General features: G+C 73.8%; 52 protein-coding genes and 3 pseudogenes (1 of these 55 running past the window's edge). 30 read left to right on the top strand and 25 right to left on the bottom strand.

Annotated features, from left to right (window positions below; genetic code table 11):
• Both ABZ497_RS26850 and ABZ497_RS26845 read right to left on the bottom strand, forming a co-directional pair.
• On the bottom strand, window positions 1-771 hold the start of the coding sequence (locus ABZ497_RS26850) for a diacylglycerol kinase family protein (protein WP_359808862.1). It extends 936 nt beyond the left edge of the window; 771 of the gene's 1,707 nt are visible here — the first part of the coding sequence; it begins with the start codon at window positions 769-771; its stop codon lies beyond the left edge, outside the window.
• A 143-nt stretch (window positions 772-914) separates the two neighbouring features.
• On the bottom strand, window positions 915-2,282 hold the full coding sequence (locus ABZ497_RS26845; RefSeq protein ID WP_359808860.1) for a mycothione reductase: 1,368 nt from the start codon (window positions 2,280-2,282) through the stop codon (window positions 915-917).
• 225 nt (window positions 2,283-2,507) lie between these two features.
• On the opposite strand from ABZ497_RS26845, the gene tkt reads away from it, so the two are divergent.
• Window positions 2,508-4,652, top strand: a complete 2,145-nt coding sequence (gene tkt / locus ABZ497_RS26840) for a transketolase (RefSeq protein ID WP_329485490.1) — start codon at window positions 2,508-2,510, stop codon at window positions 4,650-4,652.
• Window positions 4,653-4,709: 57 nt separating this feature from the next.
• On the opposite strand, the gene ABZ497_RS26835 is transcribed toward tkt, so the two are convergent.
• Window positions 4,710-5,123 (bottom strand): DoxX family protein, encoded by a 414-nt coding sequence (locus ABZ497_RS26835; RefSeq protein WP_359808868.1) that lies wholly within the window; start codon window positions 5,121-5,123, stop codon window positions 4,710-4,712.
• Window positions 5,124-5,362: 239 nt separating this feature from the next.
• On the opposite strand from ABZ497_RS26835, the gene ABZ497_RS26830 reads away from it, so the two are divergent.
• The gene (locus tag ABZ497_RS26830) at window positions 5,363-5,518 is read left to right on the top strand and encodes a DUF6131 family protein (protein WP_329485492.1); all 156 of its coding nucleotides are present in this window, start codon (window positions 5,363-5,365) and stop codon (window positions 5,516-5,518) included.
• Window positions 5,519-5,634: 116 nt separating this feature from the next.
• Window positions 5,635-6,015 (top strand): annotated as a pseudogene (locus tag ABZ497_RS26825) (PP2C family protein-serine/threonine phosphatase); the annotation flags it as partial.
• Window positions 6,016-6,084: 69 nt separating this feature from the next.
• Here the strand turns inward: ABZ497_RS26825 and ABZ497_RS26820 are convergent.
• Window positions 6,085-6,540, bottom strand: a complete 456-nt coding sequence (locus ABZ497_RS26820; protein WP_359808858.1) for an ATP-binding protein — start codon at window positions 6,538-6,540, stop codon at window positions 6,085-6,087.
• Window positions 6,541-6,911: 371 nt separating this feature from the next.
• Between ABZ497_RS26820 and ABZ497_RS26815 the strand changes: the two genes are divergently transcribed.
• A complete protein-coding gene (locus ABZ497_RS26815) occupies window positions 6,912-7,298 on the top strand; it encodes a hypothetical protein (RefSeq protein ID WP_359808856.1) in 387 nt (128 codons plus the stop codon).
• A 229-nt stretch (window positions 7,299-7,527) separates the two neighbouring features.
• Here the strand turns inward: ABZ497_RS26815 and ABZ497_RS26810 are convergent, their stop codons facing one another.
• Complete coding sequence (locus tag ABZ497_RS26810) at window positions 7,528-8,376, bottom strand: patatin-like phospholipase family protein (protein ID WP_359808854.1); 849 nt, start codon at window positions 8,374-8,376, stop codon at window positions 7,528-7,530.
• An 85-nt stretch (window positions 8,377-8,461) separates the two neighbouring features.
• Here ABZ497_RS26810 and ABZ497_RS26805 point away from each other — a divergent pair, with 85 nt between their 5' ends.
• Window positions 8,462-9,022, top strand: a complete 561-nt coding sequence (locus ABZ497_RS26805) for a TetR/AcrR family transcriptional regulator (RefSeq protein ID WP_359808852.1) — start codon at window positions 8,462-8,464, stop codon at window positions 9,020-9,022.
• Between the two features lie 78 nt (window positions 9,023-9,100).
• Window positions 9,101-9,898: a hypothetical protein gene (locus ABZ497_RS26800; RefSeq protein WP_359808850.1), complete on the top strand. Its 798-nt coding sequence runs from the start codon at window positions 9,101-9,103 to the stop codon at window positions 9,896-9,898.
• A gap of 86 nt (window positions 9,899-9,984) precedes the next feature.
• Here ABZ497_RS26800 and ABZ497_RS26795 read toward each other — a convergent pair whose 3' ends face one another.
• Complete coding sequence (locus tag ABZ497_RS26795; protein WP_329485498.1) at window positions 9,985-10,728, bottom strand: class I SAM-dependent methyltransferase; 744 nt, start codon at window positions 10,726-10,728, stop codon at window positions 9,985-9,987.
• 279 nt (window positions 10,729-11,007) lie between these two features.
• On the opposite strand from ABZ497_RS26795, the gene ABZ497_RS26790 reads away from it, so the two are divergent.
• The 3 genes from ABZ497_RS26790 (at window position 11,008) to ABZ497_RS26780 (ending at window position 13,855) form a co-directional block, all read left to right on the top strand.
• On the top strand, window positions 11,008-11,247 hold the full coding sequence (locus ABZ497_RS26790; protein WP_359808849.1) for a hypothetical protein: 240 nt from the start codon (window positions 11,008-11,010) through the stop codon (window positions 11,245-11,247).
• 215 nt (window positions 11,248-11,462) lie between these two features.
• Complete coding sequence (locus ABZ497_RS26785) at window positions 11,463-12,935, top strand: FAD-dependent oxidoreductase (RefSeq protein WP_359808847.1); 1,473 nt, start codon at window positions 11,463-11,465, stop codon at window positions 12,933-12,935.
• Between the two features lie 23 nt (window positions 12,936-12,958).
• Entirely contained in the window at window positions 12,959-13,855 is an 897-nt protein-coding gene (locus tag ABZ497_RS26780; RefSeq protein ID WP_359808846.1) for a class I SAM-dependent methyltransferase, read from the top strand.
• Window positions 13,856-13,945: 90 nt separating this feature from the next.
• On the opposite strand, the gene ABZ497_RS26775 is transcribed toward ABZ497_RS26780, so the two are convergent.
• Window positions 13,946-15,247 (bottom strand): hypothetical protein, encoded by a 1,302-nt coding sequence (locus tag ABZ497_RS26775; protein WP_359808844.1) that lies wholly within the window; start codon window positions 15,245-15,247, stop codon window positions 13,946-13,948.
• A 447-nt stretch (window positions 15,248-15,694) separates the two neighbouring features.
• On the opposite strand from ABZ497_RS26775, the gene glsA reads away from it, so the two are divergent.
• The gene (gene glsA, locus ABZ497_RS26770; RefSeq protein WP_359808842.1) at window positions 15,695-17,059 is read left to right on the top strand and encodes a glutaminase A; all 1,365 of its coding nucleotides are present in this window, start codon (window positions 15,695-15,697) and stop codon (window positions 17,057-17,059) included.
• Between the two features lie 120 nt (window positions 17,060-17,179).
• Here the strand turns inward: glsA and ABZ497_RS26765 are convergent, their stop codons facing one another.
• Entirely contained in the window at window positions 17,180-17,854 is a 675-nt protein-coding gene (locus tag ABZ497_RS26765) for an RDD family protein (protein WP_359808840.1), read from the bottom strand.
• Between the two features lie 203 nt (window positions 17,855-18,057).
• Entirely contained in the window at window positions 18,058-19,038 is a 981-nt protein-coding gene (locus ABZ497_RS26760; protein ID WP_359808838.1) for an ROK family protein, read from the bottom strand.
• A gap of 128 nt (window positions 19,039-19,166) precedes the next feature.
• Between ABZ497_RS26760 and ABZ497_RS26755 the strand changes: the two genes are divergently transcribed.
• Complete coding sequence (locus ABZ497_RS26755; RefSeq protein WP_352286541.1) at window positions 19,167-19,952, top strand: DeoR/GlpR family DNA-binding transcription regulator; 786 nt, start codon at window positions 19,167-19,169, stop codon at window positions 19,950-19,952.
• Window positions 19,953-20,018: 66 nt separating this feature from the next.
• Here the strand turns inward: ABZ497_RS26755 and nagA are convergent, their stop codons facing one another.
• Window positions 20,019-21,191: an N-acetylglucosamine-6-phosphate deacetylase gene (gene nagA, locus ABZ497_RS26750; RefSeq protein WP_359808836.1), complete on the bottom strand. Its 1,173-nt coding sequence runs from the start codon at window positions 21,189-21,191 to the stop codon at window positions 20,019-20,021.
• 349 nt (window positions 21,192-21,540) lie between these two features.
• On the opposite strand from nagA, the pseudogene ABZ497_RS26745 reads away from it, so the two are divergent.
• Window positions 21,541-22,335, top strand: a pseudogene (locus ABZ497_RS26745) (ATP-binding SpoIIE family protein phosphatase); the annotation flags it as partial.
• 111 nt (window positions 22,336-22,446) lie between these two features.
• On the opposite strand, the gene ABZ497_RS26740 reads toward ABZ497_RS26745, so the two are convergent.
• The 3 genes from ABZ497_RS26740 to ABZ497_RS26730 all read right to left on the bottom strand — a co-directional run bounded on the left by ABZ497_RS26740 (window position 22,447) and on the right by ABZ497_RS26730 (window position 24,191).
• Complete coding sequence (locus ABZ497_RS26740; RefSeq protein WP_359808834.1) at window positions 22,447-22,647, bottom strand: hypothetical protein; 201 nt, start codon at window positions 22,645-22,647, stop codon at window positions 22,447-22,449.
• Window positions 22,644-23,060, bottom strand: coding sequence for a VOC family protein (locus ABZ497_RS26735; RefSeq protein ID WP_329485508.1), 417 nt, complete (start codon window positions 23,058-23,060; stop codon window positions 22,644-22,646). The genes ABZ497_RS26740 and ABZ497_RS26735 overlap by 4 nt, the downstream gene beginning before the upstream one ends.
• A gap of 243 nt (window positions 23,061-23,303) precedes the next feature.
• Window positions 23,304-24,191 carry a LysR family transcriptional regulator gene (locus ABZ497_RS26730; RefSeq protein ID WP_359808832.1) on the bottom strand — a complete coding sequence of 296 codons (888 nt, stop codon included), beginning with the start codon at window positions 24,189-24,191 and terminating at the stop codon, window positions 23,304-23,306.
• Between the two features lie 532 nt (window positions 24,192-24,723).
• Here ABZ497_RS26730 and ABZ497_RS26725 point away from each other — a divergent pair.
• From ABZ497_RS26725 to ABZ497_RS26695, 7 genes are all read left to right on the top strand, one after another.
• Window positions 24,724-25,998: an extracellular solute-binding protein gene (locus tag ABZ497_RS26725; protein WP_359808831.1), complete on the top strand. Its 1,275-nt coding sequence runs from the start codon at window positions 24,724-24,726 to the stop codon at window positions 25,996-25,998.
• A gap of 121 nt (window positions 25,999-26,119) precedes the next feature.
• Window positions 26,120-27,058, top strand: coding sequence for a sugar ABC transporter permease (locus tag ABZ497_RS26720; protein ID WP_359808829.1), 939 nt, complete (start codon window positions 26,120-26,122; stop codon window positions 27,056-27,058).
• Window positions 27,055-27,954: a carbohydrate ABC transporter permease gene (locus ABZ497_RS26715; protein WP_359808827.1), complete on the top strand. Its 900-nt coding sequence runs from the start codon at window positions 27,055-27,057 to the stop codon at window positions 27,952-27,954. The genes ABZ497_RS26720 and ABZ497_RS26715 overlap by 4 nt, the downstream gene beginning before the upstream one ends.
• A gap of 136 nt (window positions 27,955-28,090) precedes the next feature.
• Window positions 28,091-29,056: an ROK family protein gene (locus tag ABZ497_RS26710; RefSeq protein ID WP_359808825.1), complete on the top strand. Its 966-nt coding sequence runs from the start codon at window positions 28,091-28,093 to the stop codon at window positions 29,054-29,056.
• Between the two features lie 425 nt (window positions 29,057-29,481).
• A complete protein-coding gene (locus ABZ497_RS26705; protein ID WP_359808823.1) occupies window positions 29,482-30,366 on the top strand; it encodes an SIS domain-containing protein in 885 nt (294 codons plus the stop codon).
• A gap of 58 nt (window positions 30,367-30,424) precedes the next feature.
• Entirely contained in the window at window positions 30,425-31,342 is a 918-nt protein-coding gene (locus ABZ497_RS26700) for a 1-phosphofructokinase family hexose kinase (protein WP_359808821.1), read from the top strand.
• Between the two features lie 31 nt (window positions 31,343-31,373).
• Window positions 31,374-32,258 carry a class II fructose-bisphosphate aldolase gene (locus ABZ497_RS26695; RefSeq protein WP_352286524.1) on the top strand — a complete coding sequence of 295 codons (885 nt, stop codon included), beginning with the start codon at window positions 31,374-31,376 and terminating at the stop codon, window positions 32,256-32,258.
• 149 nt (window positions 32,259-32,407) lie between these two features.
• Here the strand turns inward: ABZ497_RS26695 and ABZ497_RS26690 are convergent, their stop codons facing one another.
• Window positions 32,408-33,682, bottom strand: a complete 1,275-nt coding sequence (locus tag ABZ497_RS26690) for an ROK family transcriptional regulator (RefSeq protein WP_359808819.1) — start codon at window positions 33,680-33,682, stop codon at window positions 32,408-32,410.
• 192 nt (window positions 33,683-33,874) lie between these two features.
• Here ABZ497_RS26690 and ABZ497_RS26685 point away from each other — a divergent pair, with 192 nt between their 5' ends.
• From ABZ497_RS26685 to ABZ497_RS26660, 6 genes are all read left to right on the top strand, one after another.
• Window positions 33,875-35,173, top strand: coding sequence for an extracellular solute-binding protein (locus ABZ497_RS26685; protein ID WP_359808818.1), 1,299 nt, complete (start codon window positions 33,875-33,877; stop codon window positions 35,171-35,173).
• Window positions 35,174-35,180: 7 nt separating this feature from the next.
• A complete protein-coding gene (locus ABZ497_RS26680; protein WP_359808817.1) occupies window positions 35,181-36,140 on the top strand; it encodes a sugar ABC transporter permease in 960 nt (319 codons plus the stop codon).
• A 55-nt stretch (window positions 36,141-36,195) separates the two neighbouring features.
• Window positions 36,196-37,008 carry a carbohydrate ABC transporter permease gene (locus ABZ497_RS26675; RefSeq protein WP_352286517.1) on the top strand — a complete coding sequence of 271 codons (813 nt, stop codon included), beginning with the start codon at window positions 36,196-36,198 and terminating at the stop codon, window positions 37,006-37,008.
• Window positions 37,005-38,894: a DUF5107 domain-containing protein gene (locus tag ABZ497_RS26670; protein ID WP_359808815.1), complete on the top strand. Its 1,890-nt coding sequence runs from the start codon at window positions 37,005-37,007 to the stop codon at window positions 38,892-38,894. The genes ABZ497_RS26675 and ABZ497_RS26670 overlap by 4 nt, the downstream gene beginning before the upstream one ends.
• A gap of 126 nt (window positions 38,895-39,020) precedes the next feature.
• Window positions 39,021-41,246: an RICIN domain-containing protein gene (locus ABZ497_RS26665; RefSeq protein WP_359808814.1), complete on the top strand. Its 2,226-nt coding sequence runs from the start codon at window positions 39,021-39,023 to the stop codon at window positions 41,244-41,246.
• 126 nt (window positions 41,247-41,372) lie between these two features.
• Window positions 41,373-42,218, top strand: coding sequence for a DeoR/GlpR family DNA-binding transcription regulator (locus tag ABZ497_RS26660; RefSeq protein WP_359808812.1), 846 nt, complete (start codon window positions 41,373-41,375; stop codon window positions 42,216-42,218).
• A 93-nt stretch (window positions 42,219-42,311) separates the two neighbouring features.
• On the opposite strand, the gene ABZ497_RS26655 is transcribed toward ABZ497_RS26660, so the two are convergent.
• The 3 genes from ABZ497_RS26655 to ABZ497_RS26645 form a co-directional block, all read right to left on the bottom strand.
• Window positions 42,312-43,787 (bottom strand): hypothetical protein, encoded by a 1,476-nt coding sequence (locus ABZ497_RS26655; protein ID WP_359808810.1) that lies wholly within the window; start codon window positions 43,785-43,787, stop codon window positions 42,312-42,314.
• A gap of 247 nt (window positions 43,788-44,034) precedes the next feature.
• Window positions 44,035-44,463 carry a nucleoside deaminase gene (locus ABZ497_RS26650; RefSeq protein WP_329485527.1) on the bottom strand — a complete coding sequence of 143 codons (429 nt, stop codon included), beginning with the start codon at window positions 44,461-44,463 and terminating at the stop codon, window positions 44,035-44,037.
• On the bottom strand, window positions 44,460-45,323 hold the full coding sequence (locus tag ABZ497_RS26645) for an LLM class flavin-dependent oxidoreductase (protein ID WP_359808808.1): 864 nt from the start codon (window positions 45,321-45,323) through the stop codon (window positions 44,460-44,462). Before ABZ497_RS26645 ends, ABZ497_RS26650 begins: the two co-directional genes overlap by 4 nt.
• 94 nt (window positions 45,324-45,417) lie before the next feature.
• Between ABZ497_RS26645 and ABZ497_RS26640 the strand changes: the two genes are divergently transcribed.
• Window positions 45,418-45,891: an Lrp/AsnC family transcriptional regulator gene (locus tag ABZ497_RS26640; RefSeq protein WP_329485529.1), complete on the top strand. Its 474-nt coding sequence runs from the start codon at window positions 45,418-45,420 to the stop codon at window positions 45,889-45,891.
• Between the two features lie 76 nt (window positions 45,892-45,967).
• On the opposite strand, the gene ABZ497_RS26635 is transcribed toward ABZ497_RS26640, so the two are convergent.
• Window positions 45,968-46,204, bottom strand: coding sequence for a hypothetical protein (locus ABZ497_RS26635; RefSeq protein ID WP_359808806.1), 237 nt, complete (start codon window positions 46,202-46,204; stop codon window positions 45,968-45,970).
• A 297-nt stretch (window positions 46,205-46,501) separates the two neighbouring features.
• On the opposite strand from ABZ497_RS26635, the gene ABZ497_RS26630 reads away from it, so the two are divergent.
• A complete protein-coding gene (locus tag ABZ497_RS26630) occupies window positions 46,502-47,242 on the top strand; it encodes a hypothetical protein (RefSeq protein WP_359808804.1) in 741 nt (246 codons plus the stop codon).
• A 37-nt stretch (window positions 47,243-47,279) separates the two neighbouring features.
• Here ABZ497_RS26630 and ABZ497_RS26625 read toward each other — a convergent pair.
• The 3 genes and pseudogenes from ABZ497_RS26625 to ABZ497_RS26615 all read right to left on the bottom strand — a co-directional run.
• Window positions 47,280-47,408 (bottom strand): annotated as a pseudogene (locus ABZ497_RS26625) (histidine phosphatase family protein); the annotation flags it as partial.
• A gap of 83 nt (window positions 47,409-47,491) precedes the next feature.
• A complete protein-coding gene (locus ABZ497_RS26620) occupies window positions 47,492-48,058 on the bottom strand; it encodes a GNAT family protein (RefSeq protein ID WP_359808803.1) in 567 nt (188 codons plus the stop codon).
• A gap of 70 nt (window positions 48,059-48,128) precedes the next feature.
• Complete coding sequence (locus ABZ497_RS26615) at window positions 48,129-48,662, bottom strand: GNAT family N-acetyltransferase (RefSeq protein ID WP_329485537.1); 534 nt, start codon at window positions 48,660-48,662, stop codon at window positions 48,129-48,131.
• A 360-nt stretch (window positions 48,663-49,022) separates the two neighbouring features.
• On the opposite strand from ABZ497_RS26615, the gene ABZ497_RS26610 reads away from it, so the two are divergent.
• The 3 genes from ABZ497_RS26610 to ABZ497_RS26600 all read left to right on the top strand — a co-directional run bounded on the left by ABZ497_RS26610 (window position 49,023) and on the right by ABZ497_RS26600 (window position 52,248).
• Window positions 49,023-49,934 carry a squalene/phytoene synthase family protein gene (locus tag ABZ497_RS26610; protein ID WP_359808801.1) on the top strand — a complete coding sequence of 304 codons (912 nt, stop codon included), beginning with the start codon at window positions 49,023-49,025 and terminating at the stop codon, window positions 49,932-49,934.
• A gap of 131 nt (window positions 49,935-50,065) precedes the next feature.
• Window positions 50,066-50,869 carry a glycerophosphodiester phosphodiesterase gene (locus ABZ497_RS26605; RefSeq protein WP_329485539.1) on the top strand — a complete coding sequence of 268 codons (804 nt, stop codon included), beginning with the start codon at window positions 50,066-50,068 and terminating at the stop codon, window positions 50,867-50,869.
• A complete protein-coding gene (locus tag ABZ497_RS26600; protein WP_359808799.1) occupies window positions 50,866-52,248 on the top strand; it encodes an MFS transporter in 1,383 nt (460 codons plus the stop codon). Before ABZ497_RS26605 ends, ABZ497_RS26600 begins: the two co-directional genes overlap by 4 nt.
• A gap of 55 nt (window positions 52,249-52,303) precedes the next feature.
• Here the strand turns inward: ABZ497_RS26600 and ABZ497_RS26595 are convergent, their stop codons facing one another.
• The 4 genes from ABZ497_RS26595 to ABZ497_RS26580 all read right to left on the bottom strand — a co-directional run.
• Window positions 52,304-53,035, bottom strand: a complete 732-nt coding sequence (locus tag ABZ497_RS26595) for a heparin lyase I family protein (protein WP_359808797.1) — start codon at window positions 53,033-53,035, stop codon at window positions 52,304-52,306.
• A 208-nt stretch (window positions 53,036-53,243) separates the two neighbouring features.
• The gene (locus ABZ497_RS26590) at window positions 53,244-54,653 is read right to left on the bottom strand and encodes a solute carrier family 23 protein (RefSeq protein WP_359808795.1); all 1,410 of its coding nucleotides are present in this window, start codon (window positions 54,651-54,653) and stop codon (window positions 53,244-53,246) included.
• A gap of 140 nt (window positions 54,654-54,793) precedes the next feature.
• Complete coding sequence (locus ABZ497_RS26585) at window positions 54,794-55,483, bottom strand: SUMF1/EgtB/PvdO family nonheme iron enzyme (protein WP_359808793.1); 690 nt, start codon at window positions 55,481-55,483, stop codon at window positions 54,794-54,796.
• A gap of 79 nt (window positions 55,484-55,562) precedes the next feature.
• Window positions 55,563-55,904, bottom strand: a 342-nt coding sequence (locus ABZ497_RS26580) for a pyridoxamine 5'-phosphate oxidase family protein (RefSeq protein ID WP_359808791.1), incomplete at its 5' end; no start/stop codon positions are given.

Genomic DNA, 55,904 nt, shown 5'->3' with positions numbered 1-55,904 from the left:
CGCCCAGCCGTGGCCGGCGAGGACGCGGTCGATCCGGTCGAGGGTGTCCTCGTCGACCAGGACGGGGTTGAAGACCACCACCGCCCGGCCGGCGGACGGGTGATCGGGTACGGCTGCCACGGTGGTCTCCCTGGGGTCGGAGAGGAAAGCCCGCCACATGATCCAGAGCACGGCGCCGCCGTTCACCAGCCCGGCCAGTACGTCGGTCGGGTGGTGCATGCCGCGGTACAGCCGGCTGAACCCGACCAGCACCGGCAGCAGCGCCGCCAGGGCGCACAGCGGCAGCCGGAGCGGCCCCCGCAGGCGCAGGACGGCGAGGACGGCCAGTGCGCCGTACAGCGCGACCGCCGCACCGACGTGGCCGGACGGGAAGCTGGAGGTCGGCGGTGCGCCGTCGAGCCGGGGCGCGGTCGGCCGGGGCCGGTCCACGCACAGGGTGACCAGCAGGAAGACCGCGGACTGGGCGGCCACGGAGCCGCCGAGGAAGGCGGCCTCGCGCCACCGCCGGGCGCCCAGCAGCAGTGCGAGCACGGCGACGCCCGCCACGGCGATCACGGCCCCGGTGCTCGCGAGGACCGAGAGCCACGCGGTGACGGTGTCGAGGACGGGTACCCGGCCTGCGGCGAGCCGGTCGGTCAGCGCGTTCTCCCCCGGCCGCCAGAGGTGCAGCGGCGGGTGGGTGATCGTGAGACCGGCCAGCACCATGAGCACCGTCTGGGCGAGCAGTGCCGGTGCGATCGTTCGGAGCGGACGCCTTACCCCTGTGGTCACGTCCCCCGTCTGCCCGGACACCGCCGTTTCATGGCCGGGCCGGCGCATCCCGTCCGGACGGCGCCCTCCGCACGCCCGCGCCGCCTGCCGGTCCGGGCCCGCCGTCAGAGGTCGGGCACCGTCCGCCCGTCCCGGCGCCGCCGTCAGAGGTCGAGGTCGAGCAGGGCGTTGGCGACGACCTCGGTGAGGGCGGGGTGGATCCAGTACGGGGTGCCGGCCAGGGTGGGGACGTCGATACCGAGGCTCATCGCGACGACCAGGGGCTGGATCAGGGTGGACGCCTGCGGGCCGAGGACGTGGGCGCCGAGCAGGCGGCCGGTCCCCGGGTCCGCGATCACCTTGCAGAAGCCGGCGGTGTCCTCCAGCGCCCATCCGTAGGCGACGTCCGCGTACCGGCGGGTGGCGGTCGTGTAGTCGAGGCCGGCGTCCCGGCACTCCTGCTCGGTCCGGCCCACCTGGGCGATCTGGGGGCGGGTGAAGACCGCGGCGGGGACGGCGTCGTAGCTGGTGGCGATCAGGTCGTCGGGGTGCAGCAGATTGTGCGCGACCACCTGCGCCTCCCGGTTGGCGACGTGCTTGAGCGGTACGGGGGTGCACACGTCACCGAGGGCGAAGACGCCCGGCGCGGTGGTCCGCTGGTGGGCGTCCACCACCACGCGGCCGTCCTCCCGCAGGGCGATGCCGGCCCGGTCGGCGTCGATGGTGTCGCTGTTGGGAGTCCGGCCGACCGCCACCAGCAGGGCGTCGGCCTCGACCGCGGAGCCGTCGTCCAGCCGCAGCCGCAGCCGGCCCGGTTCCCCCTCCAGTCCGGTCAGCTCGACGCCGGTGCGCACGTCGAACGCGGAGCGGGCCAGCCGGGTGTAGGCGCGGGACACCGACTCGTCCTGTGGGGCGAGCAGGGTCTCCTGCTTCTCGATGATCGTGATCCGGCTGCCGGCCGCGTGGAAGACGTGCGCCAGCTCGGCGGCGATGTAGCCGCCGCCGAGGACGGCCAGGTGCCGCGGCGGCGTCGGGCGCCGCATGATCGTGTCCGAGGTCTCGTAGGGCAGCCCGCTGTCGCGTAGCGGCGGCGGGACCAGCGGGCGGCTGCCGACCGCCACCACGACCCGGTCCGCGGTGATGTGCACCTCTCTCCCGTCGCCCTCCACCACCAGCGTCCGTTCGCCGGTGAAGCGCGCCCGGCCGCGGTGGACGGTGACGAAGTCCGAGCCGCGCCGGCCCTGCTCCCCCTCCGCGGCCTGCCCGTCGAGGCGCCCGAAGACGCGGTCGCGTACCCGTGGCCACCGCAGGACGCCCGGTGCGGCGTCCACGTCGAAGCGGCCGGCCTCCCGCACGGTGTCCGCGACGTCGGCCGTGTGGGCGAGCATCTTGCTGGGGATGCAGCCCCGGTTCAGACAGGTCCCGCCGAACGGCCCCTCCTCGACGACGGCGACGTCGAGGCCGCCGAAGCGGTCATCGATCACCGTGTTGCCGGAGCCCGCGCCCAGGACGACAAGATCGTGGTGTGGCATGTCCGGAGGCTACCCCCGCGCGCCGCCCCGACACCGGAGTGCGGAGGGCCCGCCCTTCGGGTCGCGGACGGGGCAGCCGCGCGCCGGCCGGACCGGGCGGGTGAATCCCGGACCGGATCGGGCCATGCGGGTCCGGTCACCGGGTAGGCGCTGGAGGCCGCGCGGACGCGCCGAACCGTCCCCGGCGACCTCACCGACCCCGACCGGCCCCCTGGGAGGACACCCGTGACACCCCCCGACAAGCACCCCGCGACCCGCCACCAGTCGCTGGCCGACCCCGTCGCCGCACGGGCGGGCTGGGACGCCGTGGACGTCCGGGCCGTGGACACCGCCCGGCTGCTCGCGGCCGACGCCGTGCAGCGCACCGGGAACGGCCACCCCGGGACGGCGATGAGCCTGGCACCACTGGCCCACCTGCTGTTCCAGAACGTCCTGCGCCACGACCCCGGTGACGACCAGTGGCTGGGCCGCGACCGCTTCGTACTGTCCTGCGGACACACCAGCCTCACCCTCTACGTCCAGCTGTACCTCACCGGCTACGGCCTGGAGCTCTCCGACCTGGAAGCCCTGCGGACCTGGGGTTCCGCCACCCCCGGCCACCCCGAGTACCGGCACACCCGGGGCGTGGAGATCACCACCGGCCCGCTCGGCCAGGGGCTGGGCGCGGCCGTCGGCATGGCGATGGCGGCCCGCCGGGAACGCGGCCTGCTCGACCCGGACGCCCCGGACGGCGAGAGCCCCTTCGACCACCACGTCTACGTCCTCGCCTCGGACGGCGACCTCATGGAGGGCGTCACCGCGGAGGCGAGTTCGCTGGCCGGCCACCAGCGGCTGGGCAACCTGACCATGGTGTACGACCAGAACCACATCTCGATCGAGGACGACACCGACGTCTCGTTCAGCGAGGACGTCGCCGCCCGCTACCGCGCCTACGGCTGGCACGTGCAGACCGTCGACTGGACCCGCACCGGCCGCTACGTCGAGGACGTCGACGCCGTCCTCGACGCGCTCCGGGCCGCCCGCGCGGAGACCACCCGGCCCTCGCTGCTGGTGCTGCGGACGGTCATCGGCTGGCCCGCCCCCAACCTCCAGAACTCCGGCAAGGCCCACGGCTCCGCGCTCGGCGACGAGGAGGTCGCCGCCACCAAGGAACTGCTCGGCTTCGACCCCGCGCGCAGCTTCACCGTCGAGGACGACGTCCTCACCCGCACCCGCCGGGCACGCGAGCGCGGCCGTGAACTCCACGAGGCCTGGACCCCGCGCTACGAGCGCTGGCGCGACGAGCACCCCGAGCGCGCGGCACTGCTGGACCGGCTGACGGAGCGCCGGCTGCCGGACGGCTGGGCCGACCACCTGCCGGCCTTCCCCGCGGACCGGGAGGGGCTGGCCACCCGCGCCGCCTCGGGCCGGGTGCTCACCGCGCTCGCACCGGTCCTGCCCGAGCTGTGGGGCGGCTCGGCCGACCTCGCCGGGAGCAACAACACCACCATGGACGGCGAGCCCTCCTTCCTGCCCGAGGGCGTGGAGACCGCGGAGTGGAAGGGCGGCCCGTACGGCCGCACCCTGCACTTCGGGATCCGGGAGCACGCCATGGGGGCCATCCTCAACGGGATCGCCCTGCAGAGCCTGACCCGCCCCTACGGCGGCACCTTCCTGACCTTCAGCGACTACATGCGGCCCGCGGTGCGACTGGCCGCGCTGATGGAGCTCCCGACCGTCTACGTCTGGACGCACGACTCGATCGGCCTCGGCGAGGACGGCCCCACCCACCAGCCGGTGGAGCACCTCGCGGCGCTGCGCGCGATCCCCGGCCTCGACGTGGTGCGCCCCTGCGACGCCAACGAGACGGCCGCCTGCTGGCACGCGCTGCTGGAGCACCACGACCGGCCGACCGGCCTCGTCCTCACCCGGCAGAAGGTGCCCGTCCTCGACCGCGGGACCGGCGGGTGCGCACCGGCGGACGGCGCCGCCCGCGGCGGCTACGTGCTGCGCGACCCGGCCGACGGCGCCCCGCCCCGGGTCCTGCTGCTGGCCACCGGCTCCGAGGTGCACCTCGCGCTGGCGGCGCAGGAGCAGCTGGCCGGCGAGGGCGTGGCGAGCCGGGTGGTGTCGCTGCCGTGCCTGGAGTGGTTCGCCGCGCAGCCGCGCGAGTACCGCGACGGCGTCCTGCCGCCCGCGGTGGCGGCGCGGGTGAGCGTGGAGGCGGGCGTGGCGCTCGGCTGGCGCGAGCTGGTCGGCCCGCACGGCCGGATCGTCAGCCTCGACCACTTCGGCGCCTCCGCCGACTACCGGCGCCTGTACAGCGAGTTCGGACTCACCGCCGAGGCCGTGGCCGGGGCCGCGCGGGAGAGCCTCGCGGCGGCCGGCTGACGCCGGGTCCGCCCCGGTGCGCCCGCCCGTCGTGGGCGGGCGCACCGGGAGCGGGCGTCAGCCGGTCCACCGCCGGTGCCGGGCGCGCCAGGCCAGCGACGGCCCCGCTCCGGTGTCCGCCGCCGTGATCAGCAGCCCGCCGCACATCGACAGGTTCTTCAGGAAGTGGATGCGCTGCCGGGCGCGCTCCTCCTCGTCCTTGACCTCCCAGAACCGGTGGCCGGCCAGGGTGACCGGGACGAGGGTCGCCGCCAGCGCGAGCGCGGCGGGCCGGGTGAGACGGCCGGACGCCAGCAGCGCGCCGGCCACCACCTGGGCCGCGGCGTTGAGGCGGATCGCCGTTTCGGGCCGGCGCGGAACGGCCGGGACGTGCTCGGCGAGCGGGTCGACCACCGGTTCGGCGGCGGCCTCCAGCCGGGCGGGGTTCAGTAGGGCGTCGGCGCCTCCGTAGAGGAACATCGACGCCAGCATCGGTCGGGCACAGGCTCGCAAGATGGACATACCCCGCGTCTTTCCGGTCCCCCGGCGGCCAATCCCCGTCGCGGGGCGTTCCCGACGGGCGGCCCGGGGCTCGGCGGGGGCACCTCGGGCTCGTTCGGGTGGGGCGGCCCGTCCGGGCGACAACAAACCGGCGAGGGCCGGTTGACCCGTCGGCAATCGGGCAGACGCACGGCGCGGGGGAAGAGCTCACAGAGCCCAAGGAGCGCGGCATGATCGTCCTCGGAATCATCCTTCTCGTCATCGGTCTCCTCACCGGCCTCGGCATCCTGTGGACGATCGGAGCGGTCCTCGTCGTCGTGGGACTGATCCTGTGGATCCTGGGAGCGGTCGGGCACGCCGTCGGCGGACGCAAGCACTACTGGTGACGGAGCCCGTCGACCGACCGGGCACAGCGCCGTCCCGGGGCCGCCGGAGGTGCCGGCCGCCTCCCCGGCGCCAGGGCCCTCACGGGCGGGCAGCCGATCACCCTGCCCGCCCCGTCCTCGGCGCCGCCACCGGCACGGTCGCCCTGCGCAACGCGCTGCGCGGCCTGGCCGCCACCGGCGCCGGCCCCACCCAGCTCCTCGCCTGGCTGAACAGGGTGACGCACCACCTGACCGACAACGTGACCGCCACCGCCGTCTGCGCGCTCTACCAGCCGCGCCCCCACGTGCCGCGCTGGGCGAGGGCGGGCCACCTGCCGCCGCTCCTGCTGCGTGACGGCCAGGCCCGCAAACCGCCCGCGGTCGCCGGCATCCTGCTCGGCGCGATCGACCAGGCCGAGTACGAGGAGGGCGAGATCCAGCTGAAGACCGGCGACACCCTCATGCTGTACACCGACGGCCCGATCGAACGGCGGGACCGCTCGCTCCAGGACTCCATCAAGGTCCGCTGAGCGGCGGTCCGTGACGTGGGCGGACCGCGACATCGGCGGGCGGGCCCCGGCGGGCCCTCAGGCCGGGCCGCACAGCCGCCCGGCGGTGTCGCGCGGGTGCGGGTCCCGCTCGCCCGGCGGGTGGAAACAGGCGATCACCGTCTTCCCCTCCCGCTGGCGGCGGATCTCCCACTCGTCGGCGAGGGCGTCCACGATCGCCATCCCCCGCCCGTTGAGAGCGTCGGTGCCCGCGCTGCGCGGCTCCGGCACCGCGGTGCTCCCGTCGTGGACGGACACGTGCAGGCACCGGCCGTCCCACACCAGCACCAGCTCGGCGCTGCTGTGGGCATGGATGTGGGCGTTGGTCAGCAGCTCGGAGACGGTGAGCAGGACGGCGTCCACGGTCTCGGGCGCGTCCCGCGTCCACGCGAGCGAGCGCAGGTGGTTCCGGGTCCACCGCCGCCCCGCCCGGACACCGCCCGCTATGGGGAATGAGCGGGCCCATCCCGTGGCCCTCACCGACGCGTCGCCCATGGCCCGATCCTCCGTCCGTTTCCAGTCCGTATCCAGCGCCTGCCCCCAAAACCCGCCCCCACGCACCCGAGGGCGGAGACCCGATGCCGGGCGGTGATCCTGCCCGTCGTCGGTCGGCGCCGGCGCCCTCCTGCGCCGCGACGGGGCGCGGCGGGCGTCCGGCCGGACCGGCACGCCCGGCCGCCGACGGCGGACGCACGGCTTCCGGCCGCGGACAATGGCCATTGTCCGCGGCCGAACTGCGGTTCCGCCCGTTCCTGTTGTGGACAACGTGAGCTCTCGCGAAGGTGGAGAGCCCGGCGGGACACCTCGACCGGGAACGAGCCCCGGAGATCGCGCACGGTTCCGGCGGCATGAGTGGAGGAAGCAGCATGATGCGAAAGACTCTCGGCCGCTTCGCCGTGGTCACCGCGGCGATGGCCGTCGGCCTGGGCAGCGTCGTCACGACGGCCACCGCCCGCCCCGCGACACCTGCCTGCGGGAGCGCGCTCAACACCATCGACGACATCGCCGCCCAGGCCGAGCAGGCCATCAGCTACCGGGACAAGGGCAACGCCGCCGTCGGCCTCACGGACGCCGCCCAGCTGTCCTACGCGGCTCCGTGCTTCACCGAGGAGCTGCAGGACCTCCTCCGGGGGGCCGCATCGCGGTTCAACGATGCGGCCGACACCCTGTACTACGACAACTGGGACGACGCCTACGCCAGTGCGGCCGCCGGGCGGGGACTGATCTGGCAGGCCCAGGACGCGAACCACTGACTGCGCCCCGTGGGAGCGGTAGCCGACGACGACTGACCTCCGCCAGGACGGGCCGGAAGGCTGCCCGCTCGGCCGACCGCGGCACCGTCGTCGGCCGGTCGAGCGGGCCCCGGAAGAGGCGGGACAGCGGGACAGCGGGCCCGCCGGGGGCTCGGGGAGGGCGGGTCGGCCCACGCCGTGACCGTCCGGTGGGCTGTCGCCGCCGGCGGTGTGCCGACGTGGTCGGGGGTCAGCGCGCGTCGGGCTCCGGCGTCGACGTGGCGCGGAGTTCCTCGTCGACGTCGCCCGCCTGGCGAAGGCCCGCCTGGTAGGCCGGCTCCCAGGCCGCCAGGTCGCCCAGGTCCGGGCCGAAAGCGCTGACCGAGGCCGGATCGGGACCGATGGTCACGACGCGCGCCGCTCCCACGGCCGCCAGCTGCTGGTCGAGCAGCTCCCGGGGGAACAGGTGGGCCATCGGCTCGACCACGACCAGCGTGCGGGCTCCCACGGCGAGGTCGGCGTTGGGCCCCGCGCGCAGCGCACCGTCCATGTACCGCCGGCCGTCGACGGCGACGGGCGGCGCGACCCCGGGGAAGGCGCTGCTCGCCGCCACCGCGTGCGCCAGCGGCACACCGCTGTCGCGGTCCCACACCACGGGCTCACCGGAGGTCGTGTCCACGGCGGTGATCAGCAGTCGGCGCTCGGGCCAGGTGTCCGCGCCGATCAGCGCGGCACGGCCCGCTATCAGCGCCTCCTCGGCGTGGGAGTCGGCGCCGTCGAGCGCGAGGCGGCCGACGCGGCGGCGGGCCTCGTCGGGCTCCAGGCCGCGGTCGCCGAGCACGGCGAACACCTCGCCCGTCCGCCCGGGGTCCGCCGTGACCCGGTGCTCCGGCCGGCGGGCCGCCGTCGCGAGCCGCTCCAGATCCTGGCCGGTGGCGAGCAGCGCCGCGACGATCGCGCCGGACGAGGTCCCGACGATCACGTCGGCTCCGCCCAGTTCCACACCGCGCAGGCGCAACCCGTGGGCCAGCCCTGCCATCCAGGCGGTGCCGACGTGGCCCCCGGGGCCCAGGACGAGTGCTCGGTCGAAGGTGTGCAAGGTGATCTCCCCTCATTAGTGAAACAGTCGTACCATATACTCGCTGATGCTGTCTCAACTTCGAGAAACCGAGCGGAGATCCACCGTGGGGAGACCCGCCGACCCCGCCCGTCGGGAGCGCACGCTGGCACGGGCGACCGACTACGTGCTGGCGCACGGCCTGACCGGACTCAGCCTGCGGCCGATGGCCGCGGCCCTCGACACCAGCCCGCGGATGCTGCTCTACGACTTCGGCAGCAAACAGGAGTTGGTGGCGGCGGTCCTCGCCGAGGCTCGGCGCCGAGGTGCCGCGCGCCTGACCGGGCACGTTGGGCCGACGACGGGCACCGTCCAGGAGCGGCTGCGCGGCATCTGGGCGTGGATCAGCGCGGAGGAACGTGCCCCGTTCGTCCGGCTGTTCTTCGAGGTGCACGCCGACGGGCTGGTTCACCCCGAGGCCTACCCCGAGCAGGGCGAGGCGATCACGGACTGGTTCGACACGCTCGGCGCCACCTTCCGCGACGTCTCCAGCGGCCCCGACGACACCGTGACGCCCACGTTGATCATGGCCGTCGTCCGGGGCCTGCTGTTCGACCTCACCACCACCGGCGACCGCGACCGCACGAATCGCGCGCTGGACCGCTTCGCGGAACTGCTGGACCGCTGAACGGCCCTGGCGGGCCTTCGGTCATGGCCGGTGTCGGGGCGTGCCTCCCTGTCGGAGGGCCGTGGCACACTGCGGCACATGTCCCTCAGCGCCCTCAGCCTCGACCAGTGGCGGTCGTTCGACCTGCCGACCGCACGCCGCGTCGCCCACGGGGCGGCGGAGCTGGTGGGCGGCCGGGTGACCGCGCTGGAGACCGTCGAGCACCTCGGCGCCCCGCTGCACCGCGTCCGGATCGAACGGGATGACCAGGAGTTCGCGCTGATCCCCGGCGGCCGGGTGACGCTCGGGTTCGACCTCGACGCCTGGCGGCCGACGCCCGAGCAGAGCGCCGACTACGCGGCGAGCCTGGAGCACGGCTTCGGCTACGGCGCCGACCTCCGGGAGCACCTCGCCCAGGTGCTCAGCCCGCGACGGACCGTCACCCTGGCCACCGTGCTGATGGCCGTGGAGGACGAGGAGCTGACCGAGGCCTCCTGCGACATGCCGGCCGTCCTCGCGGCCCGCGGGCTACGGATGCCGAGCCCGGACGAGTGGGAGCACGCCTGCGGGGCCGGCGCCACCACGCTCTTCCGCTGGGGCGACGACTGCCCGCTCGACCGCATCCCCTCCGGAGAGCCGGACGGGCCGCAGAGCCGGCCGAACGCCTTCGGGCTGCGCATCGCCTACGACACCTACCGCACCGAGGTGAGCAGCGACACCGCGTCCGTCCACGGCGGGGACGGCAGCGAGTCGGTGTGCGGCGGGTACGGCTCCCTGCTGGGGTGGCTGCCGCTGGCCACGGCCAACCGGAACCCCTTCATGGCCGAGTTCGTGCACGGCCCGGACGGCGACGGTCTCTGCGAGGACTTCTCGACCCGTCCCGTCCTCACGCTCTGAGGGCCGGACTGCCCGGGGTCCGGTGCCGAAACTTCTTCGGCACCGGACCCGACACCAACCTCAGGCACACACCTCAGGCACGCACCTCAGGCACGACAGCGCAGCATCACCAGCGGCGGCTTGGCCAGGAGGTCCGCCCAGAACTCCGCGCCGAACTCGCGGAGGCCGGCTTCGGACACCTGGATCGGCACCCACTCCAGGTCACGGAATCCGGCCGCCCGCAGGCACTCCTCGTAGACCTCGCGACGCGGAACGGTGCTGACGATGCTGATCGGCCGCGGGTCGAGGAGCGCCGTGACCCGCACCCGCGGACCGGTCCCGGCCTCCTCGCCGATCGGCTCGCAGCGGAACCCGTACCGCTCCAGGGACGGACAGTCGAACGCGTAGTCGGGCCGCTGGGCGAACACGAAGAACTCGCCGCCGGGCACCAGGTTCCGGTGGATGTTGCGGCACATCCGCTCCAGCTGCTCCACGGATTCCGCGTAGTTGAGACACTGCACGGCCAGCGCGAGGTCGAACCGCCGATCCAGCGGCGCCAGCTCGGCGACGTCGCCGACCTCGTAGCGCACGTCCAGCGGCTCACGCCGTTCCATGTCCCGCGCGGCGGCGATCATCTCGACGGAGATGTCGACGCCGAACACCTCGGAGGCGCCGCGCCGCTTGAACTCCCTGCTGTAGAAGCCGGTGCCGCACGCCAGGTCGAGGACCGACCTGCCCTTCACGTCCCCGACCATGCCGAGGAAGCTCGGCACCTCCCCGTAACGCATCAGCGGCAGGGACTTGAAACCCTCGAACGCCTCGCCGATCCCGTCGTACTGCTGCACGCTCACGTGCCGCCCCCTTGATGTCCTTCGCCCGTGCTTCGTCCGGTACGCGGCCACTCCGGCTCGCCGGACGCGGCGGGTGGAGGCCCGCCGGGGCCGTGGCGACGAGTCTCCTCCGCGCGGTGCGACGGCCGTACTGGCGGATGACACAAAGAAGTCGGCCGGGTGACGCGCGGGCACCGGCGTCCCGACACGACGTCACAGCTCGTTCGGGGGCGGCCGTTCGGGGCCGCCGTGCCCCGGTAGCCGGCCTCGGACCCGTTCGAGGTACCGGTCGGCGCTCCCGTGGGGGTGGTCCTGGGCGCCGTGGCGGTGCAGGTCGATCCGACCGTCGGCGTGCAGGCGCAGCGTGGTGGTCGCCCGGCGGGGTGGCTCGGCCGGGTCGCGGCCGGCGCCGGTGAGGGAGGTGGCGCCAACCGCCAGGTCGCGCTCTCGTTCACCGACCGGGGCGACTGGACGGACCAGGCGGCCCGGGTCACCGTCATGCCGGCCTTCCTGGAGGCGTCCTTCTGCGGCGGCCGCTGAACCGCCGGCCGCCCGGCGGGGTTCGGGCGGGACGGCTCGCCGACCCCCGCCACCCCGCCCGGACGGACCCCGGCGGCCGCGGTACGACCGACGGAGTGCGACGGGGCACATGGGGGCGCGTGGAAGCAGTGGGCGGGCGTCGCTCTGGTCAGCGGTCCCGACGCGCCTGCACCCTGGTGCGGGAGACGGGCACCGGGCCGTCGGAGGAGGGGTCCATGGGAACGCGGGCGCACGAGTCGGACCGTCGCTGGGAGAGGGCCGTGGTCATCGGCGGCGGGTACGCCGGTCTCGTCACGGCGCGGGTGCTGACCGACTGCTTCCGCGAGGTCGTCCTCCTGGAGCGGGACGAGGTGGACGAGCACACCGGCGTCCACCCGCACGCCCCGCAGGGCCACCACGCGCACGCCATGCTGGCCAGGGGCGCGGAGGTGCTGGAGACGCTCTTCCCGGGCCTGCGCGAGGAACTGCGTGAACTCGGCGCCCCGGTCTACGACTACGGGGAGCGGATGAGCTTCCTGCAGCCGGCCGGCTTCGCCCCGCGGCACCCGACGGGCGTGCTGATCCAGTCGTTCACCCGGGACGAGCTGGAACGCCGGCTGCGGCGCCGGGTGCTGGCCCTGCCCGGTGTGAGGCTGCTGGCCCCGGCACGCTGCGAGGGCCTGCTCGCGGAGCGTCCCGGGGCCGTGACCGGGGTGGTGTACCGGGTGGCCGGCGCCGAGGAGCCGGCCACCCTGGCGGCGGACCTGGTGGTCGACGCCTCGGGGCGCGCCGGCGGGCTGGACGGCCGGCTCGACGCCCTGGGCGTGCGGGTGCCCGCGCCGCGTGTGGTGAAGGCGAAGATCACCTACACCTCGATGGTCTTCGCCAGGCCGGAGCGGGACCGCCCGGACTTCGACGCCGCCTACCAGATGACCTTCGCGCCGGGCATCCCGCGCGGCGGCGTCATCCTGGCCGTCGAGCGGAACCGCTGGACGTGCTCGCTGTTCGGCTTCGACGACCAGGTGCCGCCGACCGACGACCAGGGGTACCTCGACTTCGCCCGGAGCCTGGCGAACCCCCTGCTGGCCGAGCTGATCGAGCGCCGCACCCGTCCGGAGCCGACCCGCCGGTACGTCAATCCGAACAACCAGTGGGGCCAGTACCACCGGGTCAGGGACTGGCCCGAGCGCCTGCTCGCCGTCGGCGACTCGGTCTGCGTGTTCAACCCGGTGTACGGGCAGGGGCTCACCGTGGCGGCGCTGGAGGCCCGGCTCCTGCAGCGGATGCTGGCCGCCCGCCGGGCCGGGGGCGAGGGACTGGACGGACTGGGCCGCCGGTTCCAGCGCCGGCTGGCCCGCGTGCTGCTGGTGCCCTGGACGCTGTCGAGCAACTCGGACCTGATGTGGAACCCGGACGGGCGGCCGCTGCCGGCCCGGGTGGCCCACTGGTACAACTCCCAGGTGTTCACGGTGGCGGTGCACGACCCGGAGGTGTGGTCCCGGTTCGTCCGGGTCGCCAACATGGTCGCGCCGCCCACCCTGCTCTTCCAGCCCTCCGTCCTGCGGAAGGTCGTCGGCGCGGCGCTGCGTCGCCGCCGTGCCGCGCCGCCGGCCCGCACCACGCCGACGGCCCGCACGGCCCGCACCGCCGGCCACCCGGTGCCCGGGCCGGCGACGGAAGCGCCGTCCTCGACCACGCCATCGCGGTAGGGCTTCACCCCAGGGAGGGACGCATGACCGACACCACGGATCGGAACAGCGGCGTGGAAGGGGGCGTCGGGGTCACCGCGCTGCTGGTCGCCGCCGCACGGGCGATCGAGACCCACCGCCGGGACAGCCTGGCCCAGGACGCCTTCGCGGAGCACTTCGTGCGCGCCGCCCCGGCCTCCGCGGGCTGGCCGGTCCGGGGGCGGGAGGCCCCGGGCGGGGACGCGAACCCGCTCTGGGGGCGGTTCGCCCGCTACTTCGGTCTGCGAACGAGGGTCCTCGACGACTTCCTGCTCCGCTCGGTCCGCACCGACGCCCGCCAAGTGGTGCTGCTCGGAGCCGGGTTGGACGCACGGGCGTTCAGGCTGGACTGGCCGCCCGGCTGCGTGGTCTTCGAGATCGACCGGCCCGGGGTGCTGGCGTTCAAGCACCGGGTCCTCGACGGGCTGTCCGCCGTCCCGAGGGCGGCGCGCGTACCCGTCCCGGCCGATCTGCGCGCCGACTGGGTCGGGGCGCTGACCGGCGCGGGCTTCGACCCGGCCGCCCCGAGCGTCTGGCTGGCCGAGGGGCTGCTGTTCTACCTGCCCAGCGCCGTCGAGTCGCACCTCGTCGGCGCGGTGGACCGGTTGAGCACCGGCGGCAGCGCCCTGGCGTACGAGGCCAAGCTCGAACCGGACTTGCTGCGGTACCGAGACAGTCCGCTCTACACCGCGACGAGGGAGCAGATCGGGATCGACCTGCTCACCCTGTTCAACCTCGAACCCCGGCCCGACTCGGCGGGCGCCCTGGCGGACCGGGGCTGGACCACCTCCGTCAGCACCCCCTTCGAGTTCACCCACCGGCACGGCCGCGGCCCGCTGCCCGAGCAGAACGACGCGCTGGCGGGCAACCGCTGGGTGTTCGCGCACAAGCCCCGGCGCTGACCTGCCGACCGGGCCGGAGCACCGGGCCCGGGCCTCCGGTCCGGTACTCGGACCGGAGCACCGGACCCGAGCACCGGGCCCGACGGCGGGTCACGCGCCCGGGCTCGGCTCCCGCTCCTCGTCGGCCGGCGCGAGCGGCCGGAGCCGGCGCAGCGCCGCGGCGACCGTACCGCCGGGCGTGACGTCGACGATCTCGACCCACAGCGCGGTGTCCGCCGGGAGGACGGCTCCGGTGGCGGCCACCCGCTCGCGCACCCGTGCGCAGAAGGCGTCCGGATCGCCGTCCGCGGCGGCGTACTCGCGCGACAGTCCGGCCGTGGAGCAGCCCGCCGTCGCGGGGGCCGGCAGGATGTCCGCACCGTTGGAGCAGCGGAGCGTGACCACGGGCGAGGGGCGGTAGGCGTCCGCGAACATGGGCAGGTTCGAGAAGGGGTAGACCCGGTCGTCCAGGGCGAACGAGAGCACCGCGCACACCGCGAACGCCACCGGGCCCGTCCAGTCCGGGGCGACGCCCGGCCCCGCACCGGCCGGCAGCGGCAGGGCGGCCAGCCCCGCCAGCATGGCGTTCTCCCGGAAGTCGACCGCGAGCAGCCACCGCGAGCCCAGGTGGAAGAGCACCAGGCCCAGACCGATCGCCGCGCGCGGCCAGAACCCGGCGAGCATCAGCGGGGTGCCGGCCTCCAGCAGCAGCGTCGCCCACAGGAGCGGCACGCCCGCGCCCGGCCGGCGGACCAGGAGGCGGACCGGGCCGGCGTCCCGGACGCGCTCGCCGTCCCCGGTCCGGAACCGGTCGAACAGGGTGAGGTAGAAGGGGAAGAGCCGGCGGTCCGGCCAGCGCAGCCCGCGCTTGCGCACCTTGGAGACGGCCGAGACGACGTAGTGGGCCGCCACCGCTCCCCACAGCCCTCCGGCCATCGACGCGGTCACCCGGTGCGGGTCGGCGCCGGGAGCGGCGGCGAGCCCGGCACCCGCCATGGCGAGCAGCGCCAGCCCGGTCAGGTGGAGGTGGTGGTGCACCTTGAAGTGGCGGGTGCCGTCGTCGTCCTCGGTGACGTACCCGGCGAACTCCTGCGACAGGTGGACGGTGGTGACCGGCACGAAGACCGCGGCCATGACCACCGTCGCCGTCACCGGGAGGATACCGGCCGTGAACGCGCACCCGGCGAGCACCAGCACGGCGGCGAGGACGGTCCGGACCGCGGGCCCGACGAGGCGGTCGCCCACCCGCGCGCCGAGCGTGCCCGGCCGCCAGGTCGCACCGACTCCCAGCCCGCGCAGCGGCTCCTGGGCGGCCGACAGGACGACGGCGGTGAGCAGGGCCCGGAAGAGCACGTCCTGCCACGGGCCCGGGGCGCCCTCGGGCAGGGGCCAGGAGACAGCTGCGGACCACATTCGGCACTCCCCCGGGGTGGGTGACCACTCGTCCGTCCAGGATCGGGCCTGCCGGGGGGATCCGGACAGCCTTCCGCGAGATGTCCCGAATAGAGGGCTCATCACACCAAGGCCGGTCAGCGTCCGTTCCCGGCACCCGCGGAACGGCTGCCGCGCCCGAGCGGGCCCCGTGCATCGGGCGCCCCGGGCACCGGCGACCCCCCGGTCGGCGGGGCGGCGGGGCGGCGACCGCCGCCGGTGCGTCGCGGGCGGGTGCGGGCCGCGCCCCTGGCATGCTGCTGAGCGCGGCTTCGTCCGGCCCCACCCGACCGGGCCTCCCGGGTGGGCCTCCCGACCGGCCTCCCGACCAGTGGGCCTCCCGGGTGGGCCTCCCGGTGGGCAGCGGCAGCGGGCGCCCTGGGGCCCGGGAGGCCGGAACGGCGGAGCGGGAACGGAAGGGGTGCGCGCATGGACCCGGTGACGAAGGCGCTCAACGAACTGCACCGGCGGATCAGCGGGCTGACGGACGGCGAAGTCGCCTCCTACATCCCGAAGCTCGCCCAGGCCGACCCCGACGACTTCGGGATCGCCATCACCAGCATGGGCGGCCGCCGCTACCAGGCGGGCAAGGCCGACACCGAGTTCACCATCCAGTCGGTCTCCAAGCCCTTCGTCTACGCACTGGCCCTCACCGACCTCGGGCCCGACGAGATGCTCCGACGGGTCGGCGCCGAGCCCAGCGGCGAGGCCTTCAACGCCATCAGCCTGGAGCCGGTCACCGGGCGCCCGGCCAACCCGATGGTCAACGCCGGCGCGATCGCCACCACCGCCCTGGTCGCGGCGGCCGACCCCGAGGCGCGGTCCGCCCGGATCCTGGACTGCCTGTCCGCGTTCGCCGGCCGCCGACTGGGCTACGACGAGGAGGTGTACGCCTCCGAGGCCGCCAGCGGCGACCGCAACCGCGCGCTGGCCTACCTGATGCGCTCGGCCGGCTCGTTGACCGACGACGCGTACGCCGTGACGGCCACCTACTTCCGCCAGTGCTCCGTCCTGGTCACCGCGGCCGACCTCGCGGTGATGGCCGCGACCCTGGCCAACGGCGGCCGCAACCCGGTCACCGGCGAGCGGGTCGTGGAGCGGAGCGTGGCGGTGCGGACCCTGGCGGTCATGGCCACCTGCGGGATGTACGACGGCGCCGGGGAGTGGCTGCTGAACGTCGGGCTGCCGGCCAAGAGCGGGGTCGCCGGCGGGCTGATCGCGGCCAGCCCGGGCCGGTTCGGGGTCGCGGTCTACAGCCCGCCGCTGGACCGGGAGGGCAACTCCGTGCGGGGCGTGGCCGCGCTCACCGCGATGTCCGAGCGGCTCACCCTCCACCTCATGCACGCACCGGTGCACCTGACGGCCACCGTCACCGACACCGGGCACGGCGCGCGCTCCTCCCGCACCCGCAGCCCGGAGCAGACCGCGCTGCTCAACCGCAGCCGGCAGCGCATCATCGCCGTCGGCGCCCAGGGCGAGCTGGAGTTCACCGAGACCGAGCAGCTGCTGGGCGCCGTCGAGGGGGCCGTCCCCGCGACACCCGGCTGGCTGGTGCTGGACCTGATGGCCGTCACCGGCATCCGCCCCGGCTCCGCCGCGATGCTCGCCGCCGGTCTGGCGGACATCGCCCAGCGGGGCCACCGGATCGTCGTCGCCGCCCAGGAGCCGTTCCTGGGCGCGGCCGACGGGCACCCCGACTGGCAGGCCTTCACCAGCCGCGACGACGCGGTGGCCTGGTGCGAGGACCGGCTCCTGGCCGGCGAAGCGCCGCTCGCCCCGTCCGCCCCGAGCTGACCTCGTCGGGGCATGCTGCCGGGCTGCCCGGTGCGACCAGAACGCACGGAGCCCGGTCACCGCCGACGACGATCGGGGCGACCGGGCTCCATCGGGCCCGCCGGGCGGACCGGCCCGCGGTCAGGACTCCTTGACCACCACGGTCTTGGCCGCTTTGTCGTGGAAGCACTGCTGGAGCGGCTTGTCCCAGAGCAGCGACAACACGTTCACCAGCGAGAACACCGAGCCGACGCAGTAGACCGCCTGGGGCAGGCCGTAGACCGCGCTGCGGGTCCACAGCTCGTTGTCGCTCGGGCGGCCGCCGTGCGTCGCCGAGACCACCCGCAGCTTCATCGCCTTCTTGCCGACGGTCTGCTGGCCCTGGCTGAGCATCATCGCCGCCTCGTAGGCGAAGACGATCAGCGCGCCGATGACGGCGGCCAGGATAGAACCCGCCACGGTCGTGAAGGCCAGCTGGAGCACGATCAACGGGATCAGCAGCACGCCCAGGTCGATCAGACGGGCCAGGAAGCGGTCGGCCGGGGTGGCCAGGGTCCGGCTCCCGGGCGGCGGCGGTCCGTACGGACCCGTCGGGCCGACCCACGGCGGGGCCTGGCCGCCGCCCTGCGGGTAACCCTGCGCGGGCGGCGGGTAGCCGGGAGCGCCCTGGGCGTAGCCGGGCTGCGGGTAGGCGGCGCCGGGCTGCGGGTCGTAGGGGCCCTGCGGGGCCCCGTAGCCCGGCTGCGCCGGCGGCGGCTGCTTGCCGTACGGGTTCTCGTCCGACGGGTGGCCGTAGCCGGAGGGTGGGTTCGTCATCGTCCTGCTCGTTTCGTCGCGGCTTGTCCCTCGGGTCTAGTGGCTCCGACGATCGTTTAGGAAGACCCTGGGGCCAACCGTTACGTGAATACCCCGGACCTGCCCCCTCGTCACCCGCCGACCGCCCCCTCGTTCCCGGCCGGACACGTCCGCCGGTACCGGGTCCCGGGCGATGGGGAGTTCGGCGTCTCGCCACCCCCCGGCTACGCGCAGTGGTGCCCGGCGGCCTCCGCGCCGGCCGGGTGGCGGGGTGGGCGCAGGTCCTGGGCGAGCAGGGCCGCGCCCAGTGCCGCGGCCCGGCGGCCGAGGGCGGCGGCGACGACGCGGGGTGGGTCCGGGGAGGTCAGGCGCTCGGACAGGGCCTTCCGGAGCGGGTCGAGGTAGGTCCGCCCGGCGAGGGACAGGGGGCCGCCGATGACGATCCGTTCGGGGGCGGTGTCACCGACCGCGGCGGCCAGGACCTCGGCGAGGCCTTCGACGGCCTCCTGCCAGATGGCGGCGGCCGTCCCGTCGCCCGCCGCGGCCCGGGCCTGGACGTCGCTGGCGGTCACGCGCGCCTCGCCGGTGGCGAGGCGGTAGCGGCGGGCGATCGCGGCGGCCGAGGCGATCGTCTCCAGGCAGCCGCTCCCGCCGCAGGGGCAGGGGTCGCCGCCCGGGCGGACCACGACGTGGCCGAGCTCGCCGTCGCCGCCCGGCGCGTGCCCGTCGAGCACCATCGAGGCGGCGATGCCGGTGCCGACCGGGACGTAGAGGAAGGAGCGGCACGAGCGGCCGGCGCCGAGCCGGGCCTCGGCCAGGCCACCGGCGCGGACGTCGTGGCCGAAGGCCACCGGAACGTCGAGTTCCTCGGCCAGCCAGCGCCGGACGGGGATCTCGCGCCAGCCGAGGTGGGCGGCGAAGACGGCGGTGCCGGTCGCCTCACCGACCAGGCCGGGCACCGCGATGCCGGCCGCCGACGGCGCGTGGTGCCGGGCGAGGTCGGCGGCGTACTCCAGGACGGTCTCCAGGACGGCGTCCGGTCCGCGGTCGGCACGGGTCGGCCGCCGGCCGCTGTGCACGAGCGAGCCGTCCGGCGCCATCGCGACGGCCCGGATCTGCGCGACGCCGACCTCCAGCCCGATCACCACGGCGCTCGGGACCTCGGCGCGGTGGGTCACGGGGTTCTCCGCAGCCGTGATCTCCACCTGCTCTCCGTGATCGAATATGATAACTGTCTAGCCAATCCAATCACAGAGATGCACGATCTCTGGCGGTTCGGTCACTGCGTCCGCGATAGGCTTCACCTGCCGACACGACATGTAAGGGAGAGACCATGGGGACGCACGAGAGGTGGACGCGTCTGCTGGAGATCCTGGGCGACCGGGGCCGGCTGGAGGTCGGCGAGGCCGTCGAGCTGCTGAGCGTCTCCGCGGCGACCGTGCGTCGTGACATGGACGAGCTCGCGAACCAGCAGCTGCTGGTGCGCACCCGCGGCGGCGCGGTGCTGAGCGGTGTCGCGTACGACCTGCCGCTGCGCTACAAGACCGCCCGGCAGGCGAACGAGAAGCTCAGGATCGCCAAGGCCGCGGCCGCGCTCATCCCGCCGGGGGCGGTGGTCGGCCTCAACGGCGGCACCACCACGTCGGAGGTCGCCCGGGAGCTCGCGACCCGGCCCGACTTCGCCGAACACAGCAACGGAACCGCGCTGACCGTCGTCACCAACGCGATCAACATCGCCAACGAGCTGGCCGTGCGCCCGTACGTGAAGACGGTGGTCACCGGCGGAGTGGCCCGCCCGAACTCCTACGAGCTGACCGGGCCGCTGGCCACCATGGTGCTCCAGGGCCTCGCGCTCGACTACGCCATCCTCGGCGTCAACGCCGTGGACGCCAAGAACGGCGCCGCCACCCACGACGAGGGAGAGGCCAGCGCCAACCGCGCCATGGCCGAGCGGGCGGACAAGGTGATCATCGTCGCGGACGCCACCAAGATCGGCCGCCGCGCCTTCGCGCAGGTCTGCGCGGTCAACGAGTTCACGGTGCTGATCACCGACAAGGACGCCCCGGAGGAGATCGTCGAGCAGCTGATCGCCCAGGGCGTGGACGTGCACTCGGTCTGACCGCCCCCGGCACCGCGACGTTCGAAGGGGCCCGGCAGCCGCCGGGCCCCTTCGCGTGCGACCGCCTCAGGACTTCGCGCGGAGCGTCGGCAGATGGCCCGCCCCGGCGACCCAGACGCCCTTCTGCATCACGGCGACGACGTCGTGGGCGGCGTCCAGCACCACCAGGTCGGCCTGCTTGCCGGTCTCCAGCGAGCCGACGCGGTCGCCCAGCCCCAGCAGTCGGGCGGGCACCGCGGAGAGCGACCGCGAGGCCTGCTCGGGAGTGAACCCGTCGACCGTCACCGCCCGCTTGAACGCCCGGTCGAGGGTCAGCGTGGAGCCGGCGATGGAGCTGCCGTCGGCGAGTTCCGCGACGCCGGCACGGACCCGGATGTCCAGCGGCCCCAGCCGGTAGGCGCCGTCGCCCATGCCCGCGGCGCTCATCGCGTCGGTGACCAGCGCGATCCGCCCGGCGCCGACCGCGCGGTGGACGAGGCCGACCACCGCGGGGTGCACGTGCACGCCGTCGTTGATGAGCTCGACGGTGACCCGGTCGTCCTCCAGCAGCGCGCCGACCGGCCCGGGGTCCCGGTGGCCGAGGGCGGGCATGCCGTTGAAGAGGTGGGTGGCCACGGTGGCCCCGGCGTCGATGGCGGCGCGGACCGTGCGGTAGTCCGCGGCCGAGTGGCCGACCGCCGCGACGACCCCCGCGTCCACCACGGTCCGGACGGCGTCGAGCCCCCCGGGCAGCTCCGGCGCGAGGGTGACCATGCGGGCGTGGCCCTTGGCGGCGTCCAGCAGCCGGCGCAGCGGTTCGGGGGCGGGGTCGCGCAGCAGGGCGGGGGCGTGGGCGCCGCACCGGCCGCGGGCGATGAACGGACCCTCGAAGTGGACCCCGGCCAGTACGCCGTCCTGGGTGAGTTCGGCGAGTACGGCGGCCTGGTGGCAGAGCTCGTCCAGCTGGGCGGTGACGGTGCTGGCGACGGTGGTGGTGGTCCCGTGCAGGCGGTGGAACCGCGCGGCGGCCATCACCTCCTCGCCGTCGGCGGAGGTGTACGAGGCGCCGCCGCCGCCGTGGACGTGCAGGTCGACGAAGCCGGGCACGACCAGGTGGCCGGTCAGATCCACGTCACCGGGTTCGGGAGTGCCCCCGAACCCGGTGATCAGGGCTCCTTCGACCGTGAGGCGTCCGCCGTCGACGGTGCCGGTGGCGGTCACCAGGCGAGCCCCGGACAGGGAGGTGCGGGTGGCGGTCATGCGGCGCCCGCCGGGCCGTGGGCAGCGTTCGCGTGGTCCATGGAGCCTCTCTTGCGGCGATCGTGCGGCGAGGAGCAGGGCGGCCCCGGGAGGGCGCTGGGCGCGGCAGATCTGCACTCTTGTGCAGCACTCGCGGGCTCTTCGATCAGATCACATCATTGTGGATGAGCCGAAAGTTGCACGCAAGGGCTCCCGGGGGGCCGGAACGGGCGGACCGCCGACGGGCGGCGCAGTCGTCGGCGGTCACCCGGAGGCGTCCGCAGGTCCCGGGGGGGCACTCCCGTCCGGGACGGACCGGGAGTTGCTGGACATATCGGCGAACGCCATGGATGGGGGGTGATCAGACGCCATCACCGGCTCGACCTGCGTCTACTCGGTCTACGACCCGGTCTCCGGCGTCTGCACGTCGCCCGCGCCGGTCACCTCGGGCCCGCCGTCGTCGCTCCCGACGGCACCGTGGCCTTCCCGGAGACGCCGCTCTCGCCGCCGCTCGGCGTGGGCGGCCACCCCTTCGAGACCGCGGAACTCCCCCTCGACGCCGGCTCCCAGCTCGTCCTGTTCACCGACGGCCTGGTGGAGGCCCGTACCGAGGACGTCGACCGGGGCCTGGAGCGGCTCCGCTCGGCGCTCGCCGGCGACGGGCGGCGCACCCCCGACGAGACCTGCCGGGCCGCGATGCGGGCCCTGCCCGTGCCGCACCCCACCGACGACGTGGCCCTGGTCGTCGCGCGGACCGGTCGGCTGGCACCGGACCGGGTGGCCGCGTGGGACGTCCCCGTGGACCCCTCGGCGGTGGCACCCGTCCGCGCCGCCTGCGTCCGCCGCCTGACCGAGTGGGGGCTCGACGAGATCGCCTTCACCACCGAACTGATCCTCAGCGAGCTGATCACCAACGCGATCCGGTACGGCGCGCCGCCCGTCCGGGTCCGGCTGCTTCTCGACACCAGCCTGGTCTGCGGGGTGTCCGACGGGAGCAGCACCGCGCCGCACCTCCGCTGGGCCGCCGCCACCGACGAGGGCGGCCGGGGCATCTTCCTGATCGCCCAGCTCGCCCACCGCTGGGGCACCCGGTATCACGCCGAGCGGCAAGGTCATCTGGTCCGAGCAGCCGCTCCCCGGCGACGGCTCCCCGACGGCGGGCTGACGCCGCCCGCGCGCCCGACGGCGGCGGGCCCGCGGACCACACCCCGTCGCCGCGGGAGCGACGGGGGGCCCGAGGGCGACGGGGCCGACGGGGGCGCGCAGCGTCCGGCGGTCAGGGCCGGCAGGATCCGCACCGGGGCGGCTCCGTCCGCGGCGCGGGGACGAACAGGCCGAACACCGTGTCGGCGACCACCCCGAAGTCGCCTCCCCCCAGGGCCTTCCGGTCGCCACCGGGCGCCCGCGGACCGACGGCGGGGTCCAGCAGGGCGGGGGCGGGCCCTTCGACGACCGGCGACGGATGGACGTCGGTCACGGCCGGCCCCCCTCGCCCGTGCGGACGCCGGAGGACCGGGCCGCTCCCCCGGGCTCGCTCCACTCCGCGAGCTGGACGTCGATGCCGTTGGGGTCGAGCACCCCGAACGTCCACGCGCCCCACGGCTGCAGGGTCAGCGGCGCGGTCACCTTCACCCCTGCCGCTACCAGGCGGGCCGCCTCCTCCGCGATGCCGGTGACGGTGAACGACACGTAGCCGTCGAGCGGCGGGTTCGGTGCCACCGCGAAGTCCGACAGGACCAGGGTGATGTCGGTGGCGGCGTCGTCCCGTTCGAGCTGGACGAAGCCGTCCGTGCGCAGGACTTCACGGAATCCGAGGTGCTCGGTGAAGAAACGGCTGGAGGCGGCCGGGTCACCGACCACCAGCGCCACGGTGGTGGACGTGATGTTCATGCCGTCCAGCCTGGTCGCCGTGCCGGGAGCGAACAACGGCGATTCTCGCAACGATCGTTAACCCCCGGCTTCACGATCCGGTCGGGCGAGCGGCCCCGCCGCGGAAGGCGTGAAGCGGACGGCGTGCCGCGGACCCCGGGAAAGCGTCCCGCCGTTCGCCGAGTACGTCGCCCGGTTCTCGGCGCCCCGAGGCGCTCCGGGCATCCGGCGGACCACCCGCCCGACCGGTCCGCCGGGCGGACCCTAGAAGGCGAACACGCCGAGGTCGCGGACCGTGGCGGCGAGGGCGCGGATGGCGTCGTCCTCCGCCCCCGTGCGCCACACGAGGGCGAAGGAGAGCGGGGCGAGGTCGGTGATCGGCAGCCAGCGGACGTCGGGCATGCCCCAGTACCGGGTGACGTGGCTCGGGAAGGGCTGGACGATGTCGCCCATGGCGACCAGGTCGATCAGTTCGGAGGAGTGCGTCACCTGGTACGCGCGCTCGATCGGGCGGCCCTTGGGGGTGGTGAAGGGCAGGTACCCCTCCTCCCAGTAGTCCAGTCCGATCCGGCCGCTGCCCTGCGGGAAGTCGGCGAGGTTCTCGAGCCGGACCGACGACCGGCCGCCGAGCGGGTGGTCCGCCGCCACGGCGAGGATGCGCGGGTCGGTGAACAGGGTGGGGCCGACGGTCAGATCGGGCTCCTCGACGGGGAGCCAGGCGACGAAGATGTCGCATTCGCCGTCGCGCAGCTTGCCGAACGGGTCGTCCAGGACCGACAGCCGGACCTGCAGCTCCCACTGGGGGTGGCGCTTGCGGAACGTCTTCCAGTAGACGTGCAGGTCGCCGACGTTGAACGGCATCATCAGGACCCGCAGCCGCCCGCTCACCCCCTGGGCGGCCATCCGCGCGCGCTCCAGCGAGTCCTGGAGGCCCTGGTAGCACGGCCGCAGGTCGTCCCGCAGCTGCCGGCCGACCTCGGTCAGCCGCACCGTCCGGCTGGTGCGCTCGAACAGCATCGCCCCGACGCTGCGCTCCTGCTTCCTGATCGCCTGGCTGACCCGGGCCGGGGAGATGTGCAGCCGCTCGGCGGTCCGGCCGAAGTGCAGTTCCTCGGCCAGCGCCAGAAAGATCTCGATGTCCCGCAGCTCCACCAGCGTCCCCCGATGTTCCCCGTGCCGATCTTCCGATCGCCGCGAAGTCTACGGCGCCCGCCCCCTGGCCGGTATGACGGGCGGCCGCCGCCGGGGGGCCTCGGACCGACGGTTCCGGCACCGGGCGGACGCGCCGTCGCGGCCCCTCCCGGCGACGACGACGCAGGGCCGCTTGGCGTGATTGATTGTGATTCGTCAGGCCAATTTCCGAGCATAGGCGCGCAGTGCAGCTGACTCGTCACGGGGTGTATCGCAATGACACGTCAAGGGTCGATAGTGGGTGTCGCATTGACAACGGTCTGGCAACAGGGCTGGACCGGCTCGAACGGCTGATGAACACTGAGCCATCAGAAGACGCCACAAGATGATTCATTACTGCTAGATTTGCGCATATTCGCGCAGCAAGTCGCAGTCTCTCCGTCGGTCGAGCAGGTCTGACGACGGTCCTCCCAGAAGCCCGGATGCGCCGTTCCGTGGCTCGAAGAACACGTCCGGCACCCGGCATCGCCGCCGGGGCCAGAGGAGGTCTCCCATGAAGAACCGCGCGCTCACGCTCCTGTCCGCCTGTACGGTCGGCGCGCTCGCCCTCACCGCCTGCGGCAGCAGCGGCGGCGACAGCGCGTCAGCGGACGGCACGGTCACCCTCAAGCTGGTGGCGGCCGACTACGGGGACAAGGCGAGCAACAGCTCCAAGGCCTACTGGGACGACGTCGCCCAGCGCTTCCAGGCCGCCAACCCCAAGATCAGGATCGATGTCCAGGTCGTGAACTGGAACGACATCGACAAGCAGGTCAAGACGATGATCCAGAGCGGCAACGAGCCCGACATCCTGCAGACCGGCGGGTACGCCGACAAGGTCACGGACGACCTGCTCTACAAGGCCGACGACGTCATCTCGATGGCGACCAAGGCCAACCTCATCTCCACCTTCGCCTCGGCGGGCGAGGTCAACGGCGTCCAGTACGGCATACCGTTCGTCTCCTCGGCCCGCGCGTTCTTCTACAACAAGGCCCTGTTCACCCAGGCCGGCATCACCGAGGCCCCCAAGAGCTGGGACGACGTCAAGAAGGACGCCGAGCTGATCAAGGCCAAGGTCCCCGGCGTCACCCCGTACGCGCTCCCCCTCGGCCCGGAGGAGGCCCAGGGCGAGAGCGCGATGTGGGAGTTCGGCAACGGCGGTGCCATCACCGACGATTCGGGCAACTACACGCTCAACAGCGCGGCCAACGTCGACACCTTCAAGTGGCTGAAGACCAACCTGGTCGACCCCGGCCTGACCTACGCCAACCCGGCCACCACCGACCGCAAGACCGCCTTCGCGGACTTCGCCGCGGGCAAGGCCGCCATGCTCAACGGCCACCCGTCCCTGATCCAGATGGCCGCCGACGGCAAGGTCGACTACGGCGTCGCACCGATCCCCGGCAAGGACGGCGCGCTCAAGTCCACCCTCGGCGTGGCCGACTGGACGATGGCCTTCAAGAAGAACGGCCACAAGGAGCAGATCAAGCAGTTCCTGGACTTCGCGTACTCCAAGGAGAACACGCTGAAGTTCGACGAGCTCTACAACCTCATGCCCGTCACCCAGGACACCCTGACCGAGATGACGGCCAGCGGCAAGCACAAGGACCTGGAGCCGTTCTTCGCGCTGCTCCCGCAGGCCAAGTTCTACCCGCTCGGCAAGACCAGCTGGGACACCGTCTCCGCCGAGATGAAGAAGACCATCGGCACCGCCGTCAAGGAGGACCCGGCCAAGGTGCTGGGCGACCTGCAGAAGAAGGCCGAAGCCGCGGCCGCCGACACCAAGTAGGCGCCCCGGCCCCCCGACCGCGGGGGCGGCGGACCGCCCTGACTCAGCGCCGCCGCCCCCGCACCACCACCGTCCCGCTCCGTGCGGCACCCAGGCCGCACGCGCACGGAAGGCGCCTCCGGTGTCCCTCAACCCCTCCCGCACCAAGGCGGCCGGGCCGGCCCCCGGCCCGAAGGCCTCCCGCCGACGCGGCCTCGACCGCCTCGGCCCGCTCCCCTGGATCGGCCCCGCCGTCCTGCTGATCATCGCCGTCGTCCTGTGGCCCGTCTACGAGATGGTCCACACCTCGTTCCAGCGGATCAGCACCAGCGGCTTCGTCCGCGGCTCGGCCGGCTTCGACAAGTACCGCAAACTCTTCGACGAGACCGACCTCGGACACGTCCTGACCGCCACCGTCGTCTGGACCGTGGTCGTCGTCAGCATCACCATGGTCGCCTCACTGGCCCTCGCCCAGCTGTTCAACCAGCAGTTCCCCGGCCGCCGCCTCACCCGCTGGGCGCTGATCGCGCCCTGGGCGGCGTCCGTCCTGATGACCGCCATCGGCTTCAAGTGGATGCTCAACCAGACCGCCGGCGTCCTCAACACCGCGATGGTCGACCTCGGGATCATCGACGGCCCCAAGGACTGGCTCGGCGACCCGTCCACCGCCTGGCCGTGGATGGTGTTCGTGGCGATCTTCGTCTCGCTCCCCTTCACCACCTACACCCTGCTCGCCGGTCTGCAGACCGTGCCCGCGGAGCTCTACGAGGCGGCGGAGGTCGACGGCGCCGGCACCTGGCGCACCTACCGCCTGATCACCCTGCCGCTGCTGCGCCCGGCCTTCCTCGTCGGTGTCGTCATCAACCTGATCAACGTCTTCAACTCCTTCCCCATCATCTGGGGCATGACGCAGGGCGGGCCGAGCAGCGACACCGCCACCACCACCGTCTTCATGTACCAGCTGAAGAACACCGACATCGGCGAGAGCGCGGCCATGTCCGTCGTCAACTTCGCCCTGGTCGTCGTCATGGTGCTGCTCTTCCTCAAGGTCAGCCGCTGGAACGAGGAGGAGAACCGATGACCCAGCAGACCCTCACCGAGCCCCGTACCGCGCAGCGCCGGCGCCGGCCCGCCGCCCCGGCCGTGCCGCCGGCCGGCCGGCGCCTCCGCCCCCGGACCGTGGTCGTCGCGGCCACCGCCTGGCTGCTGGCCGCCGTCTTCCTGCTGCCCTACGCGCAGATGGTGATCACCGCGCTGCGCCCGGCCGACGAGCTGCGCGACAACACCTACCTCCCGGAGCACTTCGCCTGGTCCAACTTCGTCGACGTCTGGCGCGAGTCCAACCTCGGCTCGAACCTGCGCGTCACCCTGCTCGTGGCCGGCGGGTCCACCGTGCTGGTCCTGCTGGTGGCGCTGCCCGCCGCGTACTACACGGCCCGGATGACCTTCCGCGGACGCAAGCTCTTCCTGCTGCTCGTGCTGGTCACCCAGATGTTCCAGCCGACGTCGCTCCTGGTGGGCCTCTACCGCGAGTTCTACCAGCTGGACATGCTCAACTCGGTCTGGACGCTGATCCTCTGCAACGCCGCCTTCAACCTGGCGTTCGCGATCTGGATCCTCAGCGCCTACATCGGCTCCATCCCGGTGGCGCTGGAGGAGGCGGCCATGATCGACGGTCTGAGCCGGTTCAGGGCGCTCCTGCGCGTCACGCTCCCGCTCGCGCTGCCCGGGGTCGTCACCGCCGTGATCTTCACCTTCATCGCGGCCTGGAACGAGTTCGTCATGGGCCTGACCCTGTCCACCGTGCCCGACAGCCAGCCGCTCACCGTCGGCATCAACAGCTTCGTCGGCAACTACACGGTGCAGTGGAACTTCCTGTTCGCCGGGTCGATCGTCGCCATCCTCCCGGTCGTGGTGCTCTTCGCCTTCATCGAGCGCCAGGTCGTCTCCGGACTGACCGCCGGATCCGTGAAGTAGCCCGCCGGCCCGCACCCGCCGACCGTCGAGGACCGGCGGTCGGCAGGCCGCTGTGACCACCCCCCGAGCACCAGGGAGCCCACCGTGCCCGAGAGCAGTACGAGAGCCCGTCACCCCGTCGCATCGGAGGCGCGCGATGGCTGAGCACGCCCGGCCCGACGAGTGCGTCATCGCCCTGGACGTGGGCGGCACCGGGATGAAGGGGGCGCTGGTCGACCGGCGGTCGGGCGTCCTGCTCACCGAGCGGCGCCGCACGCCCCGGGCGGCCGGGCCCGAGGCCGTCGTCGACGCCGTCACGGCGGCCCTGCGGTCCCTCGCCGGCCAGGCCGCGGACCTCGGCCTCACCGTCCGCCAGGCCGGGGTGGTCGTCCCCGGCATCGTCGACGCCGAGCGGGCCGTGGCCGTCTACGCCGCCAACCTCGGCTGGCGCGACCTGCCGCTGGCCGCCCTGCTCGAAGAACGCACCGGACTGCCGGTCACGCTGGGCCACGACGTACGGGCCGGCGGCCTGGCGGAGGTCCGGCTGGGCGCCGCGCGGGGCGCCCGGGACGCGCTGTTCGTCGCGATCGGCACCGGCATCTCGGCCGCGATCGTCCACGACGGCCGGCTGCTGACCGCCGGCGGCTACGCGGGCGAGCTCGGCCACCTCGTCGTCGAACCGGACGGCCGGCCGTGCCCCTGCGGCGCCCGGGGCTGCCTGGAGACCATCGCCTCCGCGGCGGGCATCGCCGCGGCCTACAGCGCCCGCACCGGCCGGCCCGTCCACGGCGCCGCCGAGGTCGCCGCCCTGCTCACCGAGGGGGACGAGGCCGCCCTGGCCGTCTGGCAGCGCGCCGTCCACGGGCTGGCGACCGCGCTCACCACCGCCGTGACGCTGCTCGCCCCCGAGGTCGTCGTCCTCGGCGGCGGGCTCGCCGAGTCGGACGGCCTGCTGCTGGACCCGCTGCGGGCCGGCCTCGACCGGAGACTGACGTTCCACCGGCGCCCCCGCCTGGTGGCCGCCGCGCTGGGCGACGAGGCGGGCTGCCTCGGCGCCGGGCTGCACGCCTGGGACACGGTGGACCGGCTGGGAACAGCGCTGGGCGCTCCCGACCGTCACTGACCGGGCCGCCGTACCGGCCCCCGCCGGCCCCCCGCCCCGCCCCCGCCCGCGCCGCTCGTCCGGCAGGACCCGGCGCGGCTCCGTGGGGCCCGCAGGCGCGCGCCCGGACCTCAGGTGAATCTGCGATCAATACTGTCGCAAACTCTCACTCTTGACTCATGGACAATCACGCCTTCCGAGGCGGCGAACGGCATCGTTCGGCGAACGTTCGCCGCTCCACGCACGGGCGATCGCCCCAGCTCACGCGCCATGCAACGGTGTTGATCCGATGGACGGGCGGTCGAGGGCGGATCGCGAGGGAACTTCTGCATGCGCACTTCAAAGTCGGCATCGGGCCGCACCACCCTGGTATCAAATGCTTGAAGATGCTTAAATATGCATCATCTAGCTCAGCTTTCATCAGATGATCTTGAAAGGGGTCAGCAATGACGCACGTAGAGGCAGAGATCGCCGACCAGCCGCAGTGCTGGGCGCGCGCGGCGGCACTGGCCGCGGCCGGCCACCCCGCCCTGCCCGGCGCGGGCGAGCGGGTCGCCGTCGTCGGGTGCGGGACGTCGTACTTCATGGGCCAGGCGTACGCCGCCCTGCGCGAGACCGGCGGCCAGGGCGTGACCGACGCGTTCGCCGCGTCCGAGTTCCCGACCGGCCGCTCCTACGACCGCGTGATCGCACTCACCCGCTCCGGCACCACGACCGAGGTACTGGAACTGCTCGACGGCCTGCGCGGAAAGGTCCGGACCAGTGCGATCACGGCGGATCCGAACACGCCCGTCATGTCGGCCGCGGACGACGTCGTCGTCCTGGACTTCGCCGACGAGCGGTCGGTCGTGCAGACGCGCTTCGCCACCACCGCGCTGACGTTCCTGCGCGCGCACCTGGGCCTGCACACCGAGGCGGTGGAGGAGGACGCCCGCCGCGCCCTGGCGGAGCCCCTGCCGGCCGGCCTGGTCGAGTGCGGCCAGTTCACCTTCCTGGGGCGCGGCTGGACGGTCGGCCTGGCCAACGAGGCCGCGCTGAAGATGCGCGAGGCGGCCCTCGCCTGGACCGAGTCGTACCCGGCCATGGAGTACCGCCACGGCCCGATCAGCATCGCCGCGCCGTCCACCGCCACCTGGATGCTCGGCGACGCCCCGGTCGGCCTCGCCGAGCAGGTCGACTCGACCGGTGCCCACTGGATCGAGGGCCGGCTCGACCCGCTGGCCGAGCTGGTCCGCGTGCACCGCCTCGCCGTCGCCGTCGCGGCGGCCAGGGGCCTCGACCCCGACCAGCCGCGCAACCTGACGCGCTCCGTGATCCTCGCCGACGCGTGACCCCCACCGTCCAGGTCCCCGCGGCCGGGCGTACCGCAGCGGCAGGGAGGCAACCGTCGTGATCGTGACCGTCACGCCCAACCCGGCGCTCGACATCACCTACACCCTCGCCGCGCTGCGGCCGCACGAGAGCCACCGCGTGGAGACCGTCCACGAGCAGGCCGGCGGCAAGGGCGTCAACGTGGCCCGGGTGCTGCACGCCCTGGGGCGGCGGACCACGGCGGTCCTGCCGCTCGGCGGGACCGCGGGCAGCGCCGTCAAGGCCGACCTCGACCGGTCGGGGATCGTCCATCTGACGATCCCGCTCACCGGAGCGGCGACCCGACGGACGATCTCCGTCGTGCACGACGGCGACGCCACGATGCTCAACGAACCCGGGCCGGAGCTGTCCGCGCTCCAGTGGACCGCGCTCCGCGCGGGGGTGGCGAGCCTGGTGCCGGCCGCCCGGGCCCTGGTGCTGTCCGGCAGCCTGCCCGGGGGCGTTCCGCCCGGCGGCTACGCCGAGTTGGTGCGGCTCGCCCGCGACCGGGGCGTCCCGGTGATCCTCGACGCCGCCGGCCCGGCGCTCACCGAAGCCCTCGACGCCCGGCCGACGATCATCAAACCGAACGCCGCCGAACTGCGGGAGGCCACCGGGACGGCCGATCCGCCGACGGCCGCCCGGGCGCTCGTGCGGGCGGGCGCCGGAACGGTCGTCGCCTCCCTCGGACCGGACGGGCTGCTGGCCGTCGACCCGGCCGGGGCCTGGCGGGCCTTCCTCCCGGCGGACGCCGGCATCAGCGGCAACCCCACCGGAGCCGGGGACTCCGTGGTGGCCGCCCTCGCCGTCGGCCTCGCCGAGCACGCCCCGCTGCCGGTCGCGCTGACCCGGGCCGTCGCGCTGTCGGCCGCCACCGTCCAGGCCCGCTACGCCGGCATGTTCGACCGCGACGGCTACCGGCGTCTGCTCCCCCAGGTCCAGGTCGTCCCGGCCTGACCGCCCACCCTCACCCCGAGAAGGGTCCGCCATGCCTCTCAGCACCACGGGCGAACTGGTCGCCGAAGCCGCCGCCCGGCGCGGCGCCGTCGCCGCGTTCAACGTCATCACCCTGGAACACATCGAGGCCGTCGTCGCCGCCGCCGAGGCCACCGGGGAGCCGGTCATCCTCCAGGTGAGCGAGAACGCCGTGAAGTTCCACGGCGGCCGCCCGCACCCGATAGCCGCGGCCGCCGTCAGCGCCGCGCGCCGCAGCGGCGCCCGGGTGGCACTGCACCTCGACCATGTGAAGAGCGAGGCGCTGCTCCGCGAGGCCGCGGACTGCGGATTCAGCTCCGCCATGTTCGACGCCGCGCACCTGTCCTACGGGGAGAACGTCGCCGCCACCCGCCGGGCCGCCGACTGGGCCCACGCCAACGGCCTCTGGCTGGAGGCCGAACTCGGCGAGGTGGGCGGCAAGGACGGCACCGGGCCGCTGAGCGCCCACGCCCCCGGGGCCCGCACCGATCCCGACGAGGCCCGGCGCTTCGTGGCCGAGACCGGCATCGACGCGCTCGCCGTCGCCGTCGGCAGCTCGCACGCCATGACCACCCGCGACGCGACGATCGACCACACCCTGCTCGCCGCGCTGCACCACGCCCTGGACCTCCCCCTGGTCCTGCACGGCTCCTCCGGCGTCAGCGACCCGGAACTCCAGCGCGCGATCCGGGTCGGCATCAGCAAGGTCAACATCGGCACCGCCCTGAGCATCGCCATGACCGGCGCGATCCGGTCCCACCTGCGCGGCGACCCCAACGGCGTGGACCCGCGCCACTACCTCGCGGCCGGCCGCGAGGCCGTCACCGACACCACCGCCCAGCTCCTGACGACCGTCGGCGCGGCGGACCGGGGCGGCGTCCCGGTCTCCAGCGGCTGACGGACGGCGGCCGGCCCGGCCCGTGGACCCCGTGGACGGCGGGAGGGCGCGGAAGGGTGCGGAAGGGTGCGGGAGGGCGCACCGGACAGGGCCGCGACGGCCGGACGGGCCGTCGCGGCCCCTCGGCGTGCTTCCCCGCCCCGGCCTCCTCAGGCGCCCGCGTCCACCCGGCGCTCCGGCGCGCTCGTCGGGTCGAGGAAGATGCCCTCCAGGGTCAGATACGCCCCGCCCTGGGCCGCGTTGGAGAGCCCGAGGGTGGAGGCGGCCACCACGACGCGCTCGGCGGTGGGCCTGATCCGGCGCTCGTCGAGCACCCGCTGCACGGCGTCGACCAGATAGCGGCCGAAGACCGCGAAGTACCCGCCGAGGACGATCCTCGGCGGGTTCAGCACGTCCACCAGGATGCCCAGCCCGAGGGCCAGGTCGTCCGCGATCAGGGCCAGCGCAGCCAGCGTCCGCTGCTCGCCCCGGTCCGCCCGCGCCAGCAGCTCGTCCAGGCGCTGCGCGAGGTCGACCGACCGGTCGTGCACCCGGTCGGTGCGGTCGGCAGCCGCGTCCAGGAAGGCCTGCAGGCCCACCGCGGTCTCCCAGCAGCCCGTCCGGCCGCAGGCGCAGGGGCGCTCCCGGCGGTCGACGTGCATGTGCCCGATCTCGGAGCCGCGCAGCAGCTTGCCGCCGGAGAGGCTGGCGCCGCCGACGCCGATCCCGCCGGTGACGTAGACCAGTTCGCGGACGTCGTCGGCGGCCGCGCGGAGGTACTCGGCCAGCGCCCCGGACTCGGCGTCGTTCGCGAGCAGAACGGGCGGGGCGGCCGGGCCGAGCCGCGCGCGCAGTTCGGCGGCGGCCGGCACGTCGCGCCAGCCGAAGTTGGTGGCCACCAGGACGGTGCCCGACCCGGCGTCGACCTCGCCCTGGGTGACCAGGGTGACGCCCGCCGCGCTCATCCCCCGGGCGCCGATCTCGCGCAGACAGGCGCGGACCATCCCCGCGACCTCGTGCAGCGTCTCCTGCGGGCTCAGCTCCGGCAGGTCGATCCCGCGTCGCCGCTCGTGGACGACGGTGCCGCTCAGATCCACCGCCAGCACGGTGATGTGATCGACGCCCAGCTCGGCGCCGACCCCGCAGACCCAGCGCCCGTCGAGCGTGACCATGCGGTGCGGGCGGCCCACCGCGCCCGCCCGGTCCAGCTCGCCCTCGCGGACCAGGCCGCGCTGGATCAGCTCGGTGACCAGCACCGAGACGGTGGCCTTCGGCAGCCCGGCGACGGCGGCGATCCGGGTGCGCGACTGCTCGCCGCTCTCCCTCAGCAGGCGCAGCACCAGGCCCAGGTTGTTGCGGCGCATCGACCCCTTGTCGGCGGCGTCGGGGTAGCCCGCCATGATGCCGGCGGCCCCGGTGGTGCCACTGCCCCGTGCTTCCTGCACTGTCTCTCCTGTTCCCGAGGGTGCCGACGGCGCCCATGGTAGTTGTCGCGGCGATCGGAATAACGGCCTTGCCTGCGCTGGACCTTGACAATACCCACCTTAGTTCAGACACTAGCCGAACTAACAAGCCCGAGGGTGCGGCCTTCCCCCCAGGCCCCCTCCACCGCTTGTCCCCTGGAGAGGAATCACACGATGGGCAGAACCTCGACCACCACCCGGGTCCTCGGCACCGCCACCGTGGCGGTGCTGGCCCTGACCGCCACCGCCTGCGGCAGCGGCTCCGAGAGCACGGCCGGCGGCTCGTCCGGCAGCTTCGCCTACTGGTCGATGTGGCGGGCCGACGAGGCCCAGGCCAAGGTGATCAAGGCGGCGATCGACCAGTTCCAGACCGACACCGGCATCAAGGTCGACATCACCTGGGCCGGACGCGACGTCAAGAAGAAGATCGGCCCGGCGATCGCCACCAACCAGGCCCCCGACCTGTGGGACCAGGGCGCCGACGGCGTCTACGGGGCGACCGCCCAGGCCGGCCAGGCGCTCGACCTGTCCGACGTCCTCGGCATGGAGGTGCCCGGCGAGGGCAGGAAGGTGTCCGACGTCGTCCCCGCGAAGTACCTGGACGCCCTGCCCAAGGACCCGGACGGCAGGAACCACTACGTGATCCCGTACGAGATCTCCTCGGGCGCCCTCTTCTACAACACGGCCGACCCCGACCTCGCCGCCGCCATGCCGAGCCCGCCGGCGAGCTGGGCCGACTTCCTCAAGGTCTGCGACGCGCTCAAGGCCAGGGGCCGGGCCTGTCTGGCCTCCGACGGTGAACTCGCTTGGGAGAACGGCCTGATCCTGGACTACCTGCTGTCCGCCGGCGGGGTCGGCTTCAGCGCGCTGAGCTCCGACCCGTCCGGCGCGAGCTGGGACGCCCCGGCCGTGCTCACCGCCGCCAGGCAGACCGAGCAACTGGTGAAGGGCGGCCACCTGATCAGCGGCTACGACGCCACCAAGTTCCCCGCCCAGGAGACCAACTGGGCCGCCGGCAAGGCCGCGTTCTACCCGGACGGCAGCTGGGTCACCGACGAGGTGGCCAAGCAGCTCCCCGCGGACTGGAAGATGGGCGCGATGCTGCCGCCCGGCGCCGTCAACGCGGACTCGATGATGTTCGGCTTCGCGATACCGAAGAAGGCCGAGCACTCCGCCGCGGCCAAGAGGTTCATCGCCTACTTCCTGCAGAAGAAGACCCTCGCCGGGATCTCCACCGAGGCCGGGAACATCACGCCGCGCTCCGACATCCCCGCCCCGGCCGCGCTCACCGACATCCAGAAGGCGCTGGACGCCGCGCCCGTCCGCCTCACCTACGACGGCGTGGCCGGCGACTACCCCACCAAGGTCTTCAACCAGAACTTCCTCGACCTCTGGCACGGCAAGACCTCCGCCGAGCAGTTCGTCGCGAAGATGAAGTCCGACCAGGCCTCCTTCTGGAAGAGCCAGGGCTGAGGCGACGATGGCCACCGCACTCCAGGACCCGCCCGCCGTGCGCGGCGGCGGGCGCGCGCAGCCGGTGAACGCCGGCACCTCACCGCTGGAACGCCAGCACCGGCGCATCTTCTGGCCGTTCGTCGGTCCCGCGCTGCTCGTCTACGGCGTGCTGTTCCTGGTCCCGATCGGCTACGCCGCCTGGACCAGCCTCTACAAGTGGGACGGCATGGGCGCCAAGCACTGGCGCGGCCTGCGGAACTACCGGATCCTCTTCGAGGACGCGGCGTTCCGGACCTCCCTGGTCAACACGTTGGAGATCCTCTTCGTCGGCGGCGCGATCACCTTCGCGATCAGCCTGGCGCTCACCCTGGTCCTGCGCGAGATGCGGGCCCGGCTGTTCGCCCGCTCGGTGCTCTTCTTCCCGTGCCTGGTGAACGCGATGGTGTTCGGCATCGCGGCCGGCTTCCTGTTCTCCCCCGACGGGCCGGTCAACACCGTGCTGCACTGGCTCGGCACCGCGACCCCGCCCAAGTGGCTCGCCACCGACAACCTCTTCCCGATGATCGTCGCCACCCTGGTCTGGACGGCCACCGGCTACTACACCGCGATCATCATGGCGGCGGTCGACCAGATCCCCGAATACCTCTACGAGGCGGCCGAGTTGGACGGCGCCAGCGCCTTCCGCCGGTTCCGGCACATCACCCTGCCGCTCGCCTGGGACGTGATCTCGGTCTGCGCCGTGCTCTGGACGGTCAGCTCGGTGAAGATCTTCGAACTGATCCTGATGTACGGCGGCAGCAACTCCAGCCAGCCCCCGGTCGACACCTGGAACACCGCGATGTACGTCTACGCCGAGGCGTTCCCGCAGACCTCGGCGCCGCAGCTCGGCATGGCCACCGCCGCCGCCCTGGTCAGCCTGGTGATGGTCGGGGTGATCACGCTGGCGCTGCGCCGGCTGATGCGCCGCGCCGCCGTCGAATACTGACCCCCTCAGAAAGGCAACTCCCGTGCGTACCAAGCACAGAGCCGCGGGGCCTGCGATGCGGATCGCCAGAGGCGTGGTGTGGGTCGTCGTCGCCGTCGACCTGCTGCTCATCCTGTGGGTCTTCCTGACCTCGCTGCGCGGCAGCACCGACATCTTCGCCCACCCCTTCGGCCTGCCCACCGACCCGCACCCGGACAACTACGGGCGCGCGCTGGACGACGGCGGCTTCGGCCGGGCCGCGCTCAACAGCGTGCTCGTCGCCGCGCTCTCCTCGGTGGCGGCCGTCGCCCTGGCCGCACCCGCCGCCTACATGCTGGCGCGGCGCCGCACCCGCACCTCCTCGGCGCTGACCATGACCTTCGCCATGGGACTCGGCGTCCCCGGGCAGGTCCTGGTCGTGCCGCTCTTCATCGGCCTGGCCCAGGTGAACCTGACGGACAGCCTGCTCGGCCTCGGCCTGGTCTACGTGGGCCTGGCGATGCCGTTCACCGTCTACCTGCTGACCGGCTTCTTCAGCGGGGTCCCGGCCGTCCTGGAGGAGGCCGCCACCCTCGACGGGGCCGGGCCGCTGCGGACCTTCCTCCAGGTGATCGTCCCGGTCGCCCGGGGCGGACTCATCACCGCCTTCCTGCTCCAGGTCATCGGGGCCTGGAACGAGACCCTCTTCGCCCTGGTGCTCAACCACGGCGAGGACAAGATCACGCTGCCGGTCGCGCTGGCGAACTTCGTCGCCACCGAGCAGCTCAACGGAATGGACTGGGGGACCATGTTCGCCGGCGTCTGCCTCATCCTCGCACCGATGCTCGCCCTCTTCTCCTGGCTGGGCACCCGGATCATCCAGGGCATGACGGTGGGGATCGGCAAATGACCTCCACCCTGCGCACCGGCCTGCTGCGGATCGAGGGCGCGGCCGACCCGGCCGCCGGCTGCCTCCCGATCCTGCGCGGACTGCCCGCCCGCACCGCCGACGACGCCGGGGCCACCGACCCCGAGATGCGCCGCAACCTCGGCTACGGCCGCCCGCACACCCTGCTGCCCTACACCCGGCAGGACCGCTACGACCGCTCCCGCACCACGCGTGAACTGCCCACCGTCGTCCTGGAGAACGAGCACCTCACCGCCACCTTCCTGCCCGGCTACGGCGGCCGGCTCTGGTCCCTGGTGCACCGCCCCTCCGGCCGCGAACTGCTGCACCGCAACCCCGTCCTGCAGCCCGCCAACCTCGCCCTGCGGGACGCCTGGATCGCCGGCGGGGTGGAGTGGAACCTCGGCACCACCGGGCACTGGCCGCTCACCTGCGAGCCGCTGCACGCCGTCCGGACCACCACCGCGGACGGCACGCCGGTGCTGCGGATGTACGAGTTCGAACGGCTGCGGCGGCTGGTGCTGCAGATCGACGCCTGGCTGCCGGCCGGCTCGCCGGTGCTGTACGTCCACGTCTCCGTCCAGAACCCGAACGACGCCGAGGTCCCGGTCTACTGGTGGTCCAACATCGCCGTCCCCGAGACCGGGCAAACCAGGGTGGTCGGCCCCGCCGACCACGCCTTCCACTTCGACTACACCGCCGACCTGCGGCACGTCCCGTTCCCCGCGTACGACGGGGCTGACCGCAGCTACCCCGGCCGGCTGCCCCGCGCGGCGGACTACTTCCTGGACATCCCGGACGCCGAGCGCCGGTGGATCACCGCCCTGGACGGCACCGGCGCCGGCCTGGTGCAGGCCTCCACCGACCGGCTGCGCGGCCGCAAGCTCTTCCACTGGGGCACCGCCACCGGCGGCGCGCACTGGCAGGAGTGGCTCTCCGGTCCCGACGCGCCCTACCTGGAGATCCAGGCCGGCCTGGCCAGGACCCAGCTGGAGCACCTGCCGATGCCGGCCGGCGAGAGCTGGTCCTGGGTCGAGGCCTACGGGCTGCTGGAAGTCGACCCGGCCGCCGCGCACGGCGACTGGGGGACGGCCCGCTCGGCCGCCGCGGCCGCGCTGGCCGCCCTCGTCCCGCCCGGCCGCCTGGAGGACGCGCTGTCCCGGGTGGCGGAGTTCGGCGAACCGACGGAACTGCTCGGCGAGGGGTCCGGCTGGGGAGCGCTGGAGATCGCGGCCGGCGCCGTGCCCGCCTCGGCCGCCCGGCCGTTCGGTGACGCGCGGGCCGAACAGCGGCCGTGGGCCGAGCTGCTGGCCACCGGCCGGCTGCCGCTCTGCGACCCGCCGGCCGCCCCGGTCACCGGAGGCCACTGGCGCGAACGGCTGGAGGCCGCCGAGCCGGACTGGCACGTGCTCCACCAGCTCGCTCTCGTGTACCTGTCCGAGGGCGAGGACGACGCCGCCCGCACCGCCTGGAAGCGCTCCGTCGCCGAACGGCCGACCCCGTGGGCGCTGCGCGCCCTGGCGTTCCTCACCGACTCCCCCGAGGAGTCGGCCGACCTGCTGGCCCAGGCGGTCCGGCTGCGCCCGGACCTCCTGGAGCTCACCGTCGAGTTCCTCGACGCCCTGGCCGCGGCCGGCCGCCACCGGCAGGCCCTGGCCGTCGTCGAGGGCCTGACCGGGAGCGCCCGCCGGCACGGCCGGATCCGCCTCGCCGAGGCGAGGGCGGCGCACGCCCTGGGCGACCAGGACCGGGTGCGCCGGCTGCTCGCCGAGGGCATCCAGGTCGACAACATGCGCGAGGGCGAGGACTCACTGGACACCCTCTGGCTCGCCGTCCACCCCGGGACGCCGGTCCCGCCGGTCTACGACTTCCGGATGTCGCAGACCTGACCCCCCGACCTCCGCCCCGCCCCGGCGGGGCGGAGCCGCGGCGGCCCTCCCACCGTGGCCGCCGCGGCCGCGGACCGACCCCGGGTCCGCGCACCGCAGTACGCCCCCACCCCCGAAGGAGTGCTCGTGCCATCCCTTCCCAGAACCCTCGTGGCCACCCTCACGGCCGCCACCCTCACCCTGGCCGGCGGCGCCCTCGCGGCCCCACCCGCGTCGGCGGCCCCCGCCGTCACCGGCTACACCGTCAGCGTCGGCTCCACCGGCCGCTACCCCACCCCGACCGACACCACGGCGGCCCCGTACACCGACAAGGACGGCACCTTCTACTTCCAGCAGTCCGCGGCGCTGTACGGGGCCACCGACCCGCGTGAGTGGGAGTTCTTCACCGGCGCGGACTTCGACTCCGCCACCAGGTCCGCCGCGATCAGCGACGCGGTGAACCCCGCCAACCCGCAGGACGCGAACAACAACACGACCTGGCGCTGCAACAACAGCCCCACCGGCCGGGAGTCGAGCTTCGCGCCGAGCGGCTCCGGCTACGCCCAGAAGAACTACTGCGACCTCACCGGGGTCTGGGTCGACCCGGACACCGGGGACTGGTACGGCCTGGTGCACAACGAGTTCACCCCGCAGCCCTTCGGGGACGGCCTGCACTTCGACGCGATCGACTACACGGTCTCGACCGACCAGGGCCGGACGTGGACCATCAGGAACCACGTCATCACCTCGCCGTACAGCACCGTACGCGGTGACACCGCCGCCTTCCCGAACCAGACCTACGACTACGGCGACGGTGACCCGCGGCTCTTCGTGGACACCGCCTCCGGCTACTTCTACGTCTACTACGGCTCGCGGATCGTCGACAAGGGCGGCAGCTGGAAGGCGTTCTACGAACACGTCGCCCGGGCGCCGATGTCCGCCAAGATGGCGCCCGGCTCCTGGCAGAAGTGGTACGACGGCGCGTGGTCGCAGCCCGGCGTCGGCGGCCGGGAGAGCAACATGGTCCCGGTCGACGCGGCCGGCAGCACGGGGTACACCCCCGTCGCCAAGGAGTACGACCCGGCGAACACCGGCACCGCGGCCCAGCAGATCGCCGCCGGGAAGATGCCGCCGACCTCGCCGCTCTTCGTCATGGACATCACCTACAACGCCTACCTCGGCCTGTACATCGGTGAGCCCCAGGCGGTCAACCAGGACGGCACCTCACCGCAGTACCTCTACGCGACCGACGACCTCGCGACCCAGAAGTGGTTCCCGATCGGCGACACCGGCAGTTACCACACCGCCTCGTGGTACCGCTGGTTCGTCGACAGCGCGAACCGGACGAACTCGACGATCGTCGGCAAGAACTTCCGTGCCTACTGCGCGTTCGGCTGCTCGGCGGGCGCCTCCGGCGAGTACGTCAACCTCGGCATCACCTCCTCGTCCCCCGCGCCCGCGCCCGTCGACCCGGCCAAGACCTACCGGATCGCCAACGGGACCGGCCGGGTGCTCGCCCAGGTCTCCGGCAGCCAGGCGACCACCTCGACGGCCGCCGCCGGCGGATCGGGCCTGGAGTCGTGGAGCTTCGCCCCCACCGGCGACGGCGCCTACCGGGTCGTCAACTCCGCCACCGGCGGCCTGCTGGGCGTCGGCTCCACCGGCAAGGCCGACCGCGCCTGGGGGACGGCGCCGACCGTCACCGCGGCCGGACCGGGCGGGCCCGCCGTCGGCCAGCAGTGGTTCGTCATCCCCGGCAAGACCGCCGCGGGCGCGTCGACCGGCGCCTTCCGGCTGGTCAACCGCTACAGCGGACTGGTGCTCGGCATGACGTCCGCCGCCGGCGCGCTGACCGGCACCACGCCCACCCGCAGCTGGACCGACACCACCGGCAACCCCGTCGGCGGCGGCGCCACCGCGGCCGACCAGGTGCTGACCCTGACCGCCACCGGTGACACCGGCGGCTCACTCGACGGGATCCACACGCTCACCACCGGAGGCAAGGCGCTCGACGTCCCCGACCACTCCAAGACCCAGGGCACCCAGCTCGTCACCTGGACCGCCAACGGCGGCACCAACCAGAGCTGGACCTTCGCCCGGCAGTCCGACGGCAGCTACCGGCTCACCAACCGCGAGTCCGCGCTCTGCCTGGACGACAGCGGCGGCTCCACCGCGGCCGGCAACCCGATCATCCAGTGGGCCTGCACGGGCGCGACCAACCAGCGCTGGATCCTCACCCCGGTGAGCGGCGGCTACACCGTCGCCTCGAAGGCGAGCGGCCTGCTCCTCACCACCGCCGGCACCGCCAACGGCGCCCTGGTGACCCAGCAGCCGGACACCGGGTCGACCCGGCAGATCTGGTCCGTCAACTAGGCCTGGTCCGCCGGGGCTCCGGCCCCGCGGGCGGCAGCCTGCGGGGCCGGAGCCGGACCGGCGTCCGCACACCGGCGAGGACGACGGCGGTGCCCACCGCCACGCGTGCACCAGGAGGCCCACGACATGATTCAGGACACCCGGCCACCGGCGACCCTCCTGGCGGAACAGCGCCGCCGGCTGATCCACACCAGTGTGCGGGAGCACGGCACCGCCGTCACCGACCAGCTCGCCCACGAGTTCGGCGTCTCCGCCGCCACCGTCCGGCGTGACCTGTGCGCGCTCGCCGAGCAGGGCCTGCTGCACCGGACCCGCGGTGGAGCCGTCCGCTCCGAGGCCGCCCGGGGCGGGGGCGGACGCCGGGTTCCGCCGGACACCGGGCCGCTGCCGAACCTCGACGTGATCGCCCGGGCCGCCGCCGCGCTGGTCCGGCCGGGCGACGTCGTCGGCCTCGGCGCCGGCCCGGCGACCTACGCCGTCGCCCGGCACCTGACCGCCGTGGACCACCTGGCGGTCGTCACCAACTCCCTCCGGATCGCCCGGGTCTTCACCCACCCCGCCGGTCCGCCCGGGGTGGCCCCGACCGCCGCCGTCACGCTCACCGGCGGCCTCCGGACGGCCTCCGGCGCCCTGGTGGGCCCGATCGCCGACCAGGCCGTCCGCTCGACCCGGCTGGACCTGCTCCTCCTCGACTGCCGCGGGATCACCCGCCGGGGCGACCTGACCCTCGCCGACCTCACCGAGGCGGCCACCCAGCGGGCCTTCCTGCACGCCGCCCGCCGGGTGGTGCTCGTCGCCGACCGCTCCAGGTGGAGCAGCGGCGGGCTGGCCGTCTTCGGCACCCTGGACCAGGTCGACGTCCTGGTCACCGGCACCGATCTGCCCGCCGCCCAGCGGGCGGCCGCCGCCAGACGGGTGGGCACGCTGCTCGTGGTCGACGCCGCCGGAGGGGCGTCCGCCGTCCGGCGCTGAGCGGAAGGCACCGGGGCGCGGAACGCGGGGCACGGGCCCGGCTCCCCCCTCGGGAGCCGGGCCGGCGCCGCCGGGTCGGGGCGGTCGGGACACTCAGGCGACGAGCTTGATCACCGCCTCGGCCGCGGCCTTGCCCGCCGCGGAGACGATCGCCTTCACCAGGTCGCCCAGGGCTCCCGTGACGCCGGCCGCGAGGGTGTCGGTGCCGTCCAGGGTGGCCTTGAAGGTGCCGTTGAGGATGCCGTCCCACTTGGCGGTGATCTGCGGGTTGTTGCCGACGAAGGTGAAGTCGTCGTTGCGGTCCGGGGTGCCGAAGGGCAGTCCGGCGACGGTCCCCTCGGTGTGGCCGGAGTGCTGGAAGGTGAACACCGTGCCGTCCGGCGTCATGACGGCGGCCGAGATGGTGTAGTCGATGTTGTCGAAGCCGCTGTCGTGGGCGTGCGTGGTGAACGAGTAGAACCCGTCCTGCCGCATCACGACGTGCGCCGAGCCTCCGACGGCGATGTCGGTCGTGACGTCCTGGTCGAAGTTCTTGCTCGACGTGTCGTACCAGAAGTGGTCCCGGACGGAGGCGTCGCCGCCGACGAACCACAGCTCCATGCTCCCGGGGATCCGCGAGACGGCCGCGACCCCGCTGGTGATCGAGGCGCTGCCGGCCGGGGCCGGCTCGAAGCCCTGCCAGGTGGCTCCCTCGTACCAGTACCGGTCCTGCACCGAGCCGTTGGCGCCGACGAACCACACCTCCATGCTCCCGGGGATCCGCGAGACCGCCGCGATGCCGGTGTGGGTGGAGGCGCTGCCGGGGCCCGAGAGCTCGAAGCCCTGCCAGGCGGCGCCCTCGTACCAGTACCGGTCCTGCACCGACCCGTTGGCGCCGACGAAGAAGACCTCCATGCTCCCGGGGATCCGCGACACCGCCGCGACGCCGCCGGTGGGGGCGGCGCTGCCGGGGCCCGACAGCTCGAAGCCCTGCCAAGCGGCGCCCTCGTACCAGTACCGGTCCTGCACCGACCCGTTGGCGCCGACGAAGAAGACCTCCATGCTGCCCGGGATCCGCGACACCGCCGCGATCCCGCCGGTGGGGGCGGCGCTGCCGGGGCCCGACAGCTCGAAGCCCTGCCAGGCCGCGCCCTCGTACCAGTACCGGTCCTGGACGGAGCCGTTGGCGCCGACGAAGAAGACCTCCATGCTGCCCGGGATCCGCGACACCGCCGCGATCCCGCCGGTGGGGGCGGCGCTGCCGGGGCCCGACAGCTCGAAGCCCTGCCAGGCCGCGCCCTCGTACCAGTACCGGTCCTGCACCGACCCGTTGGCGCCGACGAAGAAGACCTCCATGCTCCCGGGGATCCGGGAGACGGCCGCGATGCCGCCGTTGACGGAGGCGCTGCCGGCCGGCGCCAGCTCGTAGCGCCGCCACGGCGACCCGTCGTACCAGTACGCGCCCTGGACCGAGCCGTCCTGGGCGACCCACCAGAGCTCCATGCTCCCGGGGATCCGGGAGACCGCGGCGACCCTGCTCGACACCGACGCGCTGCCGGCCGAGGAGAGCGTGAATTGGTTCCAACTCATCTGGGACCTCCCGTAGTTCGCTGAAGAAGCGACGGACCGGAAGGCTCCCGGCCCGCTCCGCGCGGGGCGCTCTCCGGTCTCCCGGGCCGAGCACCCCACCGCGTGCTCCCACGGTAGGAATCCGCCGGGGCGAGGGCATGAGGCCGTGGTCCTGCCTGTGTCCCGGGACCAGTGCACCACCCGGGCCCGCACCGCCCTGGGACACCGGCCCGGGCCCACCAGGGCCGCCGGGCCGCGGTCCTGACGGTCAGTGGTAGTAGCCCGCGACCACCGCCCGCACCTCGTCGTACAGGGCCGGGCCCTCCTGCGGGACGGGCGGCCGGCCGCTGCCCGGCCGGATGCCCAGGAGCTGATCGTTCGACAGGGCGAACACGACCCGCCGCAGCCCCGCCTGCTGGACGGCCGCCTCGCACATGGAACACGGCTGGCAGCTGGTGTACATCGTGGTCGCCGCCGCCGTGGCCGCGTCCAACTCCCGTGCGGCCCAGCGTGCCAGCTTCAGTTCGGGGTGCGCGGTGATGTCCCGCTCGGTGCGGGTCGTGTTCCGCTCCTCCGCGAGCACCGCGCCGTCCGGGCCGGCCAGCAGCGATCCGAACGGCGGGTTGCCGCTCGCGCGGGCCTCGGCCGCGAGCGCGATCGCCCGCCGGAGGAGGGTGTGGTCGTCGGGGACGGTCATGACTGCTCCGTAGGGGTGAGAGGGGGCTGGATGTGCGCGGCTACGGTGGCGAGTGCCTGCCAGGCCGCCTGCGGACGGCGGGTCTCGCGCGGGTCGCCGTGGTAGGGGTCGAGGACGACGGTGTCGGCGCCCAGCAGCCGGAGCCGGTCGAGGTCGGCCATGACCTGTTCGATCGTGCCCTCGCCGGCGAGCCGCTCCGGTCCGGTGACCGGCTCCGCGGTGAGCCGGAGCGCGATCCGGGGGGCGAAGTCGGGGACGGGGCGCCGCTCTTCGGCGGCGAGCTCCCCCAGCCAGGCCACGGATCCGCGCAGCATCGGCAGGGTGCAGCGCAGCGGGTGCCAGGCGTCCGCGAACCGCACCGCGCGGCGCAGGCCCGCCTCGCTGTTGCCGCCGACCCAGAGCGGGATGCGCGCGGTCCCGTAGGAGGCGGTGTCCGCCCAGGCCGCCCTGAGGTCCGCCAGGTGGGCGTCGGTCAGCCGCCCCCGCCGCTCGAACGGGACCCCGAGGGCCGCGAACTCCTGCCGGGCCCAGCCCACCCCCACGCCGAGGACCAGCCGGCCGCCGCTCAGCTCGTTCAGGTTGGCCGCCATCCGGGCGACGAGCAGCGGGTGCCGGTACGGGGCGATGAGGACGGTCGTGCCGAGCCGGACCCGGCCGGTGACACCGGCCAGCCAGGACAGCGTGGTGAACGGCTCGTAGAAGGGGGCGGGGTAGCGCTCGGCGACATCGGGCGTGATGGCCACGTGGTCCGAGACCATCAGCAGGTCGAAGCCCAGGTCTTCCACCGTCCGGGCCCAGTCGCGCAGGACTCCCGGGTCGGTGCCCGGGCCGAAGTTGGGGACGTTGATTCCGATCTTCACACCGCACAGGCTAGCCAGGCCGGACCGGCCGTCAGAAGGGATTCCTGCCTGTTCAGGGGAGCTCCGGCCGTGGATTCACCGGTAATCTGAGCGGATGACCGAGACTCTCGACGCGACGGACTGGGCCATCCTGACCGAGCTCCAGCAGGACGGCCGGCTGCCCTTCACGGAGCTGGCCCGCCGGGTGAACCTGAGCGCGTCGGCGACGACGGAACGGGTCCGGCGACTGGAGACGGCCGGGGTGATCACCGGCTACCGCGCCGAGGTGGACCTGGAGCGGACGGGGCATCCGGTGCTGGCGGTCGTCCGGCTGAAGTACCCGGGGCCGGGGACGCGGCACGAGCCGCTGCGCCGGCTGGTCGGCGAGCGTCCGGAGATCCTGGAGTGCCTGCGCACCACCGGGGACGACTGCTACGTCCTGAAGGTGGCGACCACGTCGATGGGCCATCTGGAAGAGGTCGTGGACGCGCTGGCCCAGCTGGGAAGCACGACCACCAACCTCGTCCTGAGCCGGACGCTGCCGTTTCGCGGCCCGCGCGTACCGCGCGCGGACGGCGGGCCGCTCTGAGTGGTCACGGCCGAGGGGACGCGGTGGGCGGCGCCGGGCACCGTCCACCGCGCCCGCGGGGCTCGGGTGGCACGGGTCAGGGCTCGTAGCGCCCGCTGTCGTAGCGGGGGCTGTCGTTCTGCCGGACGGCGGGCGAGGAGGCGTAGCTGCCGTAGGCGGTGAGGGCGACCTCGCCGAGCCCGCCGGTGGAGCCGTCGAGGTTCCACACCGCGATCGCGACGGTGTCCGTCCCGTGGGGGTCGAGGATGCCGTTCGGGACCGGGCAGCTGCCGCCCGCGACGGCACCGGCACCGGCGCATCGCTCGAATGTCATCATCTGATGGATTACCGAAGGATGACTGATCGTCACATACAAGGTCAATCGGGCATCTTGGGCAGTCGTACGGGATGGCCGATGCACCGTCAACGACGCCGACACGGTGGCTCGCCCGACCGGACCAGCAGCACCGGGCGGGCGGCGCCCGTAGCAGTCCGGTGACACGGAATGATCCATTCCGTCGACTGTTCGTACTACCTTCGATCACGCACAGCACCGCCGCAGCCCGGCCCCCACCAGGGAGGGGGCGGACAACGTGCCCGTCCTCACCCTTACTTGCACGGGAGAACCCGCATGTCCCTCAAGACGACCCGCCGCGCGTCCGCCGTCCGCTCGCTGGCCGGCACGGTCCTGACCACCGCCGTGCTGGTGTCCGCCGCGACGGCCTGCTCCTCCTCCCCCGGTACCGCCGCCGGCACCGCCGCGCCGACCACTGCCGCGACGGGGGCGCCCGGCGCGACCGGGACGCCCGCACCGACCGGTACCCCCGGCTCGACCGGCACCGCCGCGCCGAGCACCGCACCGAGCACCGCGCCCGGCACCGCGCCCGGCACCGCGAAGCCGACCGCCACGCCCACCGCGCGCCCGACCACCCCGTCGGCCGTACCGCCCAAGGCGACGTCGCCCGGCCACACCCAGACCCTGGTGGACGGCAGCACCGCCGAGATCCAGGACCTAGGCAACCAGAACTACCGCGCCAAGATCGTCAGCCGCGGCTCGGTCCTGGCCACGCTGGAGACGAACAACAGCGACACCGGGCTGGACGCCAACGACATGTTCGTCGTGCTCTCGATGGACGGCCAGGTCCACTCCTGGATGGGCGGCGCGCAGCAGGGGCCGGGCACCTTCAAGCTCGCGGGCGGCTGGACGGCGAAGGTCACCAAGGTCGGCGAGCTGCACTACCGCGCGCAGATCCTCGGCATGGGGAACGAGGAGGTCGGCACCCTGGAGGCCAACCAGCAGGACGACGGCGCCGTCGCCAACGGCGTGTACATCGTGCTCAGCACCGGCGGCCGGATCAGCGCCCACATGTGAGCCGCGCCCCGGGCCGGCCCGCCGTCGGCGCCCGGCCCTACCCGAGGTCCCGGCCGCAGCGCAGGTTCCACCGCCCCGCGCGCCCGGACAGTTCGGTGACCGACAGCGGACGGACGTCGAGCCGCCAGAAGACCGCCGGGGGCAGGCCGGGCGCGTGCACCCCCGAGCCGCCCTCGCGTTCGCATTCGATGGCAATGCGCCCATCTCACCACTGAGTTGACGCTCCGACGGCTTCAGCCGGGGGGCCGGTCATGACCGCGGGCGGGTGAGGTCCGGTTCGTCGTCCCACCGCACCGGTGTGGCGGTGCCCGCGAGCCAGTCACGGCGCAGGACGGCGTACCCGACGCTGTCGTGAGCCGGGCCGTCGCCCGCGGGCCAGGCCTCCCGGTAGTGCGCCTCCTTGACGTAGCCGCAGCGCAGGAACGTGCGACGCATGGCCAGGTTGTCCCGGCGGGTGGTTCCCTCGACACGGTTCACCTGCGGGAACTCGTCGAACAGATAGCGCGTCAGCCAGTCCAGTGCCCGGCTGCCGAGACCCTGACCGCGGTGCGGTGCGGCGAGCCTCAGGTCGAACACCGGGGTCTCGTCGCCCAGGTCCTCCAGGCGGATCAGGCCGACGTCCCGGCCGTCGGCGGTGATCCAGAACGTCCGGGTCCGCGGACCGTCGAACAGGCCGTCCGCCACCCACCGGCGAGCCTGGTCGGCGTGGACCCGGGCGGTGCTGTGGAACGGCCACTCGTGGCCGCCGAGGAAGGCGACCAGCGCGTCCGTCTCGGCGGGCCGGTCGGGCAGGGAACGTCGGTAGGTGATCTCCACCGGGGCACCCTACGCGCGGGAGGCGCGGGGCTCCCAAGTGTTATTCGACGGTACAGCGGCCCGTCCGGCCTCACCGGCGGCCGGACTCCGGTCCGACAGCCGGGCGGGCGGTCAGCACGCGGGTGGTGCTGCCGTCGTCCTCCTGGATGTCCCGGACGTGTGCGAAGCCGATCCTGGTCAGCAGGGTCAGCGAGGCGCTGTTCGGCGCGGCCACCGTGGCGTGCACCTCGGGCAGCCCGAGGGTGCCGAAGCCGTGGCCCACGAGGGCCCGGGCCAACTCCGTACCCAGGCCGGACCCCCACGCCGCCGGAGCCAGCGCGTAGACGATCTCGTGGCCCCCGACCGCGTCGGTCGGCTTGATCTCGGCGTGCCCGATCAACGCGCCGTCCCGGCGGACGGCCCAGACGTCGAAGAGGTCCTGCGCGTAGACCTTGGTGAAGATCCGCCCGAACAGGGCCCGGTCCTCCTCCTCGGAGGCGGGGCCGTCGCCCATCCACCGCGACACCCGCGCGTCCTGGAACAGGGCCACGAAGGCCTCCTCGTCCTCGGGGACGTAGCGGTCGAGGAGCAGCCGCTCGGTGCGCAGGATCGGGGTCTGCCTCATGGACGGCGACGCTACCCACCGGACGCCGCACCCGACAAACCACTTTCCCGGGCAGGTGAACCGGTCGGCGGGTCGGGCCGTAGGCCGTGCTGACCCTGCCTTCCCCCGGGGCGGACCCAGCGCCGTGGACCACGCGGTCTGACGGGCCCTCCGGGGCCTCCGGGGCTTCCAGGCGGTCAGAACGGGGCCGGCATTCGGCGTGATGGGCTCACCAGGATCTTGCGTCCCCGTCCGGCCTCGAAGCCGGCGGCTTCGGCGCACCCCGGCTTCCGCGCCGTAGCGAGCCGCTCCCTGCCGCGGGCCCCGGGTGCCGGAACCCTCTAGGCTCGGCGGGTCGGCGATCAAGGAAGAGGGCGACACGTGGGCGGCTGGGACAGGGCACTGGACGCGGCCGGGGTGACCGACCCCGGGCTGCGCGAGGACTACGGCCGACAGCGCCGGCAGGTGACGCGGTACAAGCCGGAGGCCGTCCTGGCCGCCCGACTCCTGCTGCCCGCCCGGCTCGTGCCGCACGTCATCGCGGCCACCGCCTACATGCACCGCACCGACACCCTGCTCGACAGCGGCCCGCTGGACGGCCGGAAGGCGGCGTACGCGCGCTGGGAACGGGAGGTCGCCGACAGCCTCGCCGCCGGCCGGACCGACGACCCCGAGCTGCGGCCGCTGCTGAACACCGTCGCCGCGCACCCCGCCCTGCGCGACCGCGCGCTGGAGCACCTCGCCGGAGCCGTCGCCGACCTCGACTTCACCGGCTTCGCCACCGAGGCCGACTACCAGCGCTACCTGGACGCCTACTCGTTGCCCGCGTTCATGGTCGTCGCCACCCTGCTCGGCCCGGACGGTGACCAGACCGCCTACCGCCGCGCCTGCCGCACCTTCATCGACGCCGGCCAGCGGCTGGACTTCGTCAGCGACCTCGCCGAGGACCTCGCCGACGGCCGTCTGACGATCCCCGAGCTGACCCTGGCCCGGCACGGGGTGACCCGCGCCGATCTGGAGCGGGGCGAGAACCTCCCGGCCGTCCGGGCGCTGGTCACCGAACAGCTCGACCTGGTCGACCGCGCCCTCGCCGAGGGCCCCGCCCTGGTCGCCCTCGTCCCGCCCGCCCACCGGCCGATGGTCCGCTGCATGATCGGCCTGGACGAACTGACCAGCGCCGCCGCCCGCGCCGACGTCCCAGCCCTGCTGCGCCGTTCGGCCGCACCGCCCAGGCCCGCCGCCCTCCGCCTGCTCGGCCGCGAGTACCTCCGGGCCCGCCGGGTGCGCGGCTGAGCGATACCGGCCTGCCCACCACGCCAGCGGGCATTACTGCTTGACAGGGTGCGTAATACTGTAACGCGCACGGGCCCGAGCGCCGGCGGCGCCGGACCGACGGGCCCCTCCCAGCGAGCTCGGAGCACGACATGCACCCCTTCCTCGACCAGCCGGGGCCGCTGGCCTTCGCACACCGGGGCGGTGACCTCGGCCGTCCGGAGAACTCGCTCGCGGCCTTCGAGGCCGCCGTGGCCCTCGGGTACCGCTACCTCGAAACGGATGTGCACGCCACCGCCGACGGCGTCCTGGTGGCCTTCCACGACTCCCGCCTGGACCGCGTCACCGACCGCACCGGCGCGGTGGCCGACCTGCCCTGGGAGACCGTCAGGCAGGCCCGGATCGGCGGCACCGAACCGGTACCGCTGCTGGAGGACCTGCTCGGCGCGTTCCCGGAGGCCCGCTTCAACGTCGACGTCAAGGCGATGCCGGCCGTCGGACCGCTGGTCGGAGCGGTCCGCCGGACGAACTCCTGGGACCGGGTCTGCGTCGGCGGCTTCTCCGACAGCCGCCTCTCGGCCGTCCGCGCCGCCGCCGGCCCCCGGCTGGCCACCTCGCTCGGCCCCCGCGAGGTGGCCCGGCTGCGGCTGCGCTCGCTGGCCGGGCCGCTGCTGCGGGGCCCCGGGGCGCCGTTCGCCGGGGTGTGCGCGCAGGTGCCGGAGCGGCACCGGGGCGTGCCGGTCGTCGACCGCGCCTTCGTCCGCGCCGCCCACCGGCTCGGCCTGCCGGTGCACGTCTGGACGGTGGACGACCCCACACGGATCGGGGCTCTCCTCGACCTCGGGGTGGATGGCATCATGGCCGATCGCATCGACGTCCTGCGGGACGTCCTCGGCGAGCGCGGCTGCTGGACCGACGGCAGCACCGGCTCCAGCACGGTGACAGGAGCCTCATGAGCACCACGGCCCACCTTCCGGACCGCCAGGCGGTCACCACCGACGACCGGGCCCTGCGCCGGATGCAGTTCGGCTGGTACATCAACGACTGGGCGAACGCCGCCTTCTCGGCCACCGTCCTGACGGTGTTCCTCGGGCCGTACCTGACCTCGGTGGCCAAGAACGCCGCCGACGCGGCCGGCGACGTGCACCCGCTCGGCCTCTCGATCCGCGCCGGATCGTTCTTCCCCTACACGGTCTCCTTCTCCGTGCTGATCTCGGTGGCGGCGATGCTGCTGACCGGGACGGTCGCGGACCGCACCGGGCGGCACAAGGAGCTGATGTGCGGCGCCGCCTACGTCGGCGCGGTCGCCACGATGGGGATGTTCTTCCTCGACGGCGACCGCTACCTGCTCGGCGGCGCGCTGCTGGTGGTCGCCAACATCGCGTACGCGGTGTCGGTCGCGCTCTCCTACGCCTACCTGCCGGCCCTGGCCACCCCCGACGAACGCGACACCGTCTCCTCCAAGGGCTGGGCGTACGGGTACGCCGGCGGCGGCCTGCTGCTGGTCGCCAACCTCGCGCTGTTCGAGGGCCACGACGCGCTCGGCCTGTCCTCCGGCACCGCCGTGCGGATCTGCCTGGCCTCGGCCGGCCTGTGGTGGGCGCTGTTCACCATCGTCCCGATGCTGCGGCTGCCGTCCCGGGCCGGCGCGGCGCCCGAGCGCGCCGCGGCCGCACCCGACGACCGGCCCACCGCCGGGAGCCTGCGCGAACTCGCCCGCACGCTGCGCGGCATGCGCGAGCACCCGCTCACCCTGCTCTACCTGGGCGCCTTCCTCTGCTACAACGACGGCATCCAGACCGTCGTCTCCCAGGCCTCGCTCTACGGCAGCGAGGAGCTCGGCATGGACCAGACCTCATTGGTCGCCGCCGTGCTCCTGGTCCAGATCGTCGCGATCGGCGGCGCGCTGCTGCTCGGCCGGATCGCCCGCCGGTACGGTGCCAAGCGGACCGTCCTCGGCTCGCTGGTCGGCTGGGTGGTCACCCTCGCCCTCGGATACGTCATGCCCGCCCACCAGCCCGCCTGGTTCTTCGTCCTGGCGTGCATGATCGGCCTGGTGCTCGGCGGCAGCCAGGCACTCTCCCGCTCGCTGTTCTCCCACCTCATACCGGCGGGCCGGGAGGCGGAGTACTTCAGCCTCTACAAGGTCAGCGACCGCGGCACCAGCTGGATGGGCCCGCTGGTCTTCGGCCTCGCCTACCAGATCACCGGCAGCTACCGCTCGGCGATCATCTCGCTGCTGGTGTTCTTCGTGATCGGCTTCGCCCTGCTGACGAAGGTCCCGCTCCGCCGCGCCATCGAGGCGGTCGGCAACCCCGTCCCCGAGCGGCTGTGACGGTCCGGGCCCGGGCGGCAGGCCTGCTGCCGCCCGGGTCCGGACCACCGGGTCCTCACGAACCCACGGTGGCCGCCTCCAGCGTGGTCGCCATGACCGGGCTGGTGAAGGTGTTCGTGGCGTCCCCCGAGGACGGGTGGTAGGAGCCCCACTTCAGGTAGTTGCGGGTGCCGTCCCAGGTGGTGCCCTTGAAGGTGCCCGAGCCGGTGGTGAACGTCTGCTTCACGCCGTCGAACCAGAAGTCGATGGTGCCGTCGGTGCGGCCGAGACGGATCTTCAGCGCGTAGGAGTGCCACTGGTCGTTGGTGGTCGGCGCGGTCCACAGCTGGTGCGCGACGTGCTTGGTGTCCCACTCCTGGAGGCGGATCCGTCCGGTCGTCGCGTCGATCTCGATCGGGTGGTTCGCGGTGCCGGTGCTCGGCGAGCACTTCAGCTGGAAGACGTACCGGCTGTTCGCGTCCTTGATGTCCACCTTGGACGACCAGCCGAGGTAGAAGGTGTCCCCCTCCTTCAGGTCGGGGCCGAGCGTCTCGCAGCGCTCCTCGCCCGCGGCCTGGAAGGCCCGCCACACACTGCCCTTCGCCGCGTCCTTGACGACGCCGAAGTTGCCCGCCGCGCACTGGACTCCGGTGAACGAGGACGGGCCCTTGGCGGTGCTCGGGGTCCAGAGGACCTTGCCCGCCGCGGCGGCCGGGCTGCTGGCGGCGGCCGAGCCGCAGGAGAGCGCGAGCACGGTGAGGGCCGCGGCGCCGACGGCGGTCTTGCGGTGCTGGGACAGAAGGGACATGCCTCTCCCGGGTGGATGAGTGGCGGAGAACGGAGGCCGTCCGGCCGTGGGGGCGGCCCGGACGCATGGAGCGATCCGACCATCTGACCACCTGACGGAGCGTTGTCCAAGCGGTCCGGCCGGTCGTGGCCCTTTCGGGCAGGTCCGCCGCCTGCCGGGGCCACTGCGGCGCGCCCGTCCGCGCGGGCGCGCCGCAGTGGCCGGCCCGCTACCGGGTGTGCGGCAGAGCCCCGCCCCCATCCCCGGCGCCCGCGTCGTAGGACGAGGTGCCCTCGTCCAGCAGCGGCTCCTGGGTCTTCAGGTGTGCGGGGGCCAGCGCCCGCAGCACGTGGTAGCCGGTGATGACGACCAGGGTGCCCAGCGCGATGCCGCTCAGGCTGAAGGTGTCGGTGAACTTCATGGTGACGTTGCCGATGCCGATGATGATGCCCGCGGCGGCCGGCACCAGGTTCAGCGGATTGCGCAGGTCCACCCCCGCGTTGGTCCAGATCTGCGCGCCGAGCAGCCCGATCATGCCGTACAGGATGACGGTGATGCCGCCGAGCACCCCACCGGGGATCGCGGCCACCACGGCGCCGAACTTCGGGCAGATGCCGAACAGCAGCGCGAAGCCGGCCGCGGCCCAGTAGGCGGCGGTGGAGTAGACGCGGGTGGCGGCCATGACGCCGATGTTCTCCGAGTACGTGGTGTTCGGCGGGCCGCCGAGCACGGTGGAGAGCATCGAGCCGACGCCGTCCGCGGAGATCGCGGTACCCAGCTTGTCGTCCAGGTTCCGGCCGGTCATCTCGCCCACCGCCTTGACGTGCCCCGCGTTCTCCGCGACCAGCGCGATCACCACGGGCAGCGCCACCAGGATCGCCGACCACTGGAAGGTCGGGCCGTGGAAGTCGGGCAGGCCGACCCAGTCCGCCCGGCCGACGCCAGAGAGGTCCAGGCGCCAGTGGTCCGTCAGGTGCCCGCTCGCGTCCGCCGAGTGGATCCGCCCGAAGACCCGGTCGAACAGCCAGGAGATCCCGTACCCGAAGACCAGCCCGAGGAAGATCGCCACGCGCGACCAGAACCCGCGCAGGCAGACCACGGCCAGCCCGGTGAACAGCATCACCAGCAGCGCCGTCCACTGGTCCTGGGGCCAGTACGTCGAGGCGGTGACGGGCGCGAGGTTGAAGCCGATCAGCATGACGACGGCGCCGGTGACGATCGGCGGCATCGCGGCGTGGATGATCCGCGCCCCGAACCGCTGGACGGCGAGGCCCACCAGGAACAGCGCCCCGCCCACCACGAACACCGCGCCGGTGACCGTCGCGCTGGTACCGCCCTGCGCCCTGATCACCGCGGCCACGCCGACGAAGGACAGCGAGCAGCCGAGGTAGCTGGGCACCCGACCGCGGGTCGCCAGCAGGAAGATGACGGTCGAGACGCCCGACATCATGATCGCCAGATTGGGGTCGAGCCCCATCAGCACGGGGGCCACGAAGCTCGCACCGAACATGGCCACCACGTGCTGGGCGCCGAGCCCCGCCGTCCGGGGCCAGGAGAGCCGTTCGTCCGGAGCGACGACCGCTCCCGGTGCGGGCGTACGCCCGTCACCGTGCAGCTTCCAGCGCACGCCGAGATCCATGTGGGGGGTTCGCTTTCTCTGTACTTCCGGGGGATTGTCGCCACCATTGTCCCGGCCACCGCCCGCCCCGGCCGTCACCGCCCCTCCCCCGACCTGCGTCCCCGGCCCCGCGGCCGGCCCCCGGCGGCGTCACCGGGCGGTCAGCGCAGCACCGAGCGCGCGATCCGGAACCCTACGTCGTCGACCCGGAAGGTCGGGTGGCTGCGGCGTCGCACGGAGGCCCGGCAGCTCCAGTGCTCGTCGAACCAGCCGCCGCCGCGCAGCACCCGGTAGGTGCCGTAGACCTCGGCGTCGTAGACGTCCCAGCACCACTCCCAGACGTTGCCGAGCATGTCGTGGAAGCCCCACGGATTGGGCCGCCTGCCGCCCACCTCCCGGATCCGCTCGTCCGAGTTCCCCCGGTACCAGGCGACTTCGTCGAGCGGGCCGTACCGCGGCCCGGTGGTGCCGGCGCGGCAGGCGTATTCCCACTCGGCCTCGGTCGGCAGCCGGTACCCGTTTGCGGCGGCGTCCCACTCGACGTCCTCGCCGTCGGCCCGGAAGCCGTCGGCCCGCAACCGGTAGACCGGGGCGTACCCGTCGCGCCGCGACAGCGCGTTGCAGAACCGGACGGCGTCCCCCCAGGAGACGCTCTCGACGGGTAACCCGGCCCCCTGGGCGGCGCTCGGACGCAGCCCGGTGACCTCGGTGTAGAGCGCCTGGGTGACCGGGTGGGGCGTGAGCAGGTAGGGCGCGAGCCCGACCTCCCAGCTACGCCGTGTCCGCCGGTCCGACAGGACGGCCCGGCCCGGGGGGACGGCGATCATCTCGGGCTCTGTACGGGTTCCCATGGGCCGAGGACGCTACCGCAGCCGCCCGGACCGGGCACGACCGGATCGCCTCCCGGTCGGTGGCAGCGGCGTGGCGGCCCTATCCGGAGGTGATCCGGCGGCCGTTGGTCTCGTCCGGGCGGACGCGCACCCACAGGTCGCGGCCGCCGCCGGCCCAGGGGGTGCTCCCCGGCAGCTCCTTGAGCCGGGCGATCTCGTCGGGGTCCTCGACGTACTGGGCCCGGCCGAGGATCAGCACGCTCCAGCCCCGGCTGAGGCTCTCGTCGATGTGGTCCACCTGGAACGAGACGGGCGAGCCGTCGGCCGGGGCCGAAGTGCCGTGCGCCGACGTGTGGTAGACGATCGTGCGGGCGTCCACGGTGTAGTTGACCGGGAAGACCGCCGGCGCCGGCCGGGTGGGCAGGCCGATCCGGCCGATGCC

Origin of the sequence: Kitasatospora sp. NPDC005751 (assembly GCF_040630835.1) — a bacterium.
Taxonomy (GTDB): domain Bacteria; phylum Actinomycetota; class Actinomycetes; order Streptomycetales; family Streptomycetaceae; genus Kitasatospora.
Note: the sequence above shows the minus strand (reverse complement) of the source record. Positions and strands in the feature narration are given on the sequence as shown.

What these genes read in the sequence shown, in the direction of transcription:
- ABZ497_RS26670 (WP_359808815.1), top strand. Translation starts at nt 37,005, where the DNA reads ATGACCTCCACCCTGCGCACCGGCCTGCTGCGGATCGAGGGCGCGGCC.
- ABZ497_RS26695 (WP_352286524.1), top strand. Translation starts at nt 31,374, where the DNA reads ATGCCTCTCAGCACCACGGGCGAACTGGTCGCCGAAGCCGCCGCCCGG.
- ABZ497_RS26785 (WP_359808847.1), top strand. Translation starts at nt 11,463, where the DNA reads ATGGGAACGCGGGCGCACGAGTCGGACCGTCGCTGGGAGAGGGCCGTG.
- ABZ497_RS26600 (WP_359808799.1), top strand. Translation starts at nt 50,866, where the DNA reads ATGAGCACCACGGCCCACCTTCCGGACCGCCAGGCGGTCACCACCGAC.
- ABZ497_RS26755 (WP_352286541.1), top strand. Translation starts at nt 19,167, where the DNA reads ATGGGGACGCACGAGAGGTGGACGCGTCTGCTGGAGATCCTGGGCGAC.
- ABZ497_RS26800 (WP_359808850.1), top strand. Translation starts at nt 9,101, where the DNA reads ATGTCCCTCAGCGCCCTCAGCCTCGACCAGTGGCGGTCGTTCGACCTG.
- ABZ497_RS26815 (WP_359808856.1), top strand. Translation starts at nt 6,912, where the DNA reads ATGATGCGAAAGACTCTCGGCCGCTTCGCCGTGGTCACCGCGGCGATG.
- ABZ497_RS26635 (WP_359808806.1), bottom strand. Translation starts at nt 46,204, where the DNA reads ATGACATTCGAGCGATGCGCCGGTGCCGGTGCCGTCGCGGGCGGCAGC.
- ABZ497_RS26650 (WP_329485527.1), bottom strand. Translation starts at nt 44,463, where the DNA reads ATGACCGTCCCCGACGACCACACCCTCCTCCGGCGGGCGATCGCGCTC.
- ABZ497_RS26715 (WP_359808827.1), top strand. Translation starts at nt 27,055, where the DNA reads ATGACCCAGCAGACCCTCACCGAGCCCCGTACCGCGCAGCGCCGGCGC.
- ABZ497_RS26640 (WP_329485529.1), top strand. Translation starts at nt 45,418, where the DNA reads ATGACCGAGACTCTCGACGCGACGGACTGGGCCATCCTGACCGAGCTC.
- ABZ497_RS26820 (WP_359808858.1), bottom strand. Translation starts at nt 6,540, where the DNA reads ATGGGCGACGCGTCGGTGAGGGCCACGGGATGGGCCCGCTCATTCCCC.
- ABZ497_RS26615 (WP_329485537.1), bottom strand. Translation starts at nt 48,662, where the DNA reads ATGAGGCAGACCCCGATCCTGCGCACCGAGCGGCTGCTCCTCGACCGC.
- ABZ497_RS26680 (WP_359808817.1), top strand. Translation starts at nt 35,181, where the DNA reads ATGGCCACCGCACTCCAGGACCCGCCCGCCGTGCGCGGCGGCGGGCGC.
- ABZ497_RS26595 (WP_359808797.1), bottom strand. Translation starts at nt 53,035, where the DNA reads ATGTCCCTTCTGTCCCAGCACCGCAAGACCGCCGTCGGCGCCGCGGCC.
- ABZ497_RS26780 (WP_359808846.1), top strand. Translation starts at nt 12,959, where the DNA reads ATGACCGACACCACGGATCGGAACAGCGGCGTGGAAGGGGGCGTCGGG.
- ABZ497_RS26605 (WP_329485539.1), top strand. Translation starts at nt 50,066, where the DNA reads ATGCACCCCTTCCTCGACCAGCCGGGGCCGCTGGCCTTCGCACACCGG.
- glsA (WP_359808842.1), top strand. Translation starts at nt 15,695, where the DNA reads ATGGACCCGGTGACGAAGGCGCTCAACGAACTGCACCGGCGGATCAGC.
- ABZ497_RS26725 (WP_359808831.1), top strand. Translation starts at nt 24,724, where the DNA reads ATGAAGAACCGCGCGCTCACGCTCCTGTCCGCCTGTACGGTCGGCGCG.
- ABZ497_RS26705 (WP_359808823.1), top strand. Translation starts at nt 29,482, where the DNA reads ATGACGCACGTAGAGGCAGAGATCGCCGACCAGCCGCAGTGCTGGGCG.
- nagA (WP_359808836.1), bottom strand. Translation starts at nt 21,191, where the DNA reads ATGACCGCCACCCGCACCTCCCTGTCCGGGGCTCGCCTGGTGACCGCC.
- ABZ497_RS26775 (WP_359808844.1), bottom strand. Translation starts at nt 15,247, where the DNA reads ATGTGGTCCGCAGCTGTCTCCTGGCCCCTGCCCGAGGGCGCCCCGGGC.
- ABZ497_RS26830 (WP_329485492.1), top strand. Translation starts at nt 5,363, where the DNA reads ATGATCGTCCTCGGAATCATCCTTCTCGTCATCGGTCTCCTCACCGGC.
- ABZ497_RS26685 (WP_359808818.1), top strand. Translation starts at nt 33,875, where the DNA reads ATGGGCAGAACCTCGACCACCACCCGGGTCCTCGGCACCGCCACCGTG.
- ABZ497_RS26735 (WP_329485508.1), bottom strand. Translation starts at nt 23,060, where the DNA reads ATGAACATCACGTCCACCACCGTGGCGCTGGTGGTCGGTGACCCGGCC.
- ABZ497_RS26585 (WP_359808793.1), bottom strand. Translation starts at nt 55,483, where the DNA reads ATGGGAACCCGTACAGAGCCCGAGATGATCGCCGTCCCCCCGGGCCGG.
- ABZ497_RS26675 (WP_352286517.1), top strand. Translation starts at nt 36,196, where the DNA reads ATGCGGATCGCCAGAGGCGTGGTGTGGGTCGTCGTCGCCGTCGACCTG.
- ABZ497_RS26845 (WP_359808860.1), bottom strand. Translation starts at nt 2,282, where the DNA reads ATGCCACACCACGATCTTGTCGTCCTGGGCGCGGGCTCCGGCAACACG.
- ABZ497_RS26630 (WP_359808804.1), top strand. Translation starts at nt 46,502, where the DNA reads ATGTCCCTCAAGACGACCCGCCGCGCGTCCGCCGTCCGCTCGCTGGCC.
- ABZ497_RS26590 (WP_359808795.1), bottom strand. Translation starts at nt 54,653, where the DNA reads ATGGATCTCGGCGTGCGCTGGAAGCTGCACGGTGACGGGCGTACGCCC.
- ABZ497_RS26765 (WP_359808840.1), bottom strand. Translation starts at nt 17,854, where the DNA reads ATGACGAACCCACCCTCCGGCTACGGCCACCCGTCGGACGAGAACCCG.
- ABZ497_RS26835 (WP_359808868.1), bottom strand. Translation starts at nt 5,123, where the DNA reads ATGCTGGCGTCGATGTTCCTCTACGGAGGCGCCGACGCCCTACTGAAC.
- ABZ497_RS26660 (WP_359808812.1), top strand. Translation starts at nt 41,373, where the DNA reads ATGATTCAGGACACCCGGCCACCGGCGACCCTCCTGGCGGAACAGCGC.
- ABZ497_RS26710 (WP_359808825.1), top strand. Translation starts at nt 28,091, where the DNA reads ATGGCTGAGCACGCCCGGCCCGACGAGTGCGTCATCGCCCTGGACGTG.
- ABZ497_RS26655 (WP_359808810.1), bottom strand. Translation starts at nt 43,787, where the DNA reads ATGAGTTGGAACCAATTCACGCTCTCCTCGGCCGGCAGCGCGTCGGTG.